This window comes from Halorubrum sp. SS7, from assembly GCF_005435055.1.
Classification (GTDB): Archaea; Halobacteriota; Halobacteria; order Halobacteriales; family Haloferacaceae; genus Halorubrum; species Halorubrum salinarum.
Map to the genome: position 1 here is coordinate 1 of NZ_SGXV01000019.1, position 53,919 is coordinate 53,919.

Below are 53,919 nucleotides of genomic sequence, written 5' to 3' on the forward strand. Positions count from 1 at the left end.
GAGCGCGTGGCGCAGCGCGGCGTCCCGGTCGGCCTTCGGGAGGGCGAGCAGCCGCGTCGAGACCACCAGCCGCGACCCGCGGTAGCCGTCCGCGACGGCGACGTTCGCGGCGTCGACGCGGACCGCGGTCACCTCGGGCGGGTCGACGCCGACCTCGGCCGCGAGCGACGCGACCCGGTCGGCGACGAAGTCGGCGCGGCGCTCGTCGAGGTCGGCGTCGGGGAGCCGCGCGATCCGCCTGTCGACGAGGACCGGGCCGAGCAGCGCGGACGCCGCCGGTCCGACGACGGCCGCGGCGAGCAGGCCGCCGGCCGCGCCGAACGGGAGCGCGCCGAGGCCGCCGGGGCCGAGCAGCGCGGCGAGCGCGACAAGCGGCACGGCCGCCAACACCGTCGGGACGGCGAGGAGCGCGAGGGCGCCGAGCGCGCGTCGCCCCCGCCCGTCCACCGAGTCAGCCATACGGGCGAGTGTGAGCCACGGCCCGTAAAGCTCTGCCGGACCGGCGGGTCGGTCGGCGGCGGACCGGACGCCGTTCGGCGGGGCGGAGCGGGAGCGTCGCGACCGCGCCTTTCGGAGGTTTTAACCGGATTCCTCCACCAGTTTCCCGTAATGGCTTTTGAGGATCTACTGAACGACCCCGTCATCCAGAAGTACCTCCACGAGCTGGTGGGGCCGACGGGGATGCCGGTCGCGGCCGCGCCGCCCGACGGCGAGGTCACCGACGAGGAGCTGGCCGAGGAGCTCGGCTTGGAGCTCAACGACGTGCGGCGCGCGCTGTTCATCCTGTACGAGAACGACCTGGCGACGTACCGCCGCGTCCGCGACGAGGACTCCGGGTGGCTCACGTACCTGTGGACGTTCCACTACGACAACATCCCGGAGAACCTCCAGGAGGAGATGTACCGGCTGCTCGAGGCCCTAGAGGAGCGCGAGGAGTACGAGCGCACCCACGAGTTCTACCTCTGTGAGGTGTGTTCGATCCGCTTCGAGTTCGGCGAGGCGATGGACTTCGGCTTCGAGTGCCCCGAGTGCGGCTCCCCCCTCGACGCGATGGACAACGACCGGCTCCGCGACGCGATGGACCAGCGCATCGCGGCGCTTCGCGACGAGCTCAACGTGGACGTGACCGGCTGATGGTCGTCCTCGCAACCAAGTGCTACGTCGAGGGCGACGCCCGCGACCGCGCGCTCGACGGCATGCACTCGCTCGTCGCCAACGACGTCGGCGAGCTCGACGTCGACTGGCAGGTGGGCGTGCGCGACGACGGCTTCGTCCAGGTCGACGTGACCGGCGAGGACGCGCCGGTCGCGCGCAACGTCCTCGCGGAGACGTGGGGCGAGATCGTCGCCCACGACGGCGGGCTCGACGCCGGCGAGGAGTACGTCGGCACCCTCGAGTCGTGGGACGACGTCGGGTTCACCCTCGACGCCGGCGTCGACGTGTTCGTGCCCGCCGACGAGCTCGGCCTCGGCGTCGGCTCGCCGGAGCAGGTCGTCGAGCGGTTCGGCCTCGTCCAGCACCTACCCATGCGGTTCGTCTACGGCGGCGACGCCGGCGACCCGGACGCGGAGCCGTCCCGGCTGGCCGACGCCGAGCGCGACCGCCTGTACGACTGGCAGCGCGGCGACGGCCGGGTGAACGTCAACTCGGCGACGCGCGGCGAGACGCGCGCGACGGTGAACCGCGCGGGCCACGCGCAGGACATCGTCACCGTCGAGCGGCTCGGACTGCTGGAACAGAGCATCGTCTGCGCCGAAGGGACCGACCCGCCGGGACTGCTCGCCGCCATCGGCTCGTACCTCCCGGCCGAGATGCGCTGTGTGGTCTAACCGGAGGTAACACGTGAACAGACGCTTCGCGCTCGCGGCGGCGGCGATCGCCCTCCTCGCGGTCAGCGCCGGCTGCCTCGGCTACGCGACCGGCGGCGGCGAGGTGACGAACGAGACGCTGGACGCCGAGCCGCCCCGCGAGTACGACTTCGACACGGACCGCGACGCCGCGTTCGAGCTCTCGACCGACGCGCGCTACACCGTCGTGTACGCGGTCGGCGACAGGGAGGAGATCCGGCTGTACGAGCAGACGCCGTACGCGGGCGACCAGCCGCTCGAGTTCGAGGCGTTCCGGTACCGGTACCCCGACGGCGAGGTGATCACGGGCAGCGAGTTCCGCGCCCGCGGCGGGGAGATAGAGCGGACGACCGACGAGACGTGGGTCCGCTTCGCGGACGACATGAGCGGCGGCCGGGTGGCGTTCTCGGGCGCCGGGTCGCCGCGCCGGTTCACCATGCGCGCGTACGTCGAGGGGTCGTACGCCGTGACGCTCCCGCCGGGCTTCAGCACCGAGTTCCCGGTCGTCGGCCACGTGTCGCCGCGCGACCACGCGGTCGAGACGGTCGGCGACCGCGACCGGATCGTCTGGGAGGAGGTGTCCCGCGGCTCGATCGTCGTCCAGTCGTACCGCGAGGGCGACCTGCTGGTGTTCGGCGTCATCCTCCTCGTTGGCGTGGTCGCCGCGGCGGCGGGGACGCTCTACTTCAGGCGACAGCTGGAGGCGCTCCGCCAGCGCCGCCGCGACCTCGGCCTGGGCGTCTACGACGACGAGGACGACGACGGCTGGCTCTGACGCTCGCGTCGAGCGCGGTCCGTTCGCCGCCGCCGCGGTCCTTTTCTACCGCGCGCCGCTTGAACTGGGTATGAACGCCGCCGTCGTCACCGTCGGGGACGAGCTCCTCGTCGGAGACACCGAGAACACGAACGCGACCTGGCTCTGCGACCGGCTCGACGCGCGCGGGGTCGCCGTGCGGCGAGTGACCGTCGTGCCGGACGAGGTGAGCGAGATCGCGCGCGTCGTGAACGAGTACCACGCCGAGTACGACGCGGTGATCGTCACCGGCGGCCTCGGGCCGACGCACGACGACGTGACGATGGAGGCGGTCGCGGCCGCGTTCGGCCGCGACCTCGCGGCGAACGAGGAGGCGGCCGCGTGGCTCGCCGAGCGGGGGTACAGCGGCGGCGACCTCGCGGCGGAGACGACGCACCTCCCGGCGGACTGCCGCCCGCTGCCGAACGAGGCCGGGGTCGCGCCGGGCGCCGTCGTCGAGTCCGTCTACGTCCTCCCGGGGGTGCCCGGAGAGATGAAGGCGATGTTCGAGCGGGTCGAAGCGGAGTTCGCGGGGACGCTCACCCACGTGCTCACGGTCGACGTGGACGAGCCGGAGAGCGAGCTGCTCGACCGGTTCGCGTCGCTGCGCGAGCGGTTCGACGTGCGCGTCGGCTCCTACCCGGGCGAGGTCGTGACGGTGAAGATCACCGCCGAGAGCGAGGCGGAGGCCGAGCGCGCGGCGGCGTGGATCCGCGAGCACGCGGACGCGGTCGGGGAGCGGTCCGCCTGAGCGGCCGAGAAGCGATCGGCCGGAGCGGTCGGTGCGATGGAGAGCGGCCGAGGAAGAGGCGGCCTAGCGGTACAGGTACGCGACCCACACGGCGACGAGCGCGAGGCTCGCGAGCAGGACCACGCCCGCGGTCGCGCTGATCGGCAACGGCTCCGTCACGGCGGCTTCGAGGATCATGTCTCGCGGTTGTTCTGGGGGCGTCTTAAGTATTGATTCTCCGACGGAGTCCGTCGGCGCGAGACCGAGGACGGTCCCGAGACTGCGTCACAGGGGTTCGAAAACGGGACCGGAAGGCGTGGGCGTGTGGCAGCTACCGAGGGAGGGATCCAGTCCCGGTGAGACGAGCGGCTGACGTCGCCGATGGCGGGCTCGTTCCATCGGCGTCTACGACGACGAGCGGACGCCTGTTGGTTCCCGTGTCCGCGTGTTGAGGGGCTTTATGAACCGTTCGAGTGAGTCGCCGGGCGGCCGCCCGCGCGCCGCGACCGGACGCGGCTCGCTTAAGAGGCCGGCGCGGTGAACGTCGGGCATGCACGTGGGGATCGCGGTGAATCCTGTCGCCGGCATGGGCGGCCGCGTCGGGCTGAAGGGCACCGACGGGAAGGTGGCGGAGGCGGTCGAGCGCGGCGCGGAACAGCGCGCGCCCGAGCGAGCGCGCCGCGCGCTGGACCGGCTGGCCGCGGTCGCGTCCGACGCCGTCGTGTCGGTGGCCGCGGACCCGATGGGCGAGTCCGTCGTCCGCGAGGCCGGCTTCGAGCCGGCGCGGGTCGTCGACCCCTTCGATGGCGACGCGCCGGGACCGACCGACACGACCGCGGCGCACACGGCAGCGGTCGTGCGGGCGTTCGCCGGGCTCGACGGGGACGGCGCGGTCGACGGCGACGGGACCGCCGCTCCGGTCGACCTCGTCTTATTCGTCGGCGGCGACGGCACGGCCGCGGACGTCGCGGGCGCGCTGGAGGGAACCGACGTGCCGATGCTCGGCGTCCCCGCCGGCGTGAAGGTGTACTCGTCGGTGTTCGCGGTCTCGCCGGAGGACGCCGCCGAGGTCGCCGCCTCGTTCTCGCGGACGGAGCGCCGCGAGGTGATGGACATCGACGAGGACGCCTACCGGGAGGGGGAGGTGAGCCCGACGCTGCGCGGCGTCGCGCACGTCCCCGTCGCCGAGGACCTCCAGTCGTCGAAACAGACCGCGAGCGGGACCGTCGAGTCGCTGGCGGAGGGCGTCGCGGCCGACGTTCGCGAGCGCGACGGGGAGGGCGTCACCTTCGTCCTCGGTCCGGGGTCGACCGTGGGCGCGATCAAGGACGAACTGGGGTTCGAGCCGTCGCCGATCGGCGTGGACGTGTGGCGGGACGGCGAGGTGGTCGCCCGCGACGCGACGGAGGCCGAGATCATCGACGCGCTCGGCGAGGAGAACGTGATCGTCGTCTCGCCCATCGGCGGCCAGGGGTTCGTCTTCGGCCGCGGTAACCCCCAGATATCGCCGGCCGTGATCCGGCGCTGCGACCTCCGGATCGTCGCGTCGCGGGCGAAGCTGGACGACGTGCGCGCGCTGCGCGTCGACACCGACGACCCCGCCCTCGACGAGGAGCTCGCGGGCTGGGTCCGCGTCCGCGTCGGGAAGTTCGAGACGCGGATGATGAAGATCGTCTGAGGCGGGCGGCCGCCGCCCGGCCGCCCCTCGGCCCCCGCGCCGCTCCCGGGCGCGGCGACGGACAGCCCTTTTGTCGCTCGCCGCGGCGGGAGGCGTATGGGACGCGAGAAGGAGCGGATGCTCGCCGGCGAGGCGTACGACCCGTCGGTCCCGGAACTGGTCGCCGACCGGCGGCGCGCGCAGGAGCGCTGCCGGCGGTACAACGCCACCGCCCCGACGGAGACCGACCGTCGAGAGCGACTGCTCGGGGAGCTGTTCGGCGAGGTGCGCGGCGACGCGACCGTCGCGCCGCCGTTCCGCTGCGACTACGGGTACAACGTCGGCGTCGGCGACGGCTTCTTCGCGAACTACGGCTGCGTCTTCCTCGACGTGGCGCCGGTCGCGTTCGGCGAGAACTGCCTGCTCGGCCCGGGCGTCCACGTGTACACTGCGACCCACCCGATCGACCCCGACGAGCGGGCGGCCGGGGTGGAGTTCGGCGACCCCGTCGCGGTCGGCGACGACGTCTGGATCGGCGGGCGAGCGGTGATCACGCCGGGGGTCGAGATCGGCGACGGCGCGGTCGTCGCCGCGGGCGCCGTCGTGGTCGACGACGTGCCGGCGCGGACGGTAGTCGGCGGGAATCCGGCAGAGGAGATCCGCGAGATCGGCGACGGGTGATCCGTTACGGGGAGTCCAGCGCGTCGGCGACGGCGGGCGCGGCGCTGACGACGCTACAGCCGCGCTCGACGGTGTCGCTGCCGACGATCCGGTCGACGCCGGCGGCGCGGAGCTTCGTCACCGCGTTGGCCGCGAGGACCGGGTGGACGCAGGCGGTCAGCACGCTCGCGGCGCCGCGGTCGGTGAGGACCGCGACCGACTCGCTCATCGTCGACCCGGTCGCGATGATGTCGTCGACGACGACCACGTCGCGGTCGGCGACGGGCGCGTCGGAGGGGGACACCGCGACGGCGCCCGTCTCGCGGTCGCGGTGCTTCTCGAAGTAGTCCGTCTCGCCGGCGCCGTAGGCGTCGCGGACTGTGGCGGCCACGTCGATCGCTCCCTCGTCGGGCGCGAGGAACAGGGGGTCGTCGAGGTCGTCGGGAAGGGGATCGGCGAGGGCGCCCGCGGCGTCGACCGCCTCGGCGGGGACCTCGAAGAAGTCGGCGACGGTCGCCTCGTGGGGGTTGACGAGGACGACGCGGTCAGTGCCGGTCGAGATCGCCCGCGCCATCGCGCGGGCCGAGACCGGCTCCCCCTCGCCGAACGAGGCGTCCTGTCGGGCGTATCCCATATAGGGGACGACGGTGGTCACGTCCGTCGCGCCGGCCTCGCGGACGGCGTCCTGGAGCTGGAGCAGTTCGACCCACGCCTCGTCGGAGTCGGTCGCGGCGACGATCACGGCCTCCTCGGCGTCGAAGTCGGGCACCGCGGCGAGCCCCTCCCCGTCGGGGAACCGGTCGTACGTCGGGGTCGCGAGCGCCCGGTCCGTCTCCGCCGCGAGCGCGGCCGCGAGCTGCTGCGAGCTGGACCCGGGTACTATCATGGGCGACCGTTCCGCGGACTCCGGTAAACCAGTTTCCTTACCGCGCGGACTCGGCGGCGCGCGCGGCCGCGGAACCGCGACGGCGCCGCCGCGCGCCACGCGAGCGCGACCCACACCGCCCCCACAGGGGCGGATATTTACGGGCGCGGCGGGTACGAGCGCCCAATGAGCGACACCGAAGCCGGCGCGCGCGTCGGGCTCCCCTGTCCGTCGTGTTCGCCCGCCGAGCCGACCGTCCACGAGGTCCTGAGCCCGGGCGGGCAGGCCACCGTCCGCTGTACCGAGTGCGACCACACCCACAAGGCCGAGATTCCGGAGGAGGAGACCGTCTCCGTGACCATCGTCGTCTCGCAGGACGGCGACTCGTTCACGACGACGATGGACGTGCCCGCCGAGGGCGACGTGGCCACCGGCGAGGAGTTCGTCGTCGACACCGACGACGCGCTGATGCAGGTGCGGATCACGGGGATCGAACTCGGCCCCGAGAATCGCGCCGAGGAGGCCGACATCACCGACGTGGAGACGCTGTGGACCCGCGCGGTCGACAACGTCGCGGTCCCGGTCACCCTCCACCCGAAGGACGGCGACGCGGACCAGACGCGCTCGCTCCGGGTGAACGTCCCCGGCGACTACGAGTTCACCGTCGGCGAGACGACGGAGTTCGGCGACGAGGAGTTCACCGTTGAGGGGCTCCAGATCCGCGAGGACGCCCCCGAGTACCGCCACGAGAAGCTCGACCACGCCGGCGACCTCGCCTACGCGAAGGACCTCAAGCGGGTGTACGCCCGCGACGAGACGCTCACCGCGTGGTCGGCCTGGTAGGGCGGCCCGGCACCGCGCCGACCGCGGCGCGGTCGATCCGCCCCGTGCGCCCCGCCCGGCGATCCTCATACTAACATAAACAATTATGAAGGATACGCCCCTTGTCGGATCCGTGCCACCCGTAGTACACGACTGACGCACGCTCGACGGCGGGGACGACGACCGGTCCCGGCGGTCCGAGCACGCGCGAGGCGACGGAGACCGAACCGGCGACCGACCGATCGGGTCCATCGACCAGTCCGACCGAAGACGGCGCGACCACCGACGCCGAGGATCTCCCGACCGCCGCCGAGGCGGTCGCGAACGCGGCGGCGACGTTCGACCCGTCCGACACCCGGCGGATCGCGAACGGCACCGACCGCTGGAACGAGTACGCCGGCTCGTCGCACTGACGGCGCGGCCGGATCCTTTTATTCGACGGCGCGACTACCGACGAGCGGCCGATGACGAACCACCGCTCCGAGCCGGACTCGGCACCCGGCGACGACGAGCCCTATGAGTGCCGAGGCCGACTTTCGATCACGGGGTGTCGAGGCAGCCAGCGACGCCTGCGAACCGCGTCTGTCGCCCGCTGAGAGGACGGCGTCGTCCGAGCGACGCCGGAGTTCCGCCGCGTCTCGAGGGGACATCGACCGCTCCGGCCCACACGCGGAGACGCCGGCCACTCGGGACCGCCGCACCGAGCGGTTGGCGGCTACCGCTCGCTGAACGACAGTCGAGACAATCGTTTTCAGGCCGCCGCGTGATTCCGCGTTCATGGACCACCGCTGTCCCGACTGCGGCGTCACGATGGAGGAGGTCGAGTTCAGCATGGGCGACGCCTGGAACGCGCACGTCAAGACCGGCGAGAAGCGGTCGGGGCTGCTCGGTAAACTGGGAATGAACGAGCGCAAGGAGCTGACGACGGTGATGTGTCCCGAGTGCGGACTGGTGCGCCACTACGCCGAGTTCGAGGAGTGAGCGGGCCCGTCGGTGCCCGCGACGACCCGCTCCGCGACCGATCGGATCCCCGGTGTCACGGGTGTTTTACGGCTCCCAGCCCGCCGATCCACTGGAATGTCCGACTCCGAGTACGCGCTCCAGGCACGGCTCGAAGCGAAACCCGAGAAGGCCGACGAGGTGGCCGCGTTCCTCGAAGGCGCGCTCCCGGCGGCCGAGGCCGAGGAGAAGACGACGACGTGGTTCGCGCTGCGGCTCGACGAGACCACGTTCGGTATCTTCGACACGTTCCCCGACGAGGAGGGCCGGCAGGCGCACCTCGACGGCGAGATCGCCGCCGAGCTGATGGACCGGGCCGACGAGCTGTTCGTCGAGGACCCCCAGATCGACGAGATCGAGGTCCTCGCGGCCAAACACTCCTGAACCGCCGGACGGGAGGAGCGAACGCCGACGGGGGCAGGGTACGCCTCTCGAACACCGGATAGATCCGGTCGGTGGTTTATTCTCCCGGGCGCCGGACGGGTTCGTATGGAGCCAGACTTAGACCGGTTCACGTCGCGCCGATCGACCGTGTACGGTCAGCGCGGCGTGGTGGCGACCAGCCAGCCGCTCGCCAGTGAGGCGGGGATCGAAGTCCTCCGCGAGGGCGGGAACGCGTTCGACGCGGCGGTCGCGACCGCGGCCGCGCTGAACGTCGTCGAGCCCACCTCGACCGGGCTCGGCGGCGACGTGTTCGCGCTGTACCGGACCGCAGACGGCGAGGTCGGCGCGATGCGCTCGTGCGGCGGCGCCCCCGCGGACGCGACGATAGAGAACGTCAAGGCGGCGCTCGCCGAGGACGACGACGCCGACTCGTACTACCCCGACGACGGCGGCTACGCGGTCGACGACGCCGGCGAGGCCGGGATGCCGTTCTACGGCCCGCACGCGGTCACGGTGCCCGGGACGGCCCGCGGCTGGGAGGCCACCGTGGAGGAGCTGGGCCGGCTCACCCTCGCGGACGCGCTCGCCCCCGCCATCCGCTACGCGACCGAGGGGTACCCGGTGTCCGAGGTCATCGCCTCCTACTGGGCGAGCGCCGACGCGCTCTTCACCGACGACCACGCCCGCGAGGCGTTCCTCTTCGACGGCGAGCCGCCGGGCGTCGGGCAGACGGTGACGCTCCCGCGGCTCGGCGAGTCGATGCGGCGGATCGCCGAGGAGGGCGCCGACGTGGTGTACGAGGGCGAGATCGCGGAGGCCATCGCCGACGAGGTCCAGTCGCAGGGCGGGTTCATGACCGTCGACGACCTCGCCGACTTCGAGGTCGAGTGGCCGGACCCCGTCTCGACCAGCTACAACGGCGCCGAGGTGTACGAGCTCCCGCCGAACAACCAGGGACTGATCGCCCTGGAAGCGCTCAACGTCGCGAGCGAACTCGGCGCCGGCGAGTACGACTACGACTCGCCCGAGCGCGTCCACTACTTCGCCGAGGCGATGAAGCGGGCGTTCCACGACGGGCACCGCTACATCACCGACCCCGAGTACGAGTCGATCCCGCCGCTCGCGTCGAGCGAGTGGGCGAGCGAGCGCGCCGCGGGCGTCGGCGAGACGGCCTCGCACGACGTCTCCTTCGGCGTGCCGAACGCGAACGCCGAGGACGCCGACACCGTCCTCCTCACCGTCGCGGACGAGGCGGGCAACGTCGTCTCGTACATCAACTCCCGGTTCGCCGGCTTCGGCTCCGGGCTCGTCGCCGGCGACACCGGCATCGCCTTACAGAACCGCGGCGCGTCCTTCTCGCTCGACCCGGACCACCCGAACAGCCTCGAACCCGGCAAGCGGCCCTTCCACACGCTCATCCCGGGCGTCGTCCGGTTCGACGAGGACGACTGGGCGGCGTTCGGCGTGATGGGCGGGTACATGCAGCCGCAGGGCCACGTCCAGGTGATCTCCAACCTCGTCGACTACGGGATGCCGCTCCAGCGCGCGCTCGACGAGCCGCGGTGGCGCTACCGCGAGAGCGGCGAACTGGCGCTGGAGCCGCACTTCGACGACGACGCCGCGGCGAAGCTCGTCCGCAAGGACCACGACGTGCGGACGCTCTCGCCCGTCATGTTCGGCGGCGCCCAGATCGCGCGGAGCCGGGACGGGGTCCTCTCGGCCGCCACGGAGCCCCGGAAGGACGGGAACGCGCAGGGGTACTGAGGCGGACGCGACCGCGCCCGGCGGCGACGACCAGTCTCCTATCAGCGAGCGGGTACGACGCGCCGCTCGCGGCCGGCCGCCGATCGGCGAACCTGTCGGTAGAGCGCACGCGGACGCGACGGAGCCGGTCTGACGCGTCCGAATCCCGGTGCTGTGGTATTTGTGACCGTGGATACACTTATAACGGCTCGTATGGTATACGCTCACAGAATGAAGCGAAGAATCCAGCGACGCGACGTACTCAAGGGCGCCGGCGCGGTCGGCATTGCGGGGCTCGCGGGTTGCTCGACGGAGAGCGGTGACGGCGGCGACGGCGGGGACGGATCGGACGGGTCCGACGGCGGCGACGGGATGGACGGCGGCGACGGCAGCGACGGGTCCGACGGCGGCGACGGCGGGGACCAGAACAACGTCCCCGACGCCGTGATGGTCGTCGGCTTCCCGCAGTCCGGGATCCAGCTGTTCCGCGACTTCTACTCGGAGTTCGCCGACAGCGCGCCCGACCTCGACATCATCGTCCCCGACGGGCTGATCGACAGCGACCTGCCCGGCGAGGTCGACAACGACATGAACAACGTCATCGGCACCGCGCCCTCCGCGGGCGGCCCCGGCGCGGAGTTCTTCACCGAGTCGTATCAGGAGGCGTACGGCGAGGAGCCGGGCGTGTTCACCGCGCAGGCGTACGACGCGATGGCGGTCGAGATCCTCGCGGCGACCGCCGCGGGCGAGAACAGCGGCCAGGCGATCCGCGACCGCGTCCGCACCGTCGCCAACCCCGGCGGCGAGGAGTTCGGCCCCGCGGACCTGCCCGAGGCCGTCGAGACGGTCGCCGGGGGCGACCCAGTCCACTACGTGGGCGCGTCCTCCAGCGTCAACTTCGACGCCAACGGCGACATCGCGACCGCGGCCTACGACATCATCGACTTCCAGGACGGCGACCTCGTCACGCTCGACACCGTCGAGTTCGGGAACGAACTCAGCGAGGAGGACCGGAACGCGACCGCGGCCGACCCCGTGGGCGTCGACTCGTTCACCGCCCGGATCGGCGTGTTGATGCCGGAGACGGGCGACCTCGGCCCGCTCGGCGTCCCGATCCGCGACGGCGCGCTGCTCGCGGCCACACAGGTCAACGACGCCGGCATCAACGTCGACGTCGAGACGAGAGTCGAGGACACGCAGACCGACCCGCAGGCGGGGATCTCCGGCGCGAACGCGCTCGTCAACGCCGGCTTCGGCGCGGTCGTCGGCCCGGCGTCGTCGAACGTCAACCTCCAGGTCTCGGACCAGGTGTTCATCCCGAACGGCGTCGTGGGCATCTCGCCGTCCTCGACCGACCCGAACGTGACGGACTTAGAGGACAACGGCTACATCTTCCGGACCGCGCCCTCCGACCTGCTCCAGGGGCCGGCGATGGCCGACCTCGCCGTCGGCGACACCGTCGGGGCCTCGTCGTCCGGCACGCTGTACCTCAACGACGCATACGGCCAGTCGCTGGAGGAGGCGTACGTGAACGCCTTCCAGGAGCGCGACGGGACGATCACCCAGCGCGTCTCCTTCGAGCCGAACCAGGCGACGTACACCAGCCAGTGGTCGAGCGTCCTGAACCAGTAGGGAACCGACCGAACCGTTCTCGATTTTTTCCTCCCGCGTGAGCCGCGGCGCTGGGCCGCGCGACGGAGCGCGTCGTCACCGCGAGGCAAGGACGCCCGGCTCTCGAACGTCGAAGGTGAGCCGCTCGCTCCCGTCGCCGTCGGGGACGAAGTGGACGTGGCCCTGATCGGTCAGCCTGGACCCGTCCTCGTAGGCCCGGTAGCGGACGAGGTACCGCCCGACCTCGGCGACCGCGTCGCGCGTCGCCTCGCCGCCGGGGGCCACGTCGAGGGCGGACTCGTACGCCCGCGCCGCCGGCTCCGGGGTGTCGTCGTCGAAGAACCCTATCTCGACGGTGTAGGTCGCGTCCGTCTGGTTGAACACGGTCAGCCCGACGCGCTCGGCATCGGAGGAGAGACGCGAACAGCCGCCGAGCGAGCCGACCGCCGCGACGCCGACAGCGCCGAGGACCGCTCGTCGAGAGGGCACGGCCTCACTGCGACGGCGCACCTGATAAGCCTTCCCCGAGCGGCGGACGACCGCGGTTCAGAGCCGCGCGAGCCGCGGTCGACCGCGGTTCACCCGCCGAGGAAGTCGCGCCGCACGTCCTCGTCGGCGAGCAGCACGTCGCCGCGGTCGGTGTAGCGGTTCGCGCCGTTCACCAGCACGTAGCCGCGGTCGCAGCGGCGCAGCGCCTCCTTCGCGTTCTGCTCGACCATCAGCACGGCCGTCCCGCTCTCGTTGATCCGGTCGATCCGGTCGAACATGTCGGCGACGAGGTCGGGGGCGAGCCCCGCCGAGGGCTCGTCGAGCAGCAGGAGGTCCGGGTCGAGCATGAGCGCCCGGCCCATCGCGACCATCTGCCGCTGGCCGCCGGAGAGCGTCCCCGCCTTCTGGTCGCTGCGCTCCCGGAGGATCGGGAACCGGTCGTAGATCGTCTCGATCTGGTCTTCGGGCACCTCGTCGAGGATGTAGGCGCCCATCTCAAGGTTCTCGCGGACGCTGAGCCCGGGGAACACGTTGTCCGTCTGCGGGACGAAGCCGATCCCCTCGCGGATGATCTGCTCGGGCGCGAGCCCCTGGATCTGCGCCCCCTCGAACTCGACGGTGCCGCCCATGTGCGTCGTGAGCCCGAAGACGGTCTTCATCACCGTCGACTTGCCGGCCCCGTTGGGGCCGACGATGGTCACGTACTCCTCGTCGGCGACGTCCAGGGCCACGTCGGAGAGGATCTGGAGGTCGCCGTAGCCGGCGTCGAGGTCCCGGATCCGGAGGATCGCGTCCCCGTCGATCGTGTGGGTCGTTCCGGCGGCCGCGTCGGCCGCCGGCTCGTCGGCGTCCGCCGCCTCGCCCGCCGCGCCGTCGGCGGTCATAGGTCCTCCCCCAGGTACGCCTCGATGACTCGCTCGTCGTTCCGTATCTCGTCGCCGGTCCCCTCGGCGAGCACGCTGCCCTGATGCATGACGATGACGCGTTCGCAGTTGTTCATGATGACGTCCATGTCGTGTTCGACGAGCAGGAAGGTGTAGCCGTCAGCGCGCAGGTCGTGGACCCGGTCCAAGAGCTTCTCCTGGAGGGTCGGGTTGACCCCGGCGAGCGGCTCGTCGAGCAGCACCATCTCGGGGTCTGTCATCAGCGCGCGGGCCATCTCCAGCAGCTTCCGCTGGCCGCCGGAGAGGTTCCCCGCGTGCTCGTGCGCGAGGTGGTCGATCTCGAAGAACTCCAGCGTCTCCCAGGCCCGCTCGCGGATGTCGGTCTCCTCTTCGATCACCGCGCCGCGGAGGCCGGGCGTCACGGCCCGGATCGCGGACTCGCCGACCTGGCCCTGCGGCGCGAGCATGAGGTTCTCCAGGACGGTCATCTCGGAGAGCTCCCGGGCGATCTGGAAGGTCCGAACCAGCCCCTTGCGCGCGATCTCGTGGGGCCTGAGCCCGGTGATGTCCTCGCCCTCGAAGGTCACCGTGCCCGCGGTCGGCTCGTGGACGCCGGTGATACAGTTGAACGTGGTCGACTTCCCGGCGCCGTTCGGCCCGATGAGGCCGGTCAGCGACCCGGCCTCGACCTCGAAGGAGGCGCCGTCGACGGCGGTGACGCCGCCGAACCGCTTGACGAGCCCCTCCACGCGGAGCGGGGGCGCCCCGGACGGGACGTGCTTCGCGGCCTCCTCGACCGCGCTGTCGTTCGCCTCGGGTTCGTCCTCGGGGGCGTCCGCCGCGTCGACCGCGTCGGCGACCCGGGCCGCGTCGTCCGCCTCCGGAACGTCGCTACTCATCGGCCTCACCCCCGTCGGGCCGCTCCGAGAGGTCGACGGCCGCGGCCGTCTCGATCCGGTCGCCGAGGATCCCCTCCGGGCGCCGGTGGATGATGAACACCAGGACCAGCCCGAGGAAGACGAACTGGAGCGGCGCGATGTTGTCGGTCGCGTACGCGAGGAACGTCACCGGGTCGAGCGAGACGACCGCGTCGGCGAACGACGGCGGCGTCTCCGCGTCGATGAGGCCGCGGACGACCCCGCCGACGCGGCGCGGCCCCTCGAACAGGACCGCGGCGAAGACGATGCCGCCGAGGACCGAGCCGGTGTTCGACCCCGACCCGCCGATGATCACCGCGATGAACACGTAGAACGTGAGCAGGGGGCGGAACTGCGGCGTCGGCGAGACGTTCCCCTGGCTGCCGAACCAGAGGATGCCCGCGAGCCCCATCAGCGCGCAGCCGATGACGAACACCTTGATCTTCACGAGGTTCACGTCCTTGCCGAGCGAGTCGGCGACGAGTTCGTCCTCCCGGATCGCCTTCATCGTCCGGCCGAACGGCGAGCGGCCGAGGCGTTCGACCAGGAGGTAGAACCCGACTAGGAAGGCGGCGAGGACGGCGATGTACCCCCAGCCGATGAGGATCGGGTTGGAGATGCCGAGCCCGTCGGCGCCGAAGACGCCGAAGACGAACTCGCCGAACGCGGTCGGCGTCCCCGCCTGCCCGTCGACGAGGAACAGCTCGCGGACCGGGTTGTCCGGCATGCCCATCCCGCGACCGCCGCCCGTCCCGGCGCCGACCGTGTCGCGCAGGAAGTTGTCGAAGGCGCTCGACTGGAGCGACAGGCGGATGATCTCCGAGAGCCCGAGCGTGACGATGGCGAGGTAGTCGGCCTTGAGCCGCAGCGCGGGCAGGGCGGCGACGGCGCCGAGCACCGCCGCCATCGCGACGCCCGCGGCGATCCCCACCGGGAGCGGCAGGCCGAGTCCGGGCGGGCCGAACGCGGGGTCCGGCGAGCGGACGACCATCCCCATCGTGTAGACGCCGACGGCCATGAAGCCGGCGACGCCGATGTTGAACAGGCCGGTGTACCCCCACTGGAGGTTCAGGGCGAGCGCGGTGAGCGCGTAGACGATTCCGAGGAACGTCAGCGTCTCCATGAGCCCGACGACGCTGTTGAGCCCGTCGGTGAACGTCAGCAGCGTCGCGGCCGCGTAGATCGCGAGCAGCGTCCCGACGACGAGGCCGAGGTCGCTCTCCCGGGCGGCCTCGACGAGCGCCGCGGTCGCGCTCTCGGGCGCCTCGGGTGCGCTCGGTCCGGACCCGGAGTCGCCGGGCGCGTCGGCGTCGCTCATGTTGTCGTCACCCCGCCGAAGAGCCCCTCGGGGCGCAACAGCAGCATGAGGATCATCACGCCGAACGCCGCGGCCTGGTTGAAGTCGGACGGGATCCAGATCGTCGAGGTGGTGAACACGACCCCGATGACGAGGCCGCCGGCGATGGCGCCGTAGACGGAGCCGATCCCGCCCAAGATCACGGCCGCGAAGATCAGCAGGAGCAGGAGCCAGCCGAAGTCGAACTGGATCGTCCCGCGGAGCAGGACGTAGAGGTAGCCGGACGCGCCCGCGAGCCCGCCGCCGATGATCCACGTCGCGGTGACGACGCGCTCGGCCGGGATGCCGGTGATGAGCGCGAGGTCCTTGTTGTCGGCCATCGCCCGCATCGCCGTCCCGAGCTTCGTGTGCTGGAGCATTCCGTGCATCGCGAGCATCAGCCCGACCGCGGCCACGAGGATGGTGAGCTCGTGCGCGTTCACCGACAGCCCGAGCGGGTCGAACGCGAGGTTCGACTGCTCGACGCTGGCGGTGACCCCGCGCCGGTCGGAGCCGTAGCCGAACTGGAGCAGGTACCGGACGATGAGCGCCGCACCGATGGAGGCGATGAGCAGCGCGATCCCGTCGCGGTCGCGCATCGGCTTGTAGAACCCCCGGTCGAGCGCCACCGCGAGCAGCGCGGTGACGACGAACGCCGCCACCAGTCCGACGAGGATGGCGGCGGGCGTCGTGAGGATGTGCGCGCCGATGTCGCCCGGCGAGGCGTTCCCCGCGTCGCGGACGGTCAGGAGCGCGCGGACCGGCACGTCGCCGAACCCCGCGATCAGGAACGCCACGCCCCACCCGGAGAACGCGCCGACGCTGACGAGGTCCCCGTGCGAGAAGTTCGCGAACGAGAGGATGCTGTACGTCATCGAGAGCCCGATTCCGGCGAGCCCGATCACGAGGCCGATGACGACGCCGTTCCAGAGGTTCGAGCCGAGGCGGTCGACCGAGATCGACCCACCGATCGGGCCGAGGCCGACCCCCGCGAGCTTCGCCGCGAGGTCGACGAGGAGCAGACCGCCGAGGAGGGTGACGAGGAGAAGCCCCGGCCGGGCCCGCGCCGAGTCGACGATCGACGAGTCAGTTGTTCCCATGTGTACGTCTCACTGACCCAGGGTGAGTCACCGAGAGGTAAATAACTCGCTGTTCGGACAAGAATCCTCGAAACCGCCTGACAGCTGTGACGGGGGCGACGGCTCAGTCGCCGCCCGCCGCCCGCGCGTGGCGCCGCGCCGCCTCCGGCGACCGCCCCTCGCGCAGCAGCGCCTCGACGAACAGCTCGCCCGCCTTGTACGACGACCGGACCATGGCGCCCGACGCGCAGTAGAGGAAGTCGAACTCCTCCTCGGCGACCCGGCGCCACGTCTCGAAGACGTCCGGGTGGACGTACTCGAACACGTCGAGGTGCGAGCGCGAGGGCTGGAGGTACTGGCCGAAGGTGACCACGTCGACGCCGACCTCGCGGAGGTCGCCGAGCGTCCGGTACACCTCGTGGTCGTACTCGCCGACGCCGAGCATGAGGCTCGTCTTGGTGTGGATGTCGGACTCGCGGTCGACCTGATCGAGGACCGACAGGGACTGCTCGTAGTTCGCGCGCCGGTCCCGGACCGGCCACTGGAGCCGCTCGACCGTCTCGACGTTGTGCGCGATCACGTCCGGCTTCGCGTCGATGATCCGCCGGATCGCCTCCGGATCGCCCTGGAAGTCCGGGATGAGCGTCTCGACGAGCACCTCGGGGTCGCGGCGCTTGATTTCGCGTATCGTCTCGGCGAACTGCGCCGACCCGCCGTCCGCGAGGTCGTCGCGGTCGACGGAGGTCAAGACGACGTAGTCGAGTCCGATCTCGGCGACCGCGTCCGCGACATTCGCGGGCTCGTCGGGGTCGAGCGGCTCCATCCCGCCCGTCTCGACGTCACAGAAGTTACACCCGCGCGAGCAGCGGTCGCCGAGCAGCATGAACGTCGCCGTGCCGGGGCCGTCCTGCCCCGACCAGCACTCGCCCATGTTCGGGCAGTTCGCCTCCTCGCAGACCGTGTGGAGGTCGTGGTCGCGGAGGGTGGACTTGATCTCGGTGAACCGACTCCCGGACGGCGGGCGCGACTTCAGCCAGTCCGGCTTCCGGCGGCCGCGTTGCATGGTCGACCCTTGGCGTCCGAGCGCAAAAGGGTGCGGGTCGGCGGGGGTCGCGCCGCGGGCGCGACGCCTCCGGGCGGCCCTACGCCTCGGGGACGAAGACGTTCATCGACGGCGTCTGGATCCCCTGGAACTTGTTCTTCCAGTTGTACGCGATGTTCAGCACGCGCCGGCGGTTCCCCGGCGGGCCCGTCACCACGCTCACGGAGGTGCCGTCCTCGGGAATCTCGACGCGCGTGTCCTCCCACTCGAAGCCGGCGAGCAGCTCCGAGGGGTTCTCGACGCTCACCGTTCCGCTGTTCCTGTTCACCTCGTAGAGGCGGTAGGCGTCCGTCTCCAGCAGCCGCTTGATGTCATCGAGGTCGTCGTCGAAGTGCTCGTCGAGCGCGTCCGCGGTGTGGTAGCCGCAGACGATCAGGTGCGCGAACGTCTCGACGTTGCGCGGGTTCTGCTCGGCCTCGCGGAGGTGGTCGAAGTAGGCCAGCTTCTCCTCGCGGTCGAGGTCGAGGATCGCGTTCACGATCCGGGCCGCCTCCCGCTCCGTCTCGGTCGTGTCCGGGTCCGCGAGCACCTCGTCCGCCCGCGACCCCGTGTTCTGTCCCCGGGACACGTCGAGGACGTTCTTGAGGTGTTTCGCGCGGTCGTACACCGCCGACTTGTACGACCAGTCGCGGACGTCGTCCGGGTAGCCGTCGAACTCCCGCAGAAGGGCCTCGCGGTCCTCGGGGAAGCCGATCTCCTCGCGGAAGTCGCTCCACGCGGTGGCGTCCTCGAACAGGTCGAACTCCGTCAGGGTGTCCTGCCCGAGGTTCGCCCGCGTGCCGCCGCTGGCGACGAACTTGGCCTCGACGAACGTCTCGCCGTCCGGCGTCTCGACGATCAGGTCGCCGAGCGAGTCGTAGGAGTTGCCGGCGTGGCGCACCGCTGTCGCGTCCGGGAAGTCGCCCCGGAGCCGGTCGGCCAGCGCCTCGGCGAGGTCGAGCCGGCCCGCCTCGACCAGCTCGTCGTCCGGGTCCTCGCCGTTCGCGAGCCGTGCGGTCAGCCGCTCGGTGGCCTCGACCCACGCGCGTTCGTGTTTGCCCATGTGGTGTGTCGGTCGCGGCGTGGAGAATAAAAAGGCGCGTACTGCGACGTGGCGGTCGGGTCCCGGAACGGGCGGCTATCGAGCTGGCGAGGTCGCTCGGGAAGCGAGAAGGGGAGGAAGCCTAGGCCGAGATTTGAACTCGGGGTCTCGTCCTTACCAAGGACGCGCTTTACCGCTAAGCTACCCAGGCGCGCAATCAGTCGTTGACCGGATTCGACTTTATGGGTTTCGATCCGGCGGCGCGGCGTCGGGGAATCCCGCGCCGTCTCGGAGGGTCGCCGAGCGGGTCACCGGTCGGTCGCGCTGACGGCCCGCTCCGAGATGTCGGCGATGCGGTCCGCGGTCGCCTCGGGCAGCGCGCGGCCCGCGGGCGGGAACTCGCCGTCGCAGTCGGCGGCGAGGTCGCGGGCGTATTCGAGCAGCTCCGCGGGCGGGTCGCCGCCGACCGCGGTGGTGCCCGCGACGACGGCGAGCTCCATCGCGTCCACCTCCAAGTTGCGGTCGAGTTCGGCCGCCGTCTCGGCGTCTGTGCCCTCGCGGTCGCGGAGCGTCTGGTCGCGGCCGAACGCGCGCACCACGTCGACGGCGGGCCGGGCGGCGTCGGTACAGGCCAGAAGCGAGAAGCCGCGGGAGACGAGCACGTCGGCGGCGAGGATCTCCATGTCCGCGTCGATGTCGGCGGCGGCGGTCGGCGCCGTCACCCACGGCTCGTCGTGAGCGACCGTCCGGGTGAGGCGCAACCCCTCGTAGATGAGCTGTACGCCCGCGGCGCGGTCGGCCACGTCCCCGAGGTCGACGGCCGGTTCCAGCGCGCGGGCGGTGACCAGCGCCAGCACGCCGGGGGTCACCGCCGCGTCGCCGATCCGGGCGTCGAGGGCCTCGCGGAGCTGTTCGGGTTCGACGTCCGCGAGCGCCTCGCGCGCGGCGTCACGCGCTCGCGCGGCATCGTCCATTGTCGTTTCGTAGACGAGCGAAGGGCAAAGACCTTTGGAAACGAACGGGATTCCGTCTCGTGATCCGAACCCGAACCGACGGCGACGTGCGCGTCGTCACGCTCGACCGCCCCGAGGCGCGCAACGCGCTCCGGCCGGCGGACCTGACCGCCCTGCGCGAGGCGTTCGAAGCGCCCGCGGACGGAGACGCCCCGCCGGTGACGTACCTCCGCGGCGCCGGCGACGCCTTCTGCGCGGGCGCCGACCTCGACGCGGTCGCCGCGCTCGACGACCCGGAGGCGTTCGCGCGGCGGGGGCAGCGCGCGGTCGCCGCCGTCGAGGAGTCGCCGTCAGTCGTCGTCTGCGGGATCGACGGCCCGGCCCGCGGCGGCGGCGTCGAACTGGCGCTGGCGGCGGACGTCCGGGTCGCCACCCCGCGGGCGACGCTCGGCGAGCCCGGCGTCTCGCTCGGGCTGTTCGGCGCCTGGGGCGGCACGGTCAGGCTCCCGCGCGTCATGGGCGAGGGCGAGGCGCTCGACTTCGCGCTCTCGGGGCGGGTCCTCGACGCCGAGGCGGCGCTGCGGACCGGGCTCGTCTCGCGCGTCGTCGACGACCCGCGCTCGGTGGCCGACGATATCGCGGCGGGCGAGGCCGACGCGCTCGCGGCGATCAAGCGCCGGATCCGCGACCGCCGCGAGGGCGAGGCGCAGGAACGGGCGGAGGCCGCGGCGTTCGCCGAGCTTCACGACGCACACGCGGAGGATATCGCCCGACGGCGCGACCGGTGATCGGCCGGGCGAGCGCCGACCGCGTCCGCCCGCCGTCCCGATGTGACAGACTTAAGTGAGTCTCCGTCCAACTGCGGGATGCGAAGCACGCACCGGTAGTGTAGTGGTATCACGCAACCTTGCCATGGTTGCAACCCGAGTTCAAATCTCGGCCGGTGCATCTTCTCGCTGCGCTCGAAGATCCACCGGACTGACTCCCGTTCGCTGCGTCGCCGGCGCGTTGCGCCGGCTGCCAGAGGGACCGAAGGTCCCTCGCTGCTCACGGGAGTCTCGGCCGGTACATTTTGCGAACGAAGTGAGCAAAATCACCGAGAGATATCTGTGCGCGGGCAGCGCGTCCTCTCGACCGAGTCGCGCAGGTGTCGTCGCCGATGGGAGGGTCGGGCAGCGGCAGACCCCGTCCGTTTAACAGCGCGTGTGTGTTCTGTTCGGGTATATGGTTGAGCCGCTTCTTCTCGTCGGCGTCGCGGTCGCGGCGTTCGTCGGATACAACATCGGTGGGGCGACGACGGGACCGGCGTTCGGGCCGGCGGTCGGCGCGGACGTGATATCGAAGGCGGGCGCTGCGGCGCTGATGTCGGTGTTCTTCTTCGTCGGCGCGGGGACGCTGGGGCAGCGCGTGGTGACCACGCTGGGCGAGGACCTCGTCACCGGCGCGAACGTGTTCACGCTGGAGACGAGCATCATCGTCCTCTTCTTCATCGGCGGGGCGCTGTTCGTCGGCAACTTCGCCGGCGTCCCGGCGTCGACGTCGATGACGGCGGTCGGCGCCATCGCCGGGCTCGGGATCGCGACGAACACCCTCGACTGGGCCGTGATGGGCGAGATCGCGATCTGGTGGCTCGTCGCGCCGATCATCGGGTTCTGGGTGTCGGGCGTCGTCGGCCGCTACTTCTACTCGGCGATCGACCGCTGGGTGGCGATCGAGAGCACCGAGGGCGCGCTGTTCGAGTTCGACCGGTCGGGGCTGATCCCGCGGCCGGTCCTCGGCCCGAACACGACGCGGCGCGAGCTGACGGGCGGGGTCGTCGTCATCTCCATCGGCTGTCTGATGGCGTTCTCCTCGGGCACCTCGAACATCGCGAACGCCATCGCGCCGCTCGTCGCGCTCGACGGCGTGGAGATGACGCCGATGATCCTCCTCGGGAGCGCGGCGGTCGCGGTCGGCGCGTTCACCATCGCCCGCCGGACGCTGGACACGCTCGGTAACGACATCACCGACCTCCCGCTGACGGCCGCCATCGTCGTCGCGGTCGTCTCCTCGGGGATCGTGATCAGCCTCTCGGCGGTCGGCATCCCCGCCTCGTTCGTCATCATCGCGACGATGTCGATCGTCGGGCTCGGCTGGGGACGGGCGACCCGCACGGTGACCGTGCGACAGGGGATAAGCGGTGAGAAGGAGCCGACCGTCTCCGTCGGCGCGCTGGCGGCCGACGAGATGCCGGAGATCGGCGAGGGCGACGCGAGCGACGTGCCCTCCGCGTCCGACCTGTTCAATCCCGGGACGAGCGCGCGCGTCGTGCTGATGCAGAACGTCGTGCCGATCCTCTCGACGGTCGGCGCGCTGGTGACGTTCGCCGTGCTCTTCAGGTTCGTCTGGTAGGACGGGGTCGGCGGCGCCGGGCTGGGTCGGTCACCTGCCGAAGCGGCGCTGGCGGTCCTGGAAGTCCAGCACCGCGCGCAGGTACTCGCGCCGGCGGAAGTCGCGCCAGTTCACGTCGGTGAAGTAGAGCTCCGCGTACACCGACTGCCAGATGGCGAAGTCGGAGAGCCGCTCGGCGCCGGTCTTGATCACGAGGTCCGGCTCCTCGGGGAACAGCAGCCGCTCGGCGATGTCCGTCTCGTCGATCGCCTCGGGGCTCACCTCGCCATCGGCGACGTCGCCGGCCAGTTCGCGGACCGCGCCGGCGAACTCCGCCTTCCCGCCGAGGCCGACCAAGATCCTCACCGGCGCGTCGATGGATTCCGGTACCGCGTCCGCGCCCCGGTCCGTCGCGGCATCCGAACTCCCGCCGTCCGCCTCGTCGGCCTGTGGACCGCGGACCACGGTCCGCGCCGGCGCGTCGAGCCGGCGTAGCTCCCGGACGAGCGTCGGGGCGACCGCGCGGTCGAGGACGGAGACCGAGACGGTGACGCGCTCCGCGCCGTACTCGAACGCCCAGCCGATCGCCGACGACAGCGTGTCGAAGGCGCCGTCGGCGAGGAGGTCCCGCTCGGTGAGCACGAGGGCGACGTGCGCCGGCGGCTCGGCGTCGTGGAGGCGGTGGCGCGTCGCGAGGTACGCGTCGTAGAGACCCACGTCAAGTCGATCCGGCCGCGCGTATAAATGGCTTCCCGCCGACGAGGGGTTTAATTCGCCGACGCGCCTACCACGGGTGATGGCAGACAGCTACCGCGGGGTGTTCGGCGCGATCCCCTACGCGTTCCGCGCGACCGAGTCGTGGACCATGCGCGCGTACGCCGCGCTCGGCGCGCTGGCCGCCGGGTTCGTCGCGCTGGTCGTCACCCTCGCCTTGGTCGTCTGGATGGGCGAGACCGCCTCGGCGCAGGGGGGGACGTTCCTCTTCTCGCGGTCGCTGTACGTGGTCGCCGGCCTCGCGGCCGTCGGACCGCTGCTCGCGCCGATCCTGTTCGTCGCCCGGCGCCACCGCCGCGGCGACCGCGTCGCGGCGACGTACGACCGGTGGATGGGCGTCGCCGGCTTCCTCTTCCTGCTCTCGCTGTACCTCGGGATGATCATCTCGGCGCCCGAGGGGCTCCGGGACCCGAGCGACTCCCTGATCGTCAACGCGCTGTACGACCTCCCGCAGCTCGCCGGGTTCGTCCCGCCGGTCGCGGCCGGGGTCGCCGTCTTCGCGACGCACTTTCGGCTCCGCGGCGGCGCTGACGACGGCTCCCCCGACCGCGCCGAGTCGACCGAGGGCGGCGGCTCTGCGTGAGCGGCGCCCCGCCGGTCGCGGCTCGAAAGCCCGAAGGCGCCGGAGCGACTACCCGGACGCAATGACCGACGAGAAGGAGAGCACGTTCCTCGTCACGCACGTCGAGAGCGACTCGGCCGTGCTGAAGGACGTCCACGACGGACAGGTCCACACGCTGAGTTCGAACCCCGGCCTCGACGTCGACGACGCCGTCGAGGCGACCGTCGCCCCGGACCCGCCGATGGAGGTGACCTATCAGGTGATCGAGGTCGCGGAGCGCCGGTCGCTGTCGATAGAGGAGAGCCCGGAGCCGCCGACCGTCCACGAGCGGGAGCTCGCCGCGGAGACCGCGACGGGAGAGCTCTCCCGCGAGGAGCGCGCGGGCGTCGGCGAGGTCCACGTGCTGACGCCGCCGGAGTCGGAGACGGAGGCGGCGGTCGCGGACGTGATCGACGACCGCGAGGGGACGCTCTCTCGCGCGGCCCGGCTCGGCGTGAACCGCGTCGAAATCCGGTCGGAGCCCGGCGTCGTCGCCGTGCGGTACCTCCCGTAGGCCCGGCGAGCGCGCCGGTCGCTCAGTCGCCGCCGGACTCGGCGGACCGTTTCTGCCGAGCGGGAGTGCCGTTCTGAAGGGGCCGAGCGGCCGCGGTATCGAGGCCGTGGACCGTCGGACGAGAGGCCGCAGCCACCCAGATAAGAAGGCTTATTCGCGCCCGCGGAGGAAGCGGTATTTATGGTAGCGATCGAGGTGCCGGAGGTCAACTACACCGACTACTCGAACCGGCAGCTCGCGGCGGTGCCGCTCGCCTTTCTGGTCCTCGCGCTGGCGATCATCGGCGGCTGGGTCGTGGCCACCGGTGCGCCGGCAAACCTCGGACTGGAGTTCACCGGCGGCGTCGAGCTGCGAGTCGCGGACGAGGCGAACGGGGACGTCGAACAGCAGATCCGGACGGCCTTCGACCGCGAGCCCGACTCGGTCCGGACGATCCCCGGCGACGACGTGGTCGTCGTGACGTTCCAGGCGGCCGAGGACGACCCGGAGGGGCTCGCGAACGACCTCCAGGATCAGGCAGAGGCGGCCGGCCTGACGACGACCGCGGTCGACCAGGTGTCGCCGAGCTTCGCGAGCGACACCGCGCGGACCGCGCTGTTCGGCGTGGCGCTCGCGTTCCTCGGCATGAGCGTGCTGGTGTTCGCGCTGTTCCGGACGTTCGTTCCCTCCGTCGCGGTCGTCGCGTCCGCGTTCTCCGACCTCGTGATACCGATCGCGACGATGAACCTCCTCGGCATCCAGATGACGCTCGGAACGATCGCGGCGCTTTTGATGATCATCGGGTACAGCGTCGACTCGGACATCCTCTTGAACGACTCCGTGCTGCGCCGGACCGGCGAGTTCTACGAGTCGGTCAGCCGCGCGATGCGGACCGGGGTGACGATGACGCTCACCTCCATCGCCGCGATGGTCGTGATGGCCATTGTCGCCTCGGTGTTCGGGGTCGGGCTCCTCCGTGACATCGGGATCATCCTCTCGGTGGGGCTCTGTGCCGACCTGATGAACACGTACCTGCTGAACGTCTCGCTGCTTCGCTGGTACAAGTTCGAGGGGGTGGCCCGGTAATGCTCGAACCGATCAAGGAGAACTGGCGGATCCTGCTGCTCGTCCTCGTCGTGGTCGGGTCGACGGTGACCCTCTTCGGCCCCGGGTTCGGGCCGGAGCCGGCACCCGGCGAGAACGCGAGCGAGGCCCAACAGGGGATCACGAACCTCCAGTACGGGCTCGACCTCGCCGGCGGGACGCGCGTCCGCGCGCCGCTGTCGGGATACACCGCGACGGACGTGGCGTTCGGAGGTGACACCCCGGGGACGGTCGCGGAGGCGGTCGCGGCCGAGCTCGACAACGCGTCGGTCCGGAACGTCGGCGTCGTCCCCGAGGAGGGCGCGGTGGAGGTCACGGAGCCGTCCGTGACCGAGTCCCAGTTCCGCGCGGCGATGGACGCGAGCGGGTACGAGTACGGCGACATCCGCGAGGGCGTCACCCAGGAGACCCGCGACGAGACGATGGAGGTCATCCAGGGGAAAATCAACGAGGCGGGCCTCTCGGGCGGGAGCGTCCAGCAGGTCCAGTCGATCACCGGCGAGTACTTCATCCTCGTCGAGGTGCCCGGACAGGGGCGACAGGAGGTGATCGACCTCCTCGAAGAGCGCGGGACCGTCCGGATCGACATCGCGTACCCTGACGGCAACGGGACCGCCGTCCAGGAGGGCGCGCTGATCCAGGACGACTTCGAGGAGATCGGGACCGCGGCACAGAGCGACCGCGGCACGGGAGCGTACGTGCCCGTCACCGTCCGGAACACCGCCGAGAACGGTCAGTCGCCGGCGCACGGCTTCCAGGACGCCGTCGCGCAGCGCGGCTTCCAGGACGCGTACCAGACCCAGGCGGACCGGTGCGGGTACAACGCCGAGACCGGCGACATCGAGGTGGTGAACGGGGACCGGAACCCGTGTCTCCTGCTCGTCGTCGACGGGGAGGTCGTCAACTCCTTCGGCATGGACCCCGGCCTCGCCGACAGCATGGCGGCCGGCTCGTGGGCCGACACCGGGAACTTCCGCCTCACGACCGGCGAGTTCGCGGAGGCGCAGACCATCTCGCTGAACCTCCGCGCCGGCGCGCTCCCGGCCGACCTCGACATCAGCGGCGAGGGGACCTCCTCGTCCATCTCGGCCTCGCAGGGGGAGAACTTCCGGACGTACTCGCTTATCATCGGCGTCCTCTCCGTGTTCGCCGTCTCCGGGATGGTGTTCCTCCGCTACCGCGAGCCCCGCGTCGCCCTCCCGATGATCGTCACCGCGCTGACGGAGGTGTACGCGCTCCTCGGCTTCGCGGCGCTGCTCGGCTACCCGCTCGAACTCGCGGTGATCGCGGGCTTCATCGCCGTGGTCGGGACCGGGGTCGACGACCTCGTCATCATCGCCGACGAGGTGATGAGCGAGGGCGACGTGAACTCTCGGAAGGTGTTCGACTCCCGGTTCCGGCGGGCGTTCTGGGTCATCGGCGCGGCCGCGGCGACGACCATCATCGCGATGTCGCCGCTGATGGTGCTGTCGCTCGGCGACCTCTCCGGGTTCGCCATCTTCACCGTCCTCGGCGTGCTGGTCGGCGTGCTGATCACCCGCCCCGCGTACGGCGACATCCTGCGTCGCCTGCTGACGGTCAGGTGAACCGGTCCGGCGTCGGCCGGGGCCCCACGCCGGCCCACCGGCCGAGCGGAGGCGAGTGACGCATGCCCGGCTACGCCGAGATCGTCGTCGTCGCCCTCGTGGCCCAGCTCGCGGTGCTGCCCGGCGAGAAGGTCCAACTGATGATCGCCGGGCTCGCGACGAAGTACGACCCGAAGGTCGTCGTCGCCGCCGCGAGCTCGGCGTTCGCCGGCTGGACCGCGGTCGAGATCGCGTTCGGCCGGGCGCTCCAGTCGGCGCTCCCGCCGGTCGCGCTCGACGCCGTGACCGCGACGCTGTTCTTCGCCTTCGCCGTTGCCCTGTACCGCTCCGCGCCGCCGCGCGGCGCGTCCCCCGCGGCCGAGCGCGACGATGACGGGGGCGACCCGTTCGAGGAGCTCTCGCTCCCCGGACCGCTCGATAGGTACTCCGGGTCCTTCGGCGGCTTCCTGCCCATCTTCGCGCTCACCGCGACGGGCGAGTTCGGCGACAAGACCCAGTTGGTGACCATCGGGGTGAGCGTCCAGTACGGCGCGACCTCCGCCATCTGGGTCGGCGAGATGCTCGCGATCGTCCCGGTGAGCCTCGCGAACGCGTACTTCTTCCACACGTTCGCGGGCCGGATCGACATGCGGCTCGCACACCTCGGCTCCGCGCTGTTGTTCGCCTTCTTCGGCGCGGACACCGTGTTGGCGATCGCGACCGGCTTCTCGGTGTGGGAGACGTTCGTGGGTGCGGTCGGCGGATTCGCGGCCGGACTGTTCTGAAGCCGGCGCTGCCGCGTGCGCGAGGCGGAATCGCGCCCGTCGGGCGGGAGACGCGGTCTCCTGAACGGTTTAAATACTCGCGGCGCCTCCCGGTAGCAATGAAGCTCACACGCGGTCCGTTCGTGCTCGCCGTGGCGCTGCTGGTCCTCGTCGCCGCCACCGGCGGCGCGGTCGCGCAGTCGTCGGGCGACGACCTGTACGAGTCGCTGGAGGAGATGGTGCCGACGTACAACGACAACGTCGACGGCATCAACCTCGGGCCGATCAACCTCGCGGGGACCAGCAACATCTACGTCGAGGACGGCGACTCGACGGTCACCTACGCGGTGACGATGGACGACCGGAACCGCATCACCGGACTGTCGGAGAGCCCGAGCGACGACGCCGTCAGGAAGATAACGACCGACCGTGAGACGATCCGGGGGATCGTCGACGCCGACGACCCGGCGACGGCGTTCCGGGACGCGGTGGCGAACGACGACATCGCCATCAGCGGCGAGAGCGGCCAGCCTATCGAACAGATCAAGTGGGCGGTCATCAACGCGTTCAAGGGATTCTTCCTCTGACGCGGCGGTGAATCGCGCGGCGCCCGCCCGGCGGGCGGATCCCGATTTTTCCTCGGCGCGGCGGTCAGAACTCGTCGAGCGCCGACTGTTCGGCGGCGGCGAGCGCGTCCTCGCAGGTCGCCCACGACGCTCGCGCGCAGTCCGGCAGCGTCCCGTTGTCGCCGACGTACGCCGCGAGGAACGCCCTGGTGGCCGGGTCGCTCGGGTACCCGCTGCCGAGGTCGTCGTACGCCGGGTACGCGGCGTCGATCTCGGCCATCGCGGCGTCTCGCTCCACCTTCGCGACGACGCTCGCCGCGCCGACGACGGGGTCGTCCTCGTCGGCGCCGTGGGCGGCGGTCACGTCGACCGACGGGACGCGGTCGGCCCCCGCGGCGGAGTCCGCCTCGCCGCCCTCGGCGACGAAGCGCGCGAGCCGCTCCGCGAACCGCGCCTCGCTGGTGTCGCCCGCGTCGGCGACGACGCGGACCGGTCCGGCGACCTCTGGGGGCCGGTCGGCGAGCGCGGCCCGGACCGCCCGCGCCTGTCCGCGGACGGTGAGCGTGTTCATGTCGGTGTCCGGCCGGTCGATCTCGGCGGGCTCGACGCGGGCGACGCCGACGGCGACGGCCGGGTCGTCTCGGAGGGCCGCGGCCAGCGCCTCCCGGCGAGCCGGCGCGACGCGCTTCGAGTCGTCCACGTCGGCCGGCAGGCTCGCGGGGTCGGCGAGCACCGCCGCCGCCACCATCGGTCCCAGGGCGGGCCCCTTGCCGGCCTCGTCGACGCCGAGGTACACGCGTGGCTGGTGGGCGTGCGGGGGGAAATACCTTCAGAAAGGGCGCGGGCTCAGTCGAGCAGGACCGCGTTGACCTGGCCGGTCTGTCCGGGGCGCGAGGTGACGCGGGCGCGGCCGGCGGACGTCTCGATGATGGCGCCCTTGGTGACGATGTTCCGGCGGGCGTAGTTGACGTTCGCGGGGTTGTCGACGACGTTCTCGATCTCGGCCTCGCTGACCTCGCCGTCGTCGGCGACCTGCGCGACGTTCGTCGAGAGCGCGCGGACCTTCTTGTCCGTGCCGCGGGAGTCGATGTACTGGAGCCGCGTCTCGCCGACCGTGGTCTCGGCGGGCTCGCGGCCGAGCTGGTGGCGCTTCTTGTTCGAGGCGTGCTTGAGTCGGCCGCCGGTCCGCTTGCGCGCGGAGCGTCCCTGGTCTTTCATACGGGTACGAACAGCCAGCGAATACTTGAAGCGTTCGACTCGGCCCGGCGGGAACGGTCGCGCGGGCGGGATCGGCGGCGGAGCCGGGGGCACGGGCGAGACCTGCGGCGCGAACCGGTCAGGCGAACGCGCGCTCGAACGACCGGACCCCCTCGTCGGTGCCGGCGAGGACGAGCTCGTCGCCGCGCTCGATCCGCGTCTCGGGGCCCACGTCGGTGATGAGGTCGCCGCCGCGCTCGATGGCGATGACGGTACAGCCGGTGGTCTCGCGGACGGCCGCCTGCCCGACGGTCCGGCCGGCCAGGACCGACGCCTCGCTCCTGACGACCTCGACGTGCGTGTCGAGCGAGAGCACGTCGCGGTCCGTGAACACGGCCGACGCCGACATCCGCCCGGTCACCGTCGACAGCGAGAGCACGTAGTCGGCGCCGGCGCGGTGCATCTTCGGCACGCTCTCCGGGTCCTCGACCCGCGCGAGCAGCTCCACGTTCGGCGCCAGGTCGCGGACCACGAGCGTCGCGAACTCGGCGGTCGTGTCGTCGGGGAGCGCGAGGACGACGGTCCGCGCGTCGGTGACGCCGGCCTCCCGCAGCGTCTCCGGGTCGGTCGCGTCACCGACCACGTCGATCGCCTCCCCGTCCTCGCGGTCGACGACCGTCACCGGGACGTCGCCCGCTTCGAGGGCGCTCGCGACGGTCCGTCCGACCTGTCCGTGTCCAACGACGACGGTCTCGCCCGCGCCGAACCGCCGGGCCGCCGAGTTGGTCAGGTCGACGAGCCGCTCCACCTGCTCTTCCGTCCCCGAGACGAGGAGGACCGTCCCGGCCGACAGCGTCGCGTCCGGCGGCGGCGCCGCCTCGAACGAGCCGTCGAACCACGCGCCGATCACGTCGACCCCGGTGCGCTCGCCGATGGCGCTGCCGGCGAGCGTCGACCCGGCGAGGCCGCTCCCGTGGTGGACCGATATCTCCGCGATCCGCAGGTCGCCGACCGCGACCACCTCGTCGAGGTCGGTCCGGAGCGCGGTCGTCACCTTCGAGGCGAGGCGCTCGCCGAGCAGCGACCGCGGGGAGAGCACCTCGTCCGCGCCGGCGAGCCGGTGGTACCGCTCGCGGCTCGGGTCCTCGACGACGCTTATCGCGCGGACATCCGTCGACAGCTCCTTCGCCGCGAGGACGATGCTCGCGTCCACGCGGTCGGAGACGTCGGTGACCAGGGCGCGCGCCGCCCCGAGGCGTGCCCGCTCGAGCCCCTCGGTCGTCTCGGGGTCGGCCCGGACCACCCTGTGGCCCGCCTCGTACAGCGCCAGCGCCCGGTCCGGGTCGCGCTCCACGACGGCGTACGGGACGTCCTCCGACTCGAACTCGTCCAAGAGCGCGTCGGAGCGCGTGGTGTCGGACGCGACGACGACGTGTCCCTCCAGGTCCGCCTCCAGCGACCGCGGGACGCTCGTCGCGAACGCGGACTCGAGGAGCGGGGTCGCGACGACGGGCAGCGCCCCGAAGATGAGCGCCATCCCGACGAGGTCCATCACGGCGATGTACGCGTTCATCTCGGGGCTCCGCCACGGCGCGTCGCCGCCGAACCCGGTGGTGGAGAACATCTCGACCGCGAAGCGGAACGACTCGATCAGGGTGCGCGGGTCGTTCTCGTACGCCCGCATCCCGTACTGATACGTGACGGCGGTGAACGCTATCATCCCCCCGAGGAAGACCGCGTACAACACGACCCGCCGCTTCCACGTGTCCATCGGCCCGCGGTACGCCGCGACCGTACAAAAACGGGCGGCATCGCACGGGGTGACCCCCGTGTCGCGCGGTGCGGCCCCTGCGGCCGGTACCGGACGGTCGCCGGCCGCGCCCTCGTGCGATCGGTCGCCGCTCGGACCGAAGTTCGATGGTTTAAGTTCCGGGGGCCGAACCGTCACGCATGGTGCGGGACCCGTCGCGAGAGCCGGAGCCGCCGTCGGTCGACGAGGTGCTCGACGCGCTGGCCGACGACGCGGCCCGTCGGATCGTCGCGGCGCTCACCGAGCCGAAGACCGCGAGCGAGCTCTCCGAGGAGTGCGACATTCCCCTGTCGACGACCTACCGGAAGCTGGAGAAGCTCACCGACGCCTCCCTGCTCTCGGAGTCGACGGACATCCGGCGGGACGGGCAGCACACGACGCGGTACTCGGTGTCGTTCGACGCCGTCACCGTCTCGGTCGACGACGGCGCCGACGGCGACGCGGACCGCCGCGAGTTCGACGTGGAGTTCTCTCGGCCCGAGCGGACCCGAGACGAGCGACTGGCCGACCTGTGGTCGGAGCTACGAGAGGAAACATGAACCCCTACATCGACCTGACTATCATCGTCGCAAAGACCGCCATCCTGGTGCTCGGTGGCAGCATCACCTACTACGCGCTCCGCGCGTACGACCGGACCGGCGACCGGTCGCTGCGCGAGCTGGGCGTCGGCTTCGGCATCGTCACCGTCGGGGCGCTGCTGGGCGGCGTCTCTCACCAGATCATCGGCGCGAACCTGACCGTCGGCATCGCCATCGACGGCCTCCTCACGGCGGTCGGGTTCGCGGTCATCGTCTACTCGCTGTACCTGGAGTGAGTCGAGGGCGTTCGACGCGCGACGAACGGTACCCTTTTGCGGCGCTCGGTCGTCCGTTCACGCCATGAGCGACGCACGCGAGGAGCTCTCCCGCCGGATCGCCGGCGAGATAACGCTGAGCGACGATCCGGGGGCGACCCTCCGGAAGTGGCGGACCGACTTCGACGTCTCGCAGACGGAGCTGGCCGATCAGCTCGGCGTCTCCTCGTCGGTCGTCTCCGACTACGAGAGCGGTCGCCGCGAGAGCCCGGGGATCGGCGTCGTCCGCCGCACGGTCGAGGGGCTGCTCGACATCGACGAGCGCCGCGGCGGCGGCCGCCTCCGCCAGCACGCCCGGGTGCTCTCGGCCGGGTTCGAGAGCGACATCGTCCACGACCTCCGCGAGTACTCGACGGCGGTCCCCCTGGAGGACTTCTACGAGGCGATGGGCGCGACGGAGGTCGTCCGCGGCGACCACGACCACGTGAACGGCCACACCGTCATCGACTCGATCCAGGCGATCACGCGGCTCTCCAGCGAGGAGTTCTACCGGCTGTACGGCCAGTCGACGAACCGCGCGCTCGTGTTCACGCGGGTGACGCGCGGCGAGTCGCCGCTCGTGGCGCTGCGGGTCGTGAGCCCGACGCCGAACGCGGTCGTGCTCCACGGCATCGAGGACGGCGACCTGTGGGACCACGCCGCCGACCTCGCCCGCGTCGACGGCGTCTCGCTGGCCACGTCGAACCGCGACCTCGACGACTGCCTCGCGGACCTCCAGGCGCTGTGAGGGCGTCGCGGGTCGGGAGGGCGGCCGAACCGCGGCCCTGAAACCGCCGGCGCCCGTCCATCCGGCCATGAGCGAGGACTACGCCGAGCGGCTCCGCGCGAACCGACGGGAGAAAGACGAGTTCTTCGACGACCACCCGCAGTCGCCGATCCCGCCGGAGGACCGCGACGAGTTCGACGGGCTCGACTACTTCCCGCCGGACCCGGACTACCGCGTCGAGGCGACGGTCACGGTCCACGACGACCCCGAGCCGGTCGAGATGGAGACGACCGCGAGCAACCCGGTCCGGTACCTCCGGGTCGTCACGTTCGTGTTCGAGGTCGACGGCGAGGAGCACACGCTCGCGGGCTACCGACAGGCGGGCGACGACGGCGCCATCTTCGTCCCCTTCCGCGACAAGACGACCGGCCAGCAGACGTACTACCAGGGGCGGTACATGGAGCTGGAGCCCGAGGGCGACCTCGAGGACGGCGACGCCGTCACGGTCGACTTCAACCTCGCGTACAGCCCATTCTGCGCGTACAGCGACACGTTCTCCTGTCCGCTCCCGCCCGAGGAGAACTGGCTGGAGATCGTGATTCCGGCCGGCGAGCGGGCGCCGGACCTCGACTGATCGGGAGCGCGGTCGGGAGGAACGCGGTCAGCGGAAGCGCGGTCGGCGCGAGCGCGGCCGGCGGCGCCGCTCGGCGGTGTCAGAAAAGTCGAAGGATCGGACTCCGGAACGGCCCGGAAGCGGTCCGCCGCGGCCGGCTTATTCGAGCGTCTCGCTCGTGACGAGGGTGTCGTCCTCGAGGTAGTGCTCGATGTGGTGGCCGTGTTCCTCGACGTCGCCGAGGATGTCGCGGAGCTGCTCTTCGGTGTTGTAGTCGCCGAGGTTGTTGGCGAGCTGGATGTGCTCGCGGAGCTGCTCGGTGATGTCGCCGAACATCTCGAGGTCGTGTTCGAGCGACGTCCGAATGTCGTAGGCGTCGGCGTCCTCGGGGGTCACCGGCGCGTGCTCCTCGTAGTTCGCGCCGCCCGAGAGCGGCACGCCGCCGAGCGCCTGCGCGCGCTCGGCGAGCACGTCGGCGCCCTCTTCGAGGTCGGCCGCGACCTCGCCGAGGTACTCGTGGATGTCGAGGAACTCGGCGCCCTCGACGAGCCAGTGGTGCTTTTTGATCTGGTGGTAGAGCACGTACGTCGCCGCGAGGTCGCTGTTGAGCGCGTCGACGAGCTGTTCGGCCTTCTCCTCGGGGACGCGGAGCGCTTCGCTCTCGTGAACGTCGCCGTATCGCTGACGGGCCTGCTTCTGGGTACTCATTTCACCTCAGTATACGCGCGCGACCCACTTAATAGTTCCTACTGAGAAAACTACTTTTTCGACATGAGAAAATTATTTTCTATTTTTGCCGATAGCGCCGACGAGGTCTCGCTGCGCGGCGAGGGTGTCGCGGTCGAGCGGCGCGGTCAGCGTCGCCGGGTCTCGGCCGAGTTCTGCCGCGACCGCCCCGTCCGGGCGCGCGACGAGGGAGTTACCGGCGTACGCCGCCTCGTCGGGCGCGCGCCCGCCGCCGGAGCTCCCGGTGCGGCCCGCCCCGACGACCCACCTGACGCCGTCGAGCGCGCGGGCGCGGCACAGGAGCCGCCAGTTGGCGACGTGGTCGGCGGGCCACGCGCCGACGACGACGAGCGCGTCGACCGCGCGCTCCGCGAACCACGCGCTCTCCGCGACGAAGTTGAGGTCGTAGCAGGTCAGCAGGCCGGTCGGTCCGGCGGCCGTCTCGACGACGACGCGCTCCGCGCCGGGCTCGACCCACGCGGCCTCGTCGCCCCACAGGTGTCGCTTGCGGTAGACGGCGAACCGGCCCGGGCCGTCGCGCGTCTCGCCCGTCGGTCCGCCGCCCGCGCCGCGGTCCGGCGGGGGAACGTACGCGGTCGCGTTGTAGACGCCCTCCCCGTCGCGCTCGGCGTAGCCCGCGATCACCGCCGCGTCCGCCGCCCGCGCGACGGATTCGAGTCGTTCGCGCGCGGCGTCGCGAGAGAGCGCGGCCTCGCGGAGTCGCTCGTCGGCCGCGAACCCCGTGAGCGCGTACTCGGGGAAGACGGCGAGGTCGACCCCGGTCGGCAGGTCGGCCGCGCGGCGCCGGAGTCGGTCGGCGTTCGCGTCGACGCGGAGGTCGTCGACCGGGACCTGCGGGACGGCGACGGTCGGGTCGGCTGCGGATCGGTCGCTCACGCCGTCGGGTTCGATCCGAGCGACAAATAACGTCCGGGCTCGCTGGACCCGGCCGGGCCGCGCGCTCTGCCCGGCCGCGGCCGCAAGGACGATACGCCCCCGGCGCCGACCGGGATACATGACCTTCGGCGACCTGTTCGAGCGCGCGGCCGCGCTCGGCGGCGACCGCGACGAGGCGGACGTGCGGCGCGCCCTCGACGACGTGCGAGCGGCGCGGGCGGCCGGGGACTCCTCCGGCGGCGACGCGGTCCCCGAGCCCCGCGAGCCCAGTCCGGCGCGCGTCGTCGCCGACGCCGACGCGCTCGCGGCCGACCTCCTCCTCGGCGGGGCCGCACGCGAGGCGCTCGACGCGCTCCGGTCGCACGCGTGGACGACGCTCGTCGCCAGCGACCCGCTCCTCGACGACGCCGAGGCCGTGATCGCGTCGCTGTCGGACCCCGACCTGGCGGCGGACTGGCGCGCGGCGGCCGGGGAGTGGCGCGAGCCGGTGGCCCAGCCCCCGGGCGACCACCCCGCGCTGGCGTCCGCGTACCGGGGCGGCGCGATGCAGGTCGTGAGCCTCGACCCGTCGCTGACCGGGCCGGGGGCCGCGGCCGGGCTCCGCGACCGACTCCCCGTGAGCGTCCGGGAGCCGCGCGCGTTCGCGACGGTGTTCGACCCCGCGAAGCTGTACCCGGACGCCGTCGGCGGGGCGTACCCCGGCCCCGACCGCGACCCGCGGACGATGGAGCCCGTCGTCGCCGACGGGGACCAGCACGGATAAACCGCCGCCGGCCGGAGCGATCCGCATGACCGACGCGGAGGGCATTCCCGAGCTCCCGGCCGACCTCGACGCGGTCCGCGGCGCGCTCGTCGACTGGTACGAGGCGGACCACCGGGACTTCCCGTGGCGCCGCACGGAGGACCCCTACGAGGTCCTCGTCAGCGAGGTGATGAGCCAGCAGACCCAGCTCGACCGGGTCGTGCCGGCGTGGGAGGACTTCCTCGACGAGTGGCCGACGACGGCCGCCCTCGCCGCGGCCGACCGCGCCGACGTGGTCGCCTTCTGGTCCGACCACTCGCTGGGGTACAACAACCGCGCGAAGTACCTCCAAGAGGCGGCCGGGCAGGTCGAGGACGACTACGAGGGGGCGTTCCCGCAGGACCCGGAGGGGCTGCGCGAGCTGATGGGCGTCGGCCCGTACACCGCCAACGCGGTGGCGTCGTTCGCGTTCAATAATGGCGACGCCGTCGTCGACACCAACGTGAAGCGGGTGCTGTACCGCGCGTTCGACGCCCCGGACGACGACGACGCGTTCGAGCGGATCGCCTCGGCGCTCATGCCCGCGGGCGAGTCCCGGGTCTGGAACAACGCGGTCATGGAGCTCGGCGGCGTCGCCTGCGGGAAGAAGCCGCGCTGCGACGAGGCGGGCTGCCCGTGGCGCGAGTGGTGCCACGCCTACCAGACCGGCGACTTCACCGCGCCCGACGTGCCGGAGCAGCCGAGCTTCGAGGGGAGCCGCCGGCAGTTCCGCGGCCGGATCGTCCGCCTGCTCGGCGAGCACGAGGAGATGGAGCTGGACGCGCTCGGCCACCGGATCCGCGTCGACTACGCGCCCGACGGCGACCACGGCCGGGAGTGGCTCCGGGGACTCGTCGACGACCTCGCGGACGACGGCCTGGTCGAGGCCGACGCGAGCGGGGACGGCGTCGTCGTGTCGCTCCGGCGCTGAGGCGCGTCGTCGTCCGGCGCCCTCCGCCCGGTGAACCGTCACCCGTTTATTACGGGAGCCGGAACGGTGACCCATGAGCGAGACCGTCGACGCCGACCTATACACCCGTACGAAGGCCCTCTTAGAGCCCGGCGACATCGAGCTGGTGGGCTGTATCGTCCACACGGACCTCGACGGCCAGCAGGACTTGGAGATGCACGAGCTGACGGTCGCCGCCAACGACGTCATCGCCGACCACGCCGACAAGGGCGAGACGTACATCGAGGCGGGCAACGACGACACGAACTTCTCGTCGAACCAGTTCCAGGGGCTGACGCTCGACGGCGAGGAGTTCGTCTGGGAGTGCCAGCAGCTCCTCCGCGACGGCGCCTTCGACATCGTGTTCTACTACGAGGCGGGCGTCGACCAGGAGGCGCTCGCGGCCGACCTCGCCGCCCTCGATAACGTCGACCGCGTGACGCAGGTCCCGTGACGGGGAGCGACGGCGACCGCGGAGGCCGGACCCGGTGAGCGACACCGTCCTGATCCCCGGCGGCCGCGACGTGCGCGCCACGCTCGACACCGCCGCGAGCGACGGCGCCCGAGAAGGTTCCGACGACGCGCCGCGCGCGGACGCGGTCGTCGTCGCCTGTCCGCCGCACCCGCAGCAGCGCGGCCACCGCGGCGACGAGCGGCTGCGGGCCGTGAGCGACGCGCTGACCGACCGCGGGGTCGACTGCCTCCGGTTCGACTACGGCGACTGGGACGAGGGGTACGGCGAGACCACCGACGCGGACGCGGCGGTCGGCTGGGCGCGGGAGCGCTACGACCGCGTCGGCCTCTTCGGCTTCTCGTTCGGCGGCACGGTCGCGCTCGTCGCGGCCGCGTCGCGACCCGACCTCGCGGGCGTCTGCGCGCTCGCGCCGACGGCGCGGCTGAACCCCGACGTCGACGCGGTCGCGGCGCTCGGCGACCTCGCCGAGCGCGGCGTGCCGGCGCGCGTGCTGTACGCGACCCGGGACTCGACGGCCGACTGGGAGCCCGTGGTCGAGCGCGCGGGGGAACTGGGGATCGAGACGGTCGCGTTCGAGTCGGACCACTTCTTCGTCGGGCGGAGCGGAACGGTGGGCGAGGCGGCCGCGGCGTTCCTCGGGGAGCGGCTCGCGGCGGACTGAACGGCCGAGCCGACCGATCGCAGATTTTCCGATCCGACGGACCGTCTCAGTCGCCCCCGACCTTCGTCGTCACGCGGAACGACTCTGGGGGGTTGAGGATCCCGGCGACCGTCCCCATCGAGTGGACGACGGTGATGAGCGGCGCCAGCGGGACCGCGAGCGCCCAGTGCCGGTGGTCGGCGCCGTAGTAGCGGACGCCGAGCAGGAACCAGCCCAGCGTACACAGCGCCAGCCCCATCGACGCGAGGAAGAAGAGCTCGCTGTAGACGACCGTCACGCTGAGCAGCGACAGCGGGACGACGAGCAGGGTGACGATCGGCGAGAGCGCCCACGCGTAGTTGCGGACCCTGGTCAGCAGCTCGTACCGGAAGGGGAGCATCGCGGACGCCCGGACGTTCCCGGCCGCCCAGCGGCGGCGCTGCTGGAGGATCTCGTACAGCGAGGGCGGGGCCTCGTTCCGGCAGACCGCGTCCGACAGCGCGAACGTCACGTCGCGCTCGCGGAAGGCCGCCCAGACGAAGGCCGTGTCCTCGACGAGCGTCTCGCGGTCCCACGTGACCTCGTTTTCGACCGACGTGCGGACCGCGATGCCGCCGCCCCACGCGAACAGCGGGATCGAGAGGCGCGCGAACGCCCGCTGTTCGATCTGGACGCCCATGCGGTACACGTCGGCCAGGTAGCTGAGGCTCGACTCCGTGCGGCGGGGCTTCTCGCGCAGCTGGACGATGTCGGCGTCCGGCAGCCCGTCCAGCGACTCGACGACGCTGTCCTCGTCGAGGTACAGCGCGAACTCCTTCCGGCAGTCGAGCGCCCGCCGGGCCCACTCCTGAGCGCGGCCCTTGCGGACCGCGCGACACGAGAACTCCTCGGGGACGACGTGGACCGTCGCCCCGCGCACGTCGATGTCGGACTCCGCGATGACGTGGACGTCGTCGAGCCCGTCCGGCAGGGAGTCGACCGTCTCCTGGACGACCTCGGCGGCGTCGACGGTCATGATCCGGACCTGTACCTCGTCGAGGCCGTACTCGTTCGGGGGCGTCTCGTGGCCCGCGCCAACGACCGCGACGAGCACGAACCAGACGGCCGCGGTCGCGCCGAACAGCAGCGTCACGCCCCAGAGGGCGACCCCGAACAGCGGGGCGAGACCGCCGCCCTCGATCGCGGTGGTCGCCGCCGCCTGCGCGGGGGCGGTCCCCGGTCCGGAGACGACGGTCGGTGCGAGCAGCGTCGCGAGCCCGCCGACGACGAGCGCCAGCGAGACCGCGACCAGTGCGACGCGTTCGGTGTTCATCGTGCCTTCCCCTCCCTGCCCGACCCACATGAACCGTCCAAACGCTACGCCGGAATTCAGCCGCGTTTCGGTCGAGTTTACGGCCCCAATTCCGTTCAAATCGAATTAATCGCCCGACTGCGGTGCTGTGGCCATCGTTGTACTGTGGCTAGTTACCGCGGACCGTGATCGAGGCGTGGACCGCCGGAGTCGCACCGCGGCTGCGGCGCGCGCGTCAGAGGTCGTCGATCAGTTCGGCCGCGATCCGCTCCCCGCGGGCGGGGTCGTACCCCTCCATCCGCAGGTGCGCCAGCGGCGCCACGTACGGGTTCCGCTCCCAGTGGGCCCACACCTCCGTCGACCCGTCGGGCGCGGGGAACAGCCGGACGTGGACCTGCCAGTCGCCGGTGAGCCCCTCGGGGCGGTGGACGAAGCTGCCCACCTCGTGGACCGTCTCCCCGTCGCGCTCGTAGGCGTGGAAGTACGCCCGGATCAGCTCCGAGAAGCCCCGGTCGGGGAGCATCGCGCGGGTCTCCGCGGGGCTCGTCGGGACCGTCCCGGCGTACTCGTCCGCGGGCGGCGGCAGCACCCGAACGTGGTCCGGAGCGCCCTCCTCGGGCAGCAACGCGAGCAGCTTGCCGACCGCGAGCCGCACGCGCCAGAACCCGACCGCGCGGCCGAGGAGAAAGGCCGCCGGGGCGACGACCGCGAGCGCCGCGAGCGCGCGAATGGCGGACGCGCGGAGGGGTCGTCGCCGCGATGGGGCCGCGTCCATCGCGGTCAGCTGTACCCGCGCCAGCGGTGGCCGCACTCCTTACACTTGAAAAAGCGCGTCGGCGGCTCGTCGGCGGCGCCGGTCTGTTTGATCGTGTACCACGCCTCGCCGTGGCCGCACTCGTCGCAGACGACGTCGTCGGCGGTGGGCTTCCCCTCGAAGTTCGCGCCCTCCTCCGTCTCGATCACCTCGTCGCCGGTCTGTTCGGTCGTCGACTCGAACTCGGCGGCGAGCGCCTCGTCGCGCTCGGTCGTGGCGCCGCAGTCGTCGTTCTGACACACCATCTCCCCGTCGCGAGAGACCATCATCGAGCCGCAGTCGTCACAGAACTGCATATATGAGTGCTGTACGGGGTTGAACGGTTTAGGTCCGGTGGGTGCGGCCGAGACGAGGACGTGTGGACCGAAGGGATCCTATCAATGACCCTCGGCACCGAGTTCGGAGTCGACGTATCAGGAACTGCCATCGTCGTCGCCTCTCCGAGAGCCCCGGCCGCTTACTTATCGATGGTCGAGTGCGAATCGGCGACGGACACCGCCAAAGCCCCAGCCGCGAGGCCGACGTACGCTCGCTGCGCGCTTCACTCGGTCGCTCACTGCGTTCGCTTCCTCGTTCCAGTGCTTGCGTCGCCTACGTCGGCCTCGCGGCTGCCCCTTTGAGTCCGCCCCGCACCGCACGGCAACCGCACCTCACACCTCCCCAGCCTCGTCGCTGGCGGCTGGCACCGCCAGCGACTCCCTCGCGCGTGCGACTCGCGCCCTGCGGGCGCTCGTCGGCACGCGCCACCGGTCACGGAAATCACCGCACTCACGGCGCGTTATCCGCCGACTCGTTCTGTCGCGAGGTGGACTGCTATCCCGACGAGGAACGCCACGCCGAGGTTCGTCGCCAACGCGAGGAGGCCGATCCCGACCGAGAGCGCGCGGTTGTCGGAGTCGGTGACGTTGCGCGCGAGGGAGACGGCGACGATGGCGAGGAGCGCGCCGAGCATCGCCAGCGGGAACGCCGCGATCAGCGCAGGCGTGGCGAAGAGGGCGGCGACGAGGTAGCCGACGCCGAGCACGACGTTCGCGCCGCCGGTGCGCGCGCCGAAGGCGTACTTGCCGGCCACCCCGTCGCAGCCGTGACACATGGGGACGCCGCCGAGCGGCACGGCGATCAGGTTCGTCACGCCCATGCTCGTCGACAGCTCGTCGGGCGTCACCTCCGCGTCGAGCAGGTCCGAGAAGAGGAGGGAGGTCGCCAGCGCGGCGTTGCCGATGGTCATCGCCAGCTGCGCGACCGCGCCGTCGAACGCCGCCCGCGTGAGCGCCGCCCCGAACGCCGGCGTCGGCGGCGCACCGGGAAGGCGGGGCGTCGGCACGCCGGCGACGACGAGGGCGGTCGCGACGCCGACGGCGGCGACGGCCAGCGCGCTCGCCTTCCCGTGGCCCGCGAGCGCGACCCCGCCGGCGACCGCGACCCCGGCGAGCGCGACGAGCGGATCCTCGACCGCGAGGCCGAGTCCCGTCTCCAGGAGGACGAGGCCCACCGCGAACTGGACGCCGCGGACGACCGGCTCGCCGATCCACCGCTCGACGTACGCGAGCGTGCCGGTGCGTCCGATAGCGAGGAGGACGACGCCGAGTACCACCCCCGCGAGCGCGAGTTCGGCGTACGTGAGCGCGCCGGCGATGGCGAGCGCGGCGAGCGCCTTCATCGGCTCCACGGACACCGGCAGTCCGTACCGGACCCCCCAGACGATCTGGAACGCGCCGAACGCGGCGAGCGCGTGGGGCAGCGAGACGTCCGTCAGCAGCGCCAGCGCGACGACGAGCGGGATCACCGTAATCGAATCCCCTATCGCCCCGGTGACCGCTCCCGGACCGAGCTCGACGGACCGACGCCCCTCGAAGCCGAACCCTACCACGGTACGGACGACGTACCGGGCGGTCAGGCTTGAACGTGTTCAGAAATCGGCGGCGAACACTCGACGGCCCAATCGAAACCGTTTCCGGTTACTCACCGTCGAATTCCGGGTCGTCCGCGTCGACCATCGGACAGTCGCGGACGCGGAACCGCGAGAAGTCGACCGACTCGACGATCTGCGTCCCCTCGTGGGTACACGCCGTCTCCGGGGGCGCCGCGAAGTGCGGACAGCGCTGGCAGTAGCTACGCTTGTCGACCACGCGCTCGTCGCCGGTCGCCGCCGCGCCCGGCGTCCCGGGAGTCGGGCCGGCCGAGTCGCCGGGTTCTGTCGCGTCGGCCCCGACGGCGGTGCCCTCGTCGAGCGCCGCCCACACGTCCTCTTCGCCGACGTCCTCGCTCCCCATCGACTCGAAGGGGTCCCCGTCGGTCGGCCCGTCGGCCGCGTCCGCGTCCAGTTCGGCGAACGGGTCGTCCGCGGGCGCGCCCGGTTCCGGGTCCGCGCCGGGCGGCGTGTCGCCGCGGTCGCCGGAACGATCCTCCTCTCGGTCGAGTCCGGGGTCGTCCCCGACCCCCTCGCCGAGGGCCGCAAACGGGTCGTCGACCCCGCCCGCGTCGGGCCCGTCGAGGCCGTCGTCGGCCTCGTCGCCCGGTCCCTCGGCGAACGTCTCGTCGTCGAACGGGTCGTCCTCCGAACCGTCGTCTCCGAACGGGTCGTCCTCCGAACCGTCGTCGCCGAACGGATCGTATTCGGCCGCGTCGTCGTCGGAGCGGTCGTCGCTCATCGGCGGTCACCGTCCGCCCCGCCGTCGCTCGCGGCGGTACTCGTCCGGCCCCTCGCCCCGCTCGTCTCGTCGCCGCTGGCGCCGTCCGCGACGTCGCCGTCGATGGCGGGCCGGTCCCCGACGAGGAGCTTCGACGTACCGAGGAAGCCGGTGTTCGGCTCCAAGTCTTCGAACCGGCGCCCGCAGTGGGGGCACTCGGGGGCCGACAGCAGTCCCAGCTCGACGCCCCCGCCGCAGTGGTCGCAGTCGGCCGCCCGCACCCCGTGCCGGTTCGCCGTCCGCGTCAGCGCGTCGAGGCGCTCGCGGTCGGCGCGGTCGCGCTCCGCCGCGTCGAGCCGGCGCTTGACCCTGACGACCGCGTTCGCGACCCGCGAGAGCTTGTCGTCGATGTCGGACAGGTCGTCCGCGGATATCGCGTCGAGGTCCGCTTCGACGCCGTCGAGGCGCTCGTCCACGTCGTCGACGCGCCCGTCTACCGCGTCGACCCGGCCGTCTACATCGTCGAGGCGGTCGCCGAACTCGTCCACCCGGTCGCGGACGGCGTCCAGCTCGTCGATCCGGTCGTCGAGCGCGTCCAGCCGGTCGCGGAGCTCGTCGACGCGGTCCGCGGTCGGCGCGTCGGCGACGGCCGCGTCGAGGCGGTCGAGCCGGGCCGCGACCTCCTCCAGCTCGTCGGCGAGGTCGTCGGCCCGCGCCGCCGCGCCAGCGCCGTCCGCGGCGTCCCCCTCGGCGTCGAGCGACTCGACCTCGCGGTAGAGGTCGACGAACCGCTCGCGGAGGTCGGTGACCTTCTCGTCGAGCTCGGCGTCGAGGTCGTCGAGGCGGGCCTTGACCGCCGCCACCTCCTCGGCGTCGGGGACGTCGATCCCCTCGGACTCCGCGAGCGCGACGAGCGCGCGCTTGAGGAGCTCCTCGCGGCTCACGCCGGCGTCCTCGGCCGCGGCGTCGAGGGCGGCCGTCGCCGGGTCGTGGTCGCTCATCGCGGATCCTCCGTCATCTACCTGCCGTTGAGCGGCGAGATATAAGTAACCTGTCGCGTCGTTCTCCGGATCGATACTGGGCGCTCGCCCCGCCCCCGGGGCGTTACCGGATCTTCCGCACGTCGCTGATGTCGAAGCCGCCCTCGTGGATCTCGGTCTCGAAGCGGACGATGTTCTCGGCCTCCAACCGCGAGAGCACGCCGCGGAACTCGCGGACGAACATCGTCCGGGCGCGCTGCGAACCGCCGCTCTCCCACGAGAACTGGAGGGTCCCGCCCGCGGCGTCCATCAGGGTGCCGAACTCGCGGTCGCGGAGCGCCTCGGTGTTCACCAGCACGAGGACTAAGGCGTCCCACTCGTAGGCCGCCTTCTTCAGTCCCTTCATCACCATGGCGACGTCGCTCCAGTCGGTGTCGTCGGAGACCATCGAGACGAGGTCGGTGACGGAGTCGATACAGACGAGGCTCTGTTCGCCGTGCTCGGAGAGGTAGTCGCCGAAGGCGGTGAGCACGTCTTCGTACTCCCCGCGGTCGCCGAGTTCGGTGATCGACGCCGTCTCCGTCTCGTACCAGTCGCGCGGCACGGGCGACAGCTGGAAGTACTCCGGCGAGAGGTCCCGGAAGGAGATCCCGTCGACCGCCGCGTCGACGATCTCGTCGGCCATCGTGTACCCCATCTCCCGGGTGATCGCCTCCGTGTCGGCGGTAAAGGAGAGGTAGTGGACCGACTCGGGCAGGGTCGCGTCGTCGTCGACATCGCCGTAGTAGAGGTCGAACAGCTCCTCGTCGGCGTGCGCCAGCGAGTTCATCGCCGCGCTGGTGTACGCGAACTCCCGGGCGCCGGCGCCCGCCTCGCCGGCGAGCAGCACGACGCTGCCGGACGGCGCCCCGCCGCCGAGGATGGAGTCGAGGCGCGCGACCCCGAACGGAACACTGGACATGCCTTACGCCCCGTCGCCGCGGGGCTTAGTGTTACCCCTCTCCGGGTCGGCCGACGGCGGGGACGCCCCACCGGCCGCGTCGATCCGCGCCCCCTCGTTCGACGCCCGGACGACAGACACCTCGCCGTCGACGCCGGCCCGGTCGAGCGCGCGCTCGCCCGCCGCCAGCGCCGCGTCCGCGCGGGCCGCGTCGGTGACGCCGTAGACGGTCGGTCCCCACGAGGACTGCCCGGCGCCGAACACCGACGCGGCGCCCGACAGCGAGTCGACGACCGCGCCGACGGGCGGCCGGTACACGCCGCCCTGCTCGTCGGCGTACCACGCGCCGTTGAGCCGGCCGATCTCCGCGACCGCGGCCCCGAACGCCTCCGCGTCGCCCGTCGCGACCGCGGGGAGGACGCGCCGGGTGACGATCCCGCCGATCCGGTCGGCGAGGGCCGGGTCCGCGCGCTCGACCGCGGCGCGCATCGCGTCGTCCTCGGCCGGCCCGCTCCGGCCGGCGTCGGCGTCGGGCTCGACGAGCAGGAACCGCCAGTCGTCGGGAACTTGGTGGCGGGCGGCCACCGGCGGGACGGTCCACTCGCCGTCCGCGGGGCGGTCGGTGGTGAAGCGCGCCGTCGGGTGCCCGGCGTCGAGGACGAACCCCCCGTCCTCGAACGTCGCGACGCCCACGCCGGAGCGCCCGCCGCGGCCGAGGGCCGGGGCACGCTCGCGCACCCGGGGCGGCTCGCCGTGGGCGGCCGCGACCGCCGCGAGCGTCGCCGCCGCCAGCCGCGTCCCGCTACCGAGGCCGGCGTGCCGCGGGAGCGACTCGCGGACCGCGACCCGGGCGCCGTCGACGCCGAGCAGGTCGGCGGCCGCGGTCGCGTACCCGCGGACGTCGTCGCGCACCGCCGCGGCTGATTCGGTCGACTCGGCGGGGATCCCCGCGGTCTCGTCGACCGTCACGCGGACCGCCGAGGCCGGTTCCGCGTCGACGACCGCGCGGGGCGCCGCGAGCCCGACGCCGAGTGCGCCGTACAGCCGCTCGTGGGAGAGGCTGAGGTTACAGAAGCCGAAGTGGAGCCGGGCCCCGACGCTCGCGCGTGCCATCTCGTCCACGCTTCGGGGCGGACGGATAAATGGCCCGTGACCGTGGCCGGAGTTGCCTCGGTACGCGAGGACGGGCGCGAGCGAGCCGGAGCGCGCGCGTCGGCGCTGCGGTCGCCGAGGCGCCGCGGTCGCCGAGGCGGCCGAACTGGTGCGCTTTTGAACGCGGGGGACCTCGGTCCGCGTATGACCGAAACGCTCAGGCTCGCGACCCGCGGGTCGGACCTGGCCCTCCGGCAGGCCGAGACCGTCCGCGAGGCGCTGTCGAGCCGGCGCCGCGACGTGGAACTCCGGCAGGTGGAGACGCGCGGCGACCAGATCCCCGACGAACTGATCCACCGGCTCGGGAAGACGGGCGCGTTCGTGCGCGCCCTCGACGAGGAGGTGCTCGGCGGCGACGCCGACCTCGCGGTCCACTCGCTGAAGGACCTCCCGACCGAGGAGATGGCGGACCTCGTCGTCGCGGGCGTCCCCGAGCGCGCCCCCTCCGGCGACGTGCTCGTCCACCCGGACGGGCTGGGCATCGAGGACCTCCCGTCGGGCGCCGTCGTGGGGACCGGCTCGCTCCGCCGGGGCGCGCAGATCCGCGCGGCCCGCCCGGACCTCACCGTCGAGCCGATCCGCGGCAACGTCGACACGCGGCTGGAGAAACTGCTCGCGCCCGGCCTCCAGGCGGAACACGAGCGCCGACTGATCGCGTCGGGCGAGGAGAGCGCGCTGACGGCCGAGGGCGACGGCGAGGGCGACGCTGACGGCGAGGACGCCGCCGGAGAGGGTGCGGAAGACGACGCGGGCGACGAGGTCGACGAGGAGTTCGAGCGCAGCGTCGAGGAGTGGTTCGACTCGCTGTCCGACCTCGAGCGCGCGGCGATGGAGCGGAAGGTCGAGACGGAGTACGACGCCGTCGTCCTCGCCGAGGCGGGCCTGCGCCGCTCGAACCTCTTCCACGAGGTGGAGACGACGCGGCTCCCGCGCGAGGAGTTCGTCCCCGCGGCCGGCCAGGGCGCCATCGCGGTCACCGCGAGCGACCCGAACGTGATCGAGGCGGTCCGCGACGCGGTCGACCACCCGCGGACCCGCGTGGCGGTCACCGTCGAGCGCACGGTCCTCGGCGAGCTCAACGGCGGCTGCGTCGCGCCGATCGGCGTCGCCGCGATGGTCCAGGGCGAGCACGTCCACGTCCGGGCGCGGGTGCTCTCGACGGACGGCACCGAGGAGGTGGCCGGGACCCGCGACCTGCCGATCCGGTCGCACGCGACGGCGGCGGCCGAGTTCGCCGCGGACCTCGCCGACCGCGGCGCCGACGACCTGATCGCCGAGGCGCGCGAGGAGGCGGAGACCGATGACTGACGGCGGCGCGACCCCCGGGGAGAACGCTGACGAGCCGCCGACGCGGCGGCGCGACGACGGCGTCGGCACCGTCTTCCTCGTCGGCTCCGGCCCGGGCGATCCCGACCTCCTGACCGTGAAGGCGAAGCGGCTGATCGAGTCGGCGGACGTGGTCCTCCACGACAAGCTCCCCGGACCCGAAATTCTCGGCGAGATCCCCGAGGAGAAGCGGGAAGACGTGGGGAAACGCGCCGGCGGCGAGTGGACGCCCCAGGAGTACACCAACCGGCGCATGGTCGAGCTGGCCCGCGAGGGGAACCGCGTCGTCCGACTGAAGGGCGGCGACCCGTTCGTCTTCGGGCGCGGCGGCGAGGAGGCCGAGCACCTCGCGGAGGCGGGAGTTCCCTTCGAGGTCGTCCCCGGCGTCACCTCGGCCATCGCCGGCCCCGCGGTCGCCGGGATCCCGGTGACCCACCGCGACCACGCCTCGTCGGTCTCGTTCGTCACCGGCCACGAGGACCCGACGAAGGAGGAGTCGGCGGTCGACTGGGAAGCGCTCGCGGCGACCGGCGGGACCATCGTCGTGCTGATGGGCGTCGGGAAGCTGCCGGCGTACACCGGGGAACTCCGCGACGCCGGCCTCGACGGGGACACGCCCGTCGCCCTCGTCGAGCGCGCCACCTGGCCCGACATGCGCGTCGCGACCGGCACGCTCGACACCATCGTCGACGCCCGCGACGAGGCGGGGATCGAGCCGCCGGCGATCACCGTGATCGGCGACGTGGCCGCGACCCGCGACCGCGTCGTGACCTTCCTCGAGAACGCCGGCTCGGCGCCCGTTCGGTCGGCGAGCGACGGCGGGGACGAGGGCGACGCGAGCGGCGGTGAGGGGGCGTGAGCGGGCGCGCCGACCGGCCGCGCGTGGCCGTCTTCCGTCCCGACGACGAGCGGATCGAGTCGGCCGTCGAGCTGCTCCGCGAGCTCGGCGCGGAGCCGGTCCCGGACCCCATGCTCGAAGTCGAACCGACGGGCGCGGTCCCGGCCGACGCGCCGCTCGTCGTGCTCACGAGCAAGACCGGGGTCGAGCTCGCGGCCGAGGCCGGCTGGGAGCCCAGCGACGCCGACCTCGCCGCGATCGGGCCGGCGACCGCCGAAGCCGCCCGCGAGGCCGGTTGGACGGTGGACGTCGTCCCGGAGGAGTACACCTCGGCCGGTCTCGTCGCCGCGCTGGAGGCGCGCGTGGCGGGCGAGCGCGTCGTCGTCGCCCGCTCGGACCACGGGAGCGACGTGCTCCTCGACGGCCTCCGCGAGGCCGGCGCCGACGTGACCGAGACCGTGCTCTACCGGCTCGCGCGGCCGACCGACGCCGGCGAGTCGGCGGAGGCGGCCGCGGCCGGCGACCTCGACGCGGTCGCGTTCACCTCCTCGCTCACGGTCGACAACTTCCTCGCGGCGGCCGCCGACCGCGGCGTCGACGAGGCGGCCCGGGCCGGGCTGGCGGACGCGGTCGTCGGCGTCATCGGCCCGCCGACCGCGGAGACGGCCCGCGACCGGGGGCTCCGCGTCGACGTCGTCCCCGACGAGGCGTCGTTCGAGGCGCTCGCGACCGCGGTCGTCGACGCGCTCGACGAGGGGGCTGGCCGGCGGGACTGACCTCCTCGGCGGGCGACCGGCGCCGCGGGGACCGCTCGCACGCGAGTCGAATCTCGTTGGTCGATAACCGACGCCGGCGTCGCCGCCGGCCGACGCGGCGCCGATACGGCGCCGACGGCCGCTCCGCTCCGCGGGCTCGCACGGAGGGGCCGCCGGATCGCTCCGCCCGCCGGACCCCAGTATCCGATACGATAATCGGAGGGCGTAATTTATACCCTAGTACGTGAGAGAGAGTGGCATGGAACCGAGCGAGCGCTGGCTGCTGCGGGTCGAGGACGAGGTCCTCGTGGTCGAGTTCCCTCACGGGACTGGGCTGAGCCCCGCGGACGGCGAGGCGCTCCTCGATCGCTGGCGGACCGCGACCGATCCCGACGCGATCGACGCCGTCGTGATCGTCGTCCGGACCAGCCGCCCGTGCTCCGACGCCGGCCGGCGGGCCCTCCGCGAGTCCGCGCAGATCGCGGTCGCGCGCGGCGTCGACCGCTTCGCCGTCGTCGGGCAGCGCTCGAAGCGGCGCTTCCTCAAGCGGACCATCGACGTCGAGGGGGTCGACACCGAGGCGTTCAACGACGACGACGCCGCGATGCGGTGGGCGCAGTCCCCCTCCGCGGTCGCGTCGTCGGCGGAGCGCTCCTCGTAGTTAGCTCCCGCTCGCGGTCCCGTTCTCGGCGTCGTCCGTCTCGTTACCGGCGGGAGCGTCGCCGTCGGAACCGTCACCGCCCGAGCCGTCGCCGTCGGAGCCGCCATCAGCCGTCTCCTCACCGTCGTCGTCGCCCTCGTCGTCACCCTCCTCGTCGTCGATCTCGTTGATGTCGACGTCGCGACCCGCGACGCCGCTGCCCGAGATAACGGGCTTGAGGATGTACCCGTTGTTCTTCCCGCGCTTGACGACGTTGATGTCGAAGACGAAGTCGACCCCCTCGTCCGGCGTGACCTCGAACCCGGTGGTGATCTGGAGCTTCTCGCTCGGGAGCTTCACGTCGACCTCGCCGCCGTCGACGATCCCCTCCACCGCGGAGACGTCGAGTTCGATCTTCTCGTAGCTTCCAGCCGGGATCTCCCCGTCGAAGACGGCGATGGCGTCGTCCTCGATCACCCGCGTGAGGTCGACCGTCGCGCCGTCGAGGTCGACGACCGTGAACCCGCGGTCGTCCTCGTCGGACTCGTCCGCGTCGTCCGAGTCGTCTCCGTCGTCCGAGTCGTCTCCGTCATCCGATTCGTCCCCGTCGTCGTCCGCGTCCGCCGTTTCGTTCGCCCCGTCGTCCTGGTCCGCCGTTCCGTTCAGCGACTCACCGTCGCCGCCCTCTGCGTCCGTGGCGTTCTCCGCGGACTCGTCGTCGTCACCGTCGTCATTTCCGTCCGATTCCGTCTCGTCGTCGTCACCGCCATTCTGAGCCTCGAAGACGCGAGCCCGGTCGAGGGTGACGTCCAGCCGGTCGAAGTCGTCGATATCGGCGGGCGCGTCGCTGATCAGGAGCCGGAAGTCGCCCGTGAGCGTCGTCGAACCGTCCGAATCGCCCGACCCGCCGGAGCCGTCCGAACCGTCGGATCCGTCCGACCCGCCGGTCGACGGGAGCGATCCGTCGCCGGCACAGCCGGCGAGCAGCGTCGCGCTCGCGCCGGCGCCGAGGGCGACGACCTCCCGGCGACGGAAGCCGTCGGCGGCCGTCTGACGACCGTCGCCCGTCGTTGCCTCCTCCTGCTCGTTCGTCGTTCGCGATGGGTCCGTCATGGTAGACTGATCCACGGGCCGTGTACGGGTATAAACCGGAGATACTCCGTCCGGATTTACGCGGATAAAGCCGCTTTTACCGCCGCTCGCTTCGGTTACGGGGCAGCAGGCGGGACCGGCCGGCGACGCGGCTACGGTTCGGCGACGTCGATGCCGGCCGTCTCGGCCACGCGTTCCGCGTGTCGCGTCGCGCGGTCGCGGACCGCGGCGGCGTCGACCCCGACGTGCTCGCTGTCGGCGTAGCGGACCTCGCCGTCGACCATCGCGAAGGTCACGTCGTCGCCGTGCGCGGCGTACACCAGGTGCGAGAGCGGGTCGTGGATCGGGGTCGCCCGGGTCAGGTCGGTCGTGATCCCAATCACGTCGGCGCGGTGCCCCTCGCGGAGGGCGCCGAGGCGGTCGAAGCCGGCGGCGCGGGCGCCGTTCTCGGTCGCCATCTCCAGCACGGTCGCGGCCGGGAGGCGCGTCGGGTCGCGGGCGTCGACCTTGCCGAGGAGGCTCGCCTGCCGCATCTCCGTGAACGGGTCGAGCGTGTTGTTACACGGCGGGCCGTCGTTGCCGAGCGCGACGGGGATCCCGCGGTCGAGGTAGTCCTGGACCGGGGCGATCCCCGAGGCGAGCTTCATGTTCGAGGAGGGGCAGTGCGTGACGACCGTCCCGGTGTCGGCGAGGACCTCGCGCTCGCGCTCGTCGGTGTGGACGCAGTGCGCGAGCGTCACGTCCGGGCCCGTCAGCCCGACCTCGTCGAGCCAGAGGACGTTCCGCTTCCCGGTGTCGGCCTCGACGGTCGCTATCTCGTCCTCGTTCTCGCTGGCGTGGGTGTGGATCGTCACGCCGTCGTAGCGGTCGGCCAGCTCACGGCAGCCGCGCAGGCAGGCCTCCGTACAGGTGACGGCGAACCGCGGCGTCACCGCGTAGCGGACGCGACCGTCGGCGGCGCCGTGGTACTCGCGGATGAGGGCCTCGCTCTCGGCGAGCGCGGCGTCGGTCTCCTCCAGCAGGCCGTCGGGGGAGTCCCGGTCCATCAGCACCTTCCCGAGCCGCGCGCGGATCCCCGTGTCGATCGCGGCCTCGAACGCCTCGTCGGCGTGGTTCACCGAGAGGTGGTCGACGACGGTCGTCGTCCCCGATTCGAGACACTCCAAGTAGCCCAGCTCGGCGGCCGCCCGAGTCGCCTCGGCGTCCATCGCGGCCTCCATCGGGAGGACGGCGTCGAAGAGCCAGTCGAGGAGGGCGGCGTCGTCGGCGATCCCCCGGCCCAGCGACTGGACCGAGTGGACGTGGCCGCCGACGAGGCCGGGCGCGACGAGGTCGAACGCCCGCCGCTCGTGGTCGGGATAGCGGTCGCGGAGGGCGGGCTCCTCGCCGACCGCGGCGATCGTGTTCCCCTCGACGACGACGGCGCCGTCGGGGATGACGGTCTCGGAGTCGGCGACGACGGTTCCGGCGATCAGCATGTCCGTCCGTTCCTGACGGTCGACTCCTAAGAGGCTGTCCCTCGGCGCCGCCGGCGATCGCGTCCCGTCGCTGCTACCGAACGAGGCCGTTTCACCGGCGGATGCGGCCGGCGCGTGCCTGCGAGCGGCCGACAGGCCGCGAGTCAGCACGCGCGAGGGACGCCGCGAACGCGAGCGGCGCAGCCGCGACGCGTGAGCGGCGAGGTTGGGGAGGCGTGAGGCTGCGGTGCTGTGCGGGGCGGGTGGGACTCAAAGGGGCAGTCGCGAGGGCGGCGCAGGCGTTCGCCGCGATGCCACCCACGTACCATCGAGCGACTAGGGCTGTGGAGGGGTTCACCGTTGAGCCCGAGGCGACAGTGCCGAAAGGTCGGCGACGAGAACCCGATTCGACCTATTCCAGTCGGCGGTCGCGGAACGCGCTGATCACGTCCTGCCGCGCGATGATCCCGACGATCCGGCCGTCGTCGTCGACCACGGGCACGCGATTGATATCCGGATCGTCGCCGACGAGCAGGTCGAGCACGTCGTCGACGCTCGCGTCCGGCGTCACCGTCGCCACGTCGGGGCTCATCACCTCGGAGATGGGGCGGTCGGCGTTGCGGATCAGGTCCACGCCGAGGTCGAGGTCGGCCCACGGGCGCTTCACCTGATACGAGAGCGTGTCCACGAACGGCGGGAGCCCGATGGGGATCCACAGCGTCTCGTCCTCGGGCTCGAAGAGGTCGACGAGGTCCGACTCGGTGATCACGCCGACCACCCTGTCCTCGTCGTCGACGACCGGGAAGCCGCTGAACGCGTAGCGGGCGAACCGCTTGAACACCTCGGCGACGTCGTCGTCGGGCGAGACGGTCTTCACGTCCGGCTCCATCAGGTCGCGGGCTGTCAGGGACATACGAGACGGTCACGGCGGGGGGCCGTAGGCGTTTCGCCGCCGGGACCGGGGCGCGGACGCCGAGCGCGCGGCGGCCGGCGCAACGGACTTACGGGGCGGGGACGCACTCCGGAGCGTGTATCGGAAGGGTCACGTCGGGGCCTCGCTCGTCGTCTACGCCCCGCTCGGGTTCCTCGTTACCGCCCTCGGCTCGGTCGAGGTCGGCGCCGCCGGCGCCGTCGGCGTCGCCTCGCTGGCGATGGTCCCCGACCTCGACACGCGAGTTCCCTTCGTCAAACACCGGGGGATCACCCACACCGTCTGGTTCGCGCTGCTCGTCGGCGTCGCCTTCGGGGCCGCCGGGCTGGCGGTCGGTCTCCGGAGCGGTCTCGTCGAGGCGCTCCTGTTCGGCGGCGCCGGCTTCCTCTTCGGCGTCGCGACGATCGGTTCGCACCTCCTCGCGGACGCGCTCACGCCAATGGGTGTCCGACCGTTCGCGCCCCTGCGAGACACCGAGTACACGCTCGACTTGGTCACCGCGGCGAACCCGCTCGCGAACTACGCGCTGCTGGGACTCGGCGTCGCCGTCGCCGCGGCCGCGCTCGTCGCGGGCGAGGCCGTACCGGCGTAACAGAATCTCCGTCGGTCGGCGGACCCCCGCCGCCGTTCGTGCTCGTGCGCGACGCGTTCGCTTCGCGCCGCGTCCCGACCGCCTCAGGCGGCGCGCCGCTCCCCCGGGTGGCGCGTCAGCGTGACCGTGACGCTGAACTCCGCGCCGCAGTCGTCGCAGGCCACCCACTCGGTCATCCCCTCGTCGTCCGTCGCCGTCGCGTCGATCGCTGCCCCGCACGAACAGTCGAATGCGATCCGCATCTGTCGATCGCTTCGGCCGGTCGCCTAAACATCTGTTCAAATATCATACATATCGTGGGGAACGTTCCCGTGAGCCCGACTCCCTGAGCACGGTGCGGCGCTCGCGTCGTCGGGCGAGACGGCCTTCACGTCCGGATCCATCAGATCGCGGGCTGGCAGGGGCATATCGGACGGTCACCGCGGGACGCCGCAGGCGTTTCGCTGCGAGCGCGGCGACGCAACGGGCATGGGAAAATTGTCCAGAATCTATTAGACATTTCAGTTACAGTTGAGTGTATGCGAGGTAGGCGAGAGTTGTTAGCAAGTGTGGGGGCTATTAGTACAGTCGCGATCGCCGGGTGTTCTGGTGGAGGAGCTGACGACACGGGTAGTGAGGGAGACGGTCAAGATGGTGAGGGTGGTACAGCAACGAGTAACGACGAGAGCGGCGGAAATACGAGCAGCGATGGGGATGACGAGGATA

60 protein-coding genes, 2 tRNA genes and 1 pseudogene (1 of these 63 only partly in view) are annotated in these 53,919 nt (G+C 72.0%); 34 read left to right on the forward strand and 29 right to left on the reverse strand.

Annotated features, from left to right (window positions below; genetic code table 11):
- Positions 1 to 459 (reverse strand): annotated as a pseudogene (locus tag EXE44_RS14190) (hypothetical protein); the annotation flags it as partial.
- 150 nt (positions 460 to 609) lie between these two features.
- Between EXE44_RS14190 and EXE44_RS14195 the strand changes: the two are divergent.
- The 6 genes from EXE44_RS14195 (at position 610) to EXE44_RS14220 (ending at position 5,708) form a co-directional block, all read left to right on the forward strand.
- On the forward strand, positions 610 to 1,134 hold the full coding sequence (locus EXE44_RS14195; protein ID WP_121562726.1) for a transcription factor: 525 nt from the start codon (positions 610 to 612) through the stop codon (positions 1,132 to 1,134).
- Positions 1,134 to 1,829: a DUF2110 family protein gene (locus EXE44_RS14200; protein ID WP_137717689.1), complete on the forward strand. Its 696-nt coding sequence runs from the start codon at positions 1,134 to 1,136 to the stop codon at positions 1,827 to 1,829. Before EXE44_RS14195 ends, EXE44_RS14200 begins: the two co-directional genes overlap by 1 nt.
- Positions 1,830 to 1,842: 13 nt before the next feature.
- A complete protein-coding gene (locus tag EXE44_RS14205) occupies positions 1,843 to 2,622 on the forward strand; it encodes a DUF5803 family protein (protein WP_137717690.1) in 780 nt (259 codons plus the stop codon).
- Positions 2,623 to 2,692: 70 nt separating this feature from the next.
- Positions 2,693 to 3,391 carry a molybdopterin-binding protein gene (locus EXE44_RS14210; RefSeq protein ID WP_137717691.1) on the forward strand — a complete coding sequence of 233 codons (699 nt, stop codon included), beginning with the start codon at positions 2,693 to 2,695 and terminating at the stop codon, positions 3,389 to 3,391.
- Positions 3,392 to 3,920: 529 nt separating this feature from the next.
- Positions 3,921 to 5,048: an ATP-NAD kinase family protein gene (locus tag EXE44_RS14215; protein WP_137717692.1), complete on the forward strand. Its 1,128-nt coding sequence runs from the start codon at positions 3,921 to 3,923 to the stop codon at positions 5,046 to 5,048.
- Between the two features lie 96 nt (positions 5,049 to 5,144).
- Complete coding sequence (locus tag EXE44_RS14220) at positions 5,145 to 5,708, forward strand: maltose acetyltransferase domain-containing protein (RefSeq protein WP_137717693.1); 564 nt, start codon at positions 5,145 to 5,147, stop codon at positions 5,706 to 5,708.
- 4 nt (positions 5,709 to 5,712) lie between these two features.
- Here EXE44_RS14220 and prs read toward each other — a convergent pair whose 3' ends face one another.
- Positions 5,713 to 6,573, reverse strand: a complete 861-nt coding sequence (gene prs, locus EXE44_RS14225; RefSeq protein WP_137717694.1) for a ribose-phosphate diphosphokinase — start codon at positions 6,571 to 6,573, stop codon at positions 5,713 to 5,715.
- Positions 6,574 to 6,738: 165 nt separating this feature from the next.
- Between prs and EXE44_RS14230 the strand changes: the two genes are divergently transcribed.
- The 5 genes from EXE44_RS14230 to EXE44_RS14250 all read left to right on the forward strand — a co-directional run bounded on the left by EXE44_RS14230 (position 6,739) and on the right by EXE44_RS14250 (position 12,132).
- The gene (locus tag EXE44_RS14230; protein ID WP_121562733.1) at positions 6,739 to 7,395 is read left to right on the forward strand and encodes an HVO_0476 family zinc finger protein; all 657 of its coding nucleotides are present in this window, start codon (positions 6,739 to 6,741) and stop codon (positions 7,393 to 7,395) included.
- A gap of 756 nt (positions 7,396 to 8,151) precedes the next feature.
- The gene (locus tag EXE44_RS14235) at positions 8,152 to 8,355 is read left to right on the forward strand and encodes a hypothetical protein (protein ID WP_121596059.1); all 204 of its coding nucleotides are present in this window, start codon (positions 8,152 to 8,154) and stop codon (positions 8,353 to 8,355) included.
- 96 nt (positions 8,356 to 8,451) lie between these two features.
- Positions 8,452 to 8,757 carry a putative quinol monooxygenase gene (locus EXE44_RS14240; protein WP_137717695.1) on the forward strand — a complete coding sequence of 102 codons (306 nt, stop codon included), beginning with the start codon at positions 8,452 to 8,454 and terminating at the stop codon, positions 8,755 to 8,757.
- A 105-nt stretch (positions 8,758 to 8,862) separates the two neighbouring features.
- Positions 8,863 to 10,521, forward strand: coding sequence for a gamma-glutamyltransferase (gene ggt, locus EXE44_RS14245; RefSeq protein WP_137717696.1), 1,659 nt, complete (start codon positions 8,863 to 8,865; stop codon positions 10,519 to 10,521).
- A 210-nt stretch (positions 10,522 to 10,731) separates the two neighbouring features.
- On the forward strand, positions 10,732 to 12,132 hold the full coding sequence (locus EXE44_RS14250; RefSeq protein WP_137717697.1) for an ABC transporter substrate-binding protein: 1,401 nt from the start codon (positions 10,732 to 10,734) through the stop codon (positions 12,130 to 12,132).
- Positions 12,133 to 12,207: 75 nt separating this feature from the next.
- Here the strand turns inward: EXE44_RS14250 and EXE44_RS14255 are convergent, their stop codons facing one another.
- The 9 genes from EXE44_RS14255 to EXE44_RS14295 all read right to left on the reverse strand — a co-directional run bounded on the left by EXE44_RS14255 (position 12,208) and on the right by EXE44_RS14295 (position 19,913).
- The gene (locus tag EXE44_RS14255) at positions 12,208 to 12,600 is read right to left on the reverse strand and encodes a hypothetical protein (protein ID WP_137717698.1); all 393 of its coding nucleotides are present in this window, start codon (positions 12,598 to 12,600) and stop codon (positions 12,208 to 12,210) included.
- An 89-nt stretch (positions 12,601 to 12,689) separates the two neighbouring features.
- Positions 12,690 to 13,484, reverse strand: a complete 795-nt coding sequence (locus tag EXE44_RS14260; protein ID WP_235681694.1) for an ABC transporter ATP-binding protein — start codon at positions 13,482 to 13,484, stop codon at positions 12,690 to 12,692.
- Positions 13,481 to 14,383: an ABC transporter ATP-binding protein gene (locus EXE44_RS14265; protein ID WP_137717699.1), complete on the reverse strand. Its 903-nt coding sequence runs from the start codon at positions 14,381 to 14,383 to the stop codon at positions 13,481 to 13,483. The genes EXE44_RS14260 and EXE44_RS14265 overlap by 4 nt, the downstream gene beginning before the upstream one ends.
- Positions 14,376 to 15,719: a branched-chain amino acid ABC transporter permease gene (locus EXE44_RS14270; RefSeq protein ID WP_137717700.1), complete on the reverse strand. Its 1,344-nt coding sequence runs from the start codon at positions 15,717 to 15,719 to the stop codon at positions 14,376 to 14,378. Before EXE44_RS14270 ends, EXE44_RS14265 begins: the two co-directional genes overlap by 8 nt.
- Complete coding sequence (locus EXE44_RS14275) at positions 15,716 to 16,837, reverse strand: branched-chain amino acid ABC transporter permease (protein WP_137717701.1); 1,122 nt, start codon at positions 16,835 to 16,837, stop codon at positions 15,716 to 15,718. The genes EXE44_RS14270 and EXE44_RS14275 overlap by 4 nt, the downstream gene beginning before the upstream one ends.
- A gap of 103 nt (positions 16,838 to 16,940) precedes the next feature.
- Positions 16,941 to 17,879 (reverse strand): lipoyl synthase, encoded by a 939-nt coding sequence (gene lipA / locus EXE44_RS14280; RefSeq protein WP_137717702.1) that lies wholly within the window; start codon positions 17,877 to 17,879, stop codon positions 16,941 to 16,943.
- A gap of 79 nt (positions 17,880 to 17,958) precedes the next feature.
- Entirely contained in the window at positions 17,959 to 18,960 is a 1,002-nt protein-coding gene (locus tag EXE44_RS14285; RefSeq protein ID WP_137717703.1) for a hypothetical protein, read from the reverse strand.
- A gap of 118 nt (positions 18,961 to 19,078) precedes the next feature.
- Positions 19,079 to 19,150 (reverse strand) — tRNA-Thr (locus EXE44_RS14290).
- 97 nt (positions 19,151 to 19,247) lie between these two features.
- Positions 19,248 to 19,913: a hypothetical protein gene (locus tag EXE44_RS14295; protein ID WP_137717704.1), complete on the reverse strand. Its 666-nt coding sequence runs from the start codon at positions 19,911 to 19,913 to the stop codon at positions 19,248 to 19,250.
- 59 nt (positions 19,914 to 19,972) lie between these two features.
- On the opposite strand from EXE44_RS14295, the gene EXE44_RS14300 reads away from it, so the two are divergent.
- The 3 genes from EXE44_RS14300 (at position 19,973) to EXE44_RS14310 (ending at position 22,283) form a co-directional block, all read left to right on the forward strand.
- Entirely contained in the window at positions 19,973 to 20,680 is a 708-nt protein-coding gene (locus tag EXE44_RS14300) for an enoyl-CoA hydratase/isomerase family protein (protein WP_137717705.1), read from the forward strand.
- An 89-nt stretch (positions 20,681 to 20,769) separates the two neighbouring features.
- A tRNA-Gly gene (locus EXE44_RS14305) sits at positions 20,770 to 20,840 on the forward strand.
- A 276-nt stretch (positions 20,841 to 21,116) separates the two neighbouring features.
- Positions 21,117 to 22,283, forward strand: coding sequence for an inorganic phosphate transporter (locus EXE44_RS14310; RefSeq protein WP_137717706.1), 1,167 nt, complete (start codon positions 21,117 to 21,119; stop codon positions 22,281 to 22,283).
- Between the two features lie 30 nt (positions 22,284 to 22,313).
- Here the strand turns inward: EXE44_RS14310 and EXE44_RS14315 are convergent, their stop codons facing one another.
- Positions 22,314 to 22,979, reverse strand: coding sequence for an undecaprenyl diphosphate synthase family protein (locus tag EXE44_RS14315; protein ID WP_137717707.1), 666 nt, complete (start codon positions 22,977 to 22,979; stop codon positions 22,314 to 22,316).
- Between the two features lie 79 nt (positions 22,980 to 23,058).
- Between EXE44_RS14315 and EXE44_RS14320 the strand changes: the two genes are divergently transcribed.
- The 6 genes from EXE44_RS14320 (at position 23,059) to EXE44_RS14345 (ending at position 28,150) form a co-directional block, all read left to right on the forward strand.
- A complete protein-coding gene (locus tag EXE44_RS14320) occupies positions 23,059 to 23,619 on the forward strand; it encodes a hypothetical protein (protein WP_137717708.1) in 561 nt (186 codons plus the stop codon).
- A gap of 61 nt (positions 23,620 to 23,680) precedes the next feature.
- Positions 23,681 to 24,151, forward strand: coding sequence for a DUF5812 family protein (locus tag EXE44_RS14325; protein WP_137717709.1), 471 nt, complete (start codon positions 23,681 to 23,683; stop codon positions 24,149 to 24,151).
- Between the two features lie 180 nt (positions 24,152 to 24,331).
- On the forward strand, positions 24,332 to 25,216 hold the full coding sequence (gene secF / locus EXE44_RS14330) for a protein translocase subunit SecF (protein WP_137717710.1): 885 nt from the start codon (positions 24,332 to 24,334) through the stop codon (positions 25,214 to 25,216).
- Entirely contained in the window at positions 25,216 to 26,820 is a 1,605-nt protein-coding gene (locus EXE44_RS14335; RefSeq protein WP_137717711.1) for a preprotein translocase subunit SecD, read from the forward strand. The genes secF and EXE44_RS14335 overlap by 1 nt, the downstream gene beginning before the upstream one ends.
- Positions 26,821 to 26,882: 62 nt before the next feature.
- Positions 26,883 to 27,584: a TMEM165/GDT1 family protein gene (locus EXE44_RS14340; RefSeq protein ID WP_137717712.1), complete on the forward strand. Its 702-nt coding sequence runs from the start codon at positions 26,883 to 26,885 to the stop codon at positions 27,582 to 27,584.
- Between the two features lie 98 nt (positions 27,585 to 27,682).
- Entirely contained in the window at positions 27,683 to 28,150 is a 468-nt protein-coding gene (locus EXE44_RS14345; RefSeq protein WP_137717713.1) for a hypothetical protein, read from the forward strand.
- 64 nt (positions 28,151 to 28,214) lie between these two features.
- Here the strand turns inward: EXE44_RS14345 and rnhB are convergent, their stop codons facing one another.
- The 3 genes from rnhB to EXE44_RS14360 form a co-directional block, all read right to left on the reverse strand.
- Positions 28,215 to 28,925 (reverse strand): ribonuclease HII, encoded by a 711-nt coding sequence (gene rnhB / locus EXE44_RS14350; protein WP_137717714.1) that lies wholly within the window; start codon positions 28,923 to 28,925, stop codon positions 28,215 to 28,217.
- 50 nt (positions 28,926 to 28,975) lie between these two features.
- Complete coding sequence (locus EXE44_RS14355) at positions 28,976 to 29,347, reverse strand: 30S ribosomal protein S8e (protein ID WP_137717715.1); 372 nt, start codon at positions 29,345 to 29,347, stop codon at positions 28,976 to 28,978.
- Between the two features lie 118 nt (positions 29,348 to 29,465).
- Positions 29,466 to 31,097, reverse strand: coding sequence for a TrkA family potassium uptake protein (locus EXE44_RS14360; protein ID WP_137717716.1), 1,632 nt, complete (start codon positions 31,095 to 31,097; stop codon positions 29,466 to 29,468).
- Positions 31,098 to 31,276: 179 nt separating this feature from the next.
- On the opposite strand from EXE44_RS14360, the gene EXE44_RS14365 reads away from it, so the two are divergent.
- From EXE44_RS14365 to EXE44_RS14380, 4 genes are all read left to right on the forward strand, one after another.
- The gene (locus tag EXE44_RS14365) at positions 31,277 to 31,675 is read left to right on the forward strand and encodes a helix-turn-helix domain-containing protein (RefSeq protein WP_121562754.1); all 399 of its coding nucleotides are present in this window, start codon (positions 31,277 to 31,279) and stop codon (positions 31,673 to 31,675) included.
- Positions 31,672 to 31,950, forward strand: a complete 279-nt coding sequence (locus EXE44_RS14370) for a hypothetical protein (RefSeq protein ID WP_121562755.1) — start codon at positions 31,672 to 31,674, stop codon at positions 31,948 to 31,950. The genes EXE44_RS14365 and EXE44_RS14370 overlap by 4 nt, the downstream gene beginning before the upstream one ends.
- A 64-nt stretch (positions 31,951 to 32,014) precedes the next feature.
- Positions 32,015 to 32,716 carry a helix-turn-helix domain-containing protein gene (locus EXE44_RS14375; RefSeq protein ID WP_137717717.1) on the forward strand — a complete coding sequence of 234 codons (702 nt, stop codon included), beginning with the start codon at positions 32,015 to 32,017 and terminating at the stop codon, positions 32,714 to 32,716.
- 67 nt (positions 32,717 to 32,783) lie between these two features.
- A complete protein-coding gene (locus EXE44_RS14380) occupies positions 32,784 to 33,329 on the forward strand; it encodes a DUF1684 domain-containing protein (RefSeq protein ID WP_137717718.1) in 546 nt (181 codons plus the stop codon).
- 138 nt (positions 33,330 to 33,467) lie between these two features.
- Here EXE44_RS14380 and dpsA read toward each other — a convergent pair whose 3' ends face one another.
- The gene (dpsA, locus tag EXE44_RS14385; protein WP_121562757.1) at positions 33,468 to 34,016 is read right to left on the reverse strand and encodes a DNA starvation/stationary phase protection protein DpsA; all 549 of its coding nucleotides are present in this window, start codon (positions 34,014 to 34,016) and stop codon (positions 33,468 to 33,470) included.
- Positions 34,017 to 34,088: 72 nt separating this feature from the next.
- Positions 34,089 to 34,931: a carbon-nitrogen hydrolase family protein gene (locus EXE44_RS14390; protein WP_137717719.1), complete on the reverse strand. Its 843-nt coding sequence runs from the start codon at positions 34,929 to 34,931 to the stop codon at positions 34,089 to 34,091.
- A 118-nt stretch (positions 34,932 to 35,049) separates the two neighbouring features.
- Here EXE44_RS14390 and EXE44_RS14395 point away from each other — a divergent pair, with 118 nt between their 5' ends.
- The 4 genes from EXE44_RS14395 to EXE44_RS14410 all read left to right on the forward strand — a co-directional run bounded on the left by EXE44_RS14395 (position 35,050) and on the right by EXE44_RS14410 (position 37,797).
- On the forward strand, positions 35,050 to 35,694 hold the full coding sequence (locus EXE44_RS14395; RefSeq protein WP_137717720.1) for a hypothetical protein: 645 nt from the start codon (positions 35,050 to 35,052) through the stop codon (positions 35,692 to 35,694).
- A 25-nt stretch (positions 35,695 to 35,719) separates the two neighbouring features.
- Complete coding sequence (locus EXE44_RS14400; protein WP_137717721.1) at positions 35,720 to 36,643, forward strand: A/G-specific adenine glycosylase; 924 nt, start codon at positions 35,720 to 35,722, stop codon at positions 36,641 to 36,643.
- A 73-nt stretch (positions 36,644 to 36,716) separates the two neighbouring features.
- Positions 36,717 to 37,115 carry a DUF5778 family protein gene (locus EXE44_RS14405; RefSeq protein WP_137717722.1) on the forward strand — a complete coding sequence of 133 codons (399 nt, stop codon included), beginning with the start codon at positions 36,717 to 36,719 and terminating at the stop codon, positions 37,113 to 37,115.
- A 34-nt stretch (positions 37,116 to 37,149) separates the two neighbouring features.
- Complete coding sequence (locus tag EXE44_RS14410; RefSeq protein ID WP_137717723.1) at positions 37,150 to 37,797, forward strand: alpha/beta hydrolase; 648 nt, start codon at positions 37,150 to 37,152, stop codon at positions 37,795 to 37,797.
- Positions 37,798 to 37,843: 46 nt separating this feature from the next.
- On the opposite strand, the gene EXE44_RS14415 is transcribed toward EXE44_RS14410, so the two are convergent.
- The 8 genes from EXE44_RS14415 to EXE44_RS14450 form a co-directional block, all read right to left on the reverse strand.
- Positions 37,844 to 39,088, reverse strand: coding sequence for a glycosyltransferase family 2 protein (locus EXE44_RS14415; RefSeq protein ID WP_137717724.1), 1,245 nt, complete (start codon positions 39,086 to 39,088; stop codon positions 37,844 to 37,846).
- Between the two features lie 214 nt (positions 39,089 to 39,302).
- On the reverse strand, positions 39,303 to 39,842 hold the full coding sequence (locus EXE44_RS14420; RefSeq protein ID WP_137717725.1) for a hypothetical protein: 540 nt from the start codon (positions 39,840 to 39,842) through the stop codon (positions 39,303 to 39,305).
- Between the two features lie 5 nt (positions 39,843 to 39,847).
- Positions 39,848 to 40,177 (reverse strand): transcription factor S, encoded by a 330-nt coding sequence (locus EXE44_RS14425; RefSeq protein WP_121600225.1) that lies wholly within the window; start codon positions 40,175 to 40,177, stop codon positions 39,848 to 39,850.
- Between the two features lie 482 nt (positions 40,178 to 40,659).
- On the reverse strand, positions 40,660 to 41,751 hold the full coding sequence (locus EXE44_RS14430) for a putative sulfate/molybdate transporter (RefSeq protein WP_137717726.1): 1,092 nt from the start codon (positions 41,749 to 41,751) through the stop codon (positions 40,660 to 40,662).
- An 88-nt stretch (positions 41,752 to 41,839) separates the two neighbouring features.
- A complete protein-coding gene (locus EXE44_RS14435; RefSeq protein WP_137717727.1) occupies positions 41,840 to 42,532 on the reverse strand; it encodes a hypothetical protein in 693 nt (230 codons plus the stop codon).
- Entirely contained in the window at positions 42,529 to 43,512 is a 984-nt protein-coding gene (locus EXE44_RS14440) for a hypothetical protein (RefSeq protein ID WP_137717728.1), read from the reverse strand. Before EXE44_RS14440 ends, EXE44_RS14435 begins: the two co-directional genes overlap by 4 nt.
- Before the next feature lie 103 nt (positions 43,513 to 43,615).
- Positions 43,616 to 44,452, reverse strand: coding sequence for an HTR-like protein (locus tag EXE44_RS14445; RefSeq protein WP_137717729.1), 837 nt, complete (start codon positions 44,450 to 44,452; stop codon positions 43,616 to 43,618).
- 3 nt (positions 44,453 to 44,455) lie between these two features.
- A complete protein-coding gene (locus tag EXE44_RS14450) occupies positions 44,456 to 45,544 on the reverse strand; it encodes a beta-ribofuranosylaminobenzene 5'-phosphate synthase family protein (RefSeq protein ID WP_137717730.1) in 1,089 nt (362 codons plus the stop codon).
- Positions 45,545 to 45,727: 183 nt separating this feature from the next.
- Here EXE44_RS14450 and hemC point away from each other — a divergent pair, with 183 nt between their 5' ends.
- The 4 genes from hemC (at position 45,728) to EXE44_RS14470 (ending at position 49,163) form a co-directional block, all read left to right on the forward strand.
- Entirely contained in the window at positions 45,728 to 46,891 is a 1,164-nt protein-coding gene (hemC, locus tag EXE44_RS14455; RefSeq protein ID WP_137717731.1) for a hydroxymethylbilane synthase, read from the forward strand.
- Positions 46,884 to 47,768: a uroporphyrinogen-III C-methyltransferase gene (gene cobA / locus EXE44_RS14460; protein ID WP_137717732.1), complete on the forward strand. Its 885-nt coding sequence runs from the start codon at positions 46,884 to 46,886 to the stop codon at positions 47,766 to 47,768. The genes hemC and cobA overlap by 8 nt, the downstream gene beginning before the upstream one ends.
- A complete protein-coding gene (locus EXE44_RS14465; protein WP_137717733.1) occupies positions 47,765 to 48,523 on the forward strand; it encodes a uroporphyrinogen-III synthase in 759 nt (252 codons plus the stop codon). Before cobA ends, EXE44_RS14465 begins: the two co-directional genes overlap by 4 nt.
- A 238-nt stretch (positions 48,524 to 48,761) precedes the next feature.
- Entirely contained in the window at positions 48,762 to 49,163 is a 402-nt protein-coding gene (locus EXE44_RS14470) for a hypothetical protein (protein ID WP_137717734.1), read from the forward strand.
- On the opposite strand, the gene EXE44_RS14475 is transcribed toward EXE44_RS14470, so the two are convergent.
- The 3 genes from EXE44_RS14475 to EXE44_RS14485 all read right to left on the reverse strand — a co-directional run bounded on the left by EXE44_RS14475 (position 49,164) and on the right by EXE44_RS14485 (position 52,604).
- Positions 49,164 to 50,255: a DUF4382 domain-containing protein gene (locus EXE44_RS14475; RefSeq protein ID WP_137717735.1), complete on the reverse strand. Its 1,092-nt coding sequence runs from the start codon at positions 50,253 to 50,255 to the stop codon at positions 49,164 to 49,166.
- A gap of 131 nt (positions 50,256 to 50,386) precedes the next feature.
- Entirely contained in the window at positions 50,387 to 51,712 is a 1,326-nt protein-coding gene (locus tag EXE44_RS14480; RefSeq protein ID WP_137717736.1) for a 5'-deoxyadenosine deaminase, read from the reverse strand.
- A gap of 391 nt (positions 51,713 to 52,103) precedes the next feature.
- A complete protein-coding gene (locus tag EXE44_RS14485; RefSeq protein ID WP_137717737.1) occupies positions 52,104 to 52,604 on the reverse strand; it encodes an HPP family protein in 501 nt (166 codons plus the stop codon).
- A 115-nt stretch (positions 52,605 to 52,719) separates the two neighbouring features.
- On the opposite strand from EXE44_RS14485, the gene EXE44_RS14490 reads away from it, so the two are divergent.
- Positions 52,720 to 53,214, forward strand: coding sequence for a metal-dependent hydrolase (locus tag EXE44_RS14490; protein WP_137717738.1), 495 nt, complete (start codon positions 52,720 to 52,722; stop codon positions 53,212 to 53,214).
- An 83-nt stretch (positions 53,215 to 53,297) separates the two neighbouring features.
- Here the strand turns inward: EXE44_RS14490 and EXE44_RS20270 are convergent, their stop codons facing one another.
- Positions 53,298 to 53,456 carry a hypothetical protein gene (locus tag EXE44_RS20270; protein ID WP_158293463.1) on the reverse strand — a complete coding sequence of 53 codons (159 nt, stop codon included), beginning with the start codon at positions 53,454 to 53,456 and terminating at the stop codon, positions 53,298 to 53,300.
- A gap of 276 nt (positions 53,457 to 53,732) precedes the next feature.
- Between EXE44_RS20270 and EXE44_RS14495 the strand changes: the two genes are divergently transcribed.
- Positions 53,733 to 53,919 carry the beginning of a hypothetical protein gene (locus EXE44_RS14495; protein ID WP_137707000.1) on the forward strand. 371 nt of this gene lie beyond the right edge of the window, so the window shows 187 of its 558 coding nt (coding positions 1-187); its start codon is at positions 53,733 to 53,735; its stop codon lies off the right edge, out of view.

Bases quoted from the DNA above. Each gene is read 5' to 3' on its own strand.
- EXE44_RS14420 (WP_137717725.1), bottom strand. From the start codon at position 39,842: ATGGACGCGGCCCCATCGCGGCGACGACCCCTCCGCGCGTCCGCCATT.
- EXE44_RS14405 (WP_137717722.1), top strand. From the start codon at position 36,717: ATGAGCGAGACCGTCGACGCCGACCTATACACCCGTACGAAGGCCCTC.
- dpsA (WP_121562757.1), bottom strand. From the start codon at position 34,016: ATGAGTACCCAGAAGCAGGCCCGTCAGCGATACGGCGACGTTCACGAG.
- EXE44_RS14275 (WP_137717701.1), bottom strand. From the start codon at position 16,837: ATGGGAACAACTGACTCGTCGATCGTCGACTCGGCGCGGGCCCGGCCG.
- EXE44_RS14335 (WP_137717711.1), top strand. From the start codon at position 25,216: ATGCTCGAACCGATCAAGGAGAACTGGCGGATCCTGCTGCTCGTCCTC.
- EXE44_RS14360 (WP_137717716.1), bottom strand. From the start codon at position 31,097: ATGGACACGTGGAAGCGGCGGGTCGTGTTGTACGCGGTCTTCCTCGGG.
- EXE44_RS14260 (WP_235681694.1), bottom strand. From the start codon at position 13,484: ATGACCGCCGACGGCGCGGCGGGCGAGGCGGCGGACGCCGACGAGCCG.
- EXE44_RS14215 (WP_137717692.1), top strand. From the start codon at position 3,921: ATGCACGTGGGGATCGCGGTGAATCCTGTCGCCGGCATGGGCGGCCGC.
- EXE44_RS20270 (WP_158293463.1), bottom strand. From the start codon at position 53,456: ATGCGGATCGCATTCGACTGTTCGTGCGGGGCAGCGATCGACGCGACG.
- EXE44_RS14425 (WP_121600225.1), bottom strand. From the start codon at position 40,177: ATGCAGTTCTGTGACGACTGCGGCTCGATGATGGTCTCTCGCGACGGG.
- EXE44_RS14235 (WP_121596059.1), top strand. From the start codon at position 8,152: ATGGACCACCGCTGTCCCGACTGCGGCGTCACGATGGAGGAGGTCGAG.
- EXE44_RS14475 (WP_137717735.1), bottom strand. From the start codon at position 50,255: ATGACGGACCCATCGCGAACGACGAACGAGCAGGAGGAGGCAACGACG.
- EXE44_RS14440 (WP_137717728.1), bottom strand. From the start codon at position 43,512: ATGAGCGACCACGACCCGGCGACGGCCGCCCTCGACGCCGCGGCCGAG.
- EXE44_RS14480 (WP_137717736.1), bottom strand. From the start codon at position 51,712: ATGCTGATCGCCGGAACCGTCGTCGCCGACTCCGAGACCGTCATCCCC.
- secF (WP_137717710.1), top strand. From the start codon at position 24,332: ATGGTAGCGATCGAGGTGCCGGAGGTCAACTACACCGACTACTCGAAC.
- EXE44_RS14195 (WP_121562726.1), top strand. From the start codon at position 610: ATGGCTTTTGAGGATCTACTGAACGACCCCGTCATCCAGAAGTACCTC.
- EXE44_RS14230 (WP_121562733.1), top strand. From the start codon at position 6,739: ATGAGCGACACCGAAGCCGGCGCGCGCGTCGGGCTCCCCTGTCCGTCG.
- EXE44_RS14285 (WP_137717703.1), bottom strand. From the start codon at position 18,960: ATGGGCAAACACGAACGCGCGTGGGTCGAGGCCACCGAGCGGCTGACC.
- EXE44_RS14295 (WP_137717704.1), bottom strand. From the start codon at position 19,913: ATGGACGATGCCGCGCGAGCGCGTGACGCCGCGCGCGAGGCGCTCGCG.
- EXE44_RS14375 (WP_137717717.1), top strand. From the start codon at position 32,015: ATGAGCGACGCACGCGAGGAGCTCTCCCGCCGGATCGCCGGCGAGATA.
- EXE44_RS14370 (WP_121562755.1), top strand. From the start codon at position 31,672: ATGAACCCCTACATCGACCTGACTATCATCGTCGCAAAGACCGCCATC.
- ggt (WP_137717696.1), top strand. From the start codon at position 8,863: ATGGAGCCAGACTTAGACCGGTTCACGTCGCGCCGATCGACCGTGTAC.
- EXE44_RS14450 (WP_137717730.1), bottom strand. From the start codon at position 45,544: ATGGCACGCGCGAGCGTCGGGGCCCGGCTCCACTTCGGCTTCTGTAAC.
- prs (WP_137717694.1), bottom strand. From the start codon at position 6,573: ATGATAGTACCCGGGTCCAGCTCGCAGCAGCTCGCGGCCGCGCTCGCG.
- EXE44_RS14270 (WP_137717700.1), bottom strand. From the start codon at position 15,719: ATGAGCGACGCCGACGCGCCCGGCGACTCCGGGTCCGGACCGAGCGCA.
- EXE44_RS14435 (WP_137717727.1), bottom strand. From the start codon at position 42,532: ATGAGCGACGACCGCTCCGACGACGACGCGGCCGAATACGATCCGTTC.
- EXE44_RS14200 (WP_137717689.1), top strand. From the start codon at position 1,134: ATGGTCGTCCTCGCAACCAAGTGCTACGTCGAGGGCGACGCCCGCGAC.
- EXE44_RS14250 (WP_137717697.1), top strand. From the start codon at position 10,732: ATGAAGCGAAGAATCCAGCGACGCGACGTACTCAAGGGCGCCGGCGCG.
- EXE44_RS14380 (WP_137717718.1), top strand. From the start codon at position 32,784: ATGAGCGAGGACTACGCCGAGCGGCTCCGCGCGAACCGACGGGAGAAA.
- EXE44_RS14415 (WP_137717724.1), bottom strand. From the start codon at position 39,088: ATGAACACCGAACGCGTCGCACTGGTCGCGGTCTCGCTGGCGCTCGTC.
- EXE44_RS14355 (WP_137717715.1), bottom strand. From the start codon at position 29,347: ATGAAAGACCAGGGACGCTCCGCGCGCAAGCGGACCGGCGGCCGACTC.
- EXE44_RS14485 (WP_137717737.1), bottom strand. From the start codon at position 52,604: ATGTCCCTGACAGCCCGCGACCTGATGGAGCCGGACGTGAAGACCGTC.
- EXE44_RS14340 (WP_137717712.1), top strand. From the start codon at position 26,883: ATGCCCGGCTACGCCGAGATCGTCGTCGTCGCCCTCGTGGCCCAGCTC.
- cobA (WP_137717732.1), top strand. From the start codon at position 46,884: ATGACTGACGGCGGCGCGACCCCCGGGGAGAACGCTGACGAGCCGCCG.
- EXE44_RS14220 (WP_137717693.1), top strand. From the start codon at position 5,145: ATGGGACGCGAGAAGGAGCGGATGCTCGCCGGCGAGGCGTACGACCCG.
- EXE44_RS14445 (WP_137717729.1), bottom strand. From the start codon at position 44,452: ATGTCCAGTGTTCCGTTCGGGGTCGCGCGCCTCGACTCCATCCTCGGC.
- EXE44_RS14345 (WP_137717713.1), top strand. From the start codon at position 27,683: ATGAAGCTCACACGCGGTCCGTTCGTGCTCGCCGTGGCGCTGCTGGTC.
- hemC (WP_137717731.1), top strand. From the start codon at position 45,728: ATGACCGAAACGCTCAGGCTCGCGACCCGCGGGTCGGACCTGGCCCTC.
- EXE44_RS14470 (WP_137717734.1), top strand. From the start codon at position 48,762: ATGGAACCGAGCGAGCGCTGGCTGCTGCGGGTCGAGGACGAGGTCCTC.
- lipA (WP_137717702.1), bottom strand. From the start codon at position 17,879: ATGCAACGCGGCCGCCGGAAGCCGGACTGGCTGAAGTCGCGCCCGCCG.
- EXE44_RS14265 (WP_137717699.1), bottom strand. From the start codon at position 14,383: ATGAGTAGCGACGTTCCGGAGGCGGACGACGCGGCCCGGGTCGCCGAC.
- EXE44_RS14240 (WP_137717695.1), top strand. From the start codon at position 8,452: ATGTCCGACTCCGAGTACGCGCTCCAGGCACGGCTCGAAGCGAAACCC.
- EXE44_RS14310 (WP_137717706.1), top strand. From the start codon at position 21,117: ATGGTTGAGCCGCTTCTTCTCGTCGGCGTCGCGGTCGCGGCGTTCGTC.
- EXE44_RS14400 (WP_137717721.1), top strand. From the start codon at position 35,720: ATGACCGACGCGGAGGGCATTCCCGAGCTCCCGGCCGACCTCGACGCG.
- EXE44_RS14210 (WP_137717691.1), top strand. From the start codon at position 2,693: ATGAACGCCGCCGTCGTCACCGTCGGGGACGAGCTCCTCGTCGGAGAC.
- EXE44_RS14320 (WP_137717708.1), top strand. From the start codon at position 23,059: ATGGCAGACAGCTACCGCGGGGTGTTCGGCGCGATCCCCTACGCGTTC.
- EXE44_RS14365 (WP_121562754.1), top strand. From the start codon at position 31,277: ATGGTGCGGGACCCGTCGCGAGAGCCGGAGCCGCCGTCGGTCGACGAG.
- EXE44_RS14395 (WP_137717720.1), top strand. From the start codon at position 35,050: ATGACCTTCGGCGACCTGTTCGAGCGCGCGGCCGCGCTCGGCGGCGAC.
- EXE44_RS14325 (WP_137717709.1), top strand. From the start codon at position 23,681: ATGACCGACGAGAAGGAGAGCACGTTCCTCGTCACGCACGTCGAGAGC.